Here is a 55,691-nt window from a genome sequence, read left to right as displayed (position 1 = left end):
ACGTAGCCGTGTCGAGCACGAAACCGGTGTCGTGGAGCCGCGCGATCTCGAGATAGCGCGTGTAATAGCGCAACAGCTGCCGGCGGCCCTCCGGGGTCGACAGCAGGACGAAAGAGGCGAAGTGCGGCAGCTCGGCTCCTTCATGAAAGATCAGCGCCGTCTCCATGCCGCCGTCGCTGAGGAATGTGCCACCCCTTAAAAGCGGCAGGTCATGTCGATACTTGGCGATTTCGTATTGCATCGTTCCCTCCCTTTTGCGGACGCTCCGGCGCGAGGTCTGAGGAATTTCTGCCGTTTTATCATCTGCTAAACTAGCCGGCTTGCGGTACACTATGACCCAATAAGCCGCATAGCGATGTTACATCAGGAACTTGCCGTAAGACTCGAAGCGACAGGCGAATGGCTCGCCGTCCTTTCCAGAGAGAAAACTTTACCGGCGGTACAGGAGTGCACCATGCGAAAGGGCGAGGAAACGCGTGCCAAGATCCTGGATGCTGCCGAAGCCGCAGTGCTGGCAAAGGGTTTCGGTGGCACCTCGATCGACGAACTGATCGTCGAGACAGGCATCACCAAGAGCGGGTTCTTCTATCATTTTCGCGACAAGAACGAGCTCGCCAAGGCGCTGCTCGAGCGCTACATCGACAATGACGAGCGCATCTACGACGAGATTTTCGGCCGGGCGCGCGAACTTGCCGACGACCCGCTGCAGGCGTTCCTGATCGGATTGAAGCTGCTTGCAGAATTGCTCTCCGACTTGCCGAACGGCCATCCGGGCTGCCTGGTCGCCACGATGTGCACCCAGGAGCGCGCCTTCGACCGCGAGATCCAGGAGATGAACCGCCAGGCGGCGCTGATGTGGCGCCGGCGCTTCGCCGCCATGTTCCGGGACATCATGCAGGTCTATCGGCCGCGGGAAGCGCTGGATGCGGATCAGCTCGCCGACATGGTCTCGACCGTCCTCGAAGGCGGTATCGTACTCTCAAAAGCCTTGAAGGAGCCGAAAAGCCTGCCCGACCAGCTCCTTGTCTTCCGCAGTTTCGTGCGCTTGCTGTTCCAGCCCGCCGCTTAAGGCCGCGGGGCGGGTCACGCGCCTTCATCCTCGAGAACCGCGGCGAGTTCCGCCAGCTTGCATACGGTGTTGAGGTTGCGTGCCGTACCCGATTTTAGCGCCGGCAGTTTGAGCTTCGACCGACCCGATCCATTCGGATAGTGGATATAGATCTCCCGCCCGTCGATCTTCACTTCTTCTCCGTCCGGTGCGACGAGCTTGTCGAACGCGTCCGCGGCGGGTGCTTCCGGCAGGAATGTGACGAGCAGGAAATTCGGCTTCGCGTCTGGAAACGGCGCCTTTGCGACAATCGCCTCCAGGTCACGGCGGCTGCGCAGAATGACGCCCGGCGTCTTGCCCATCTTTACCGTCAGCGCTTCCTCGAGTCTCGTTTGAACCTCGCCTTCGGCAAGCTCGGAGCGGAAGAGCACGTTGCCGCTCTGGATGTAGGTCTTGACATCGGCAAAGCCGAGGCCCTCGCAGAGGGCCTTCAGCTCCGCCATGGGAAGCGTAGCGGTGCCGCCGACATTGACCGCCCTCAGCAGTGCGACATAGACCGGCACAGGCGGTCCTCCTACATCCTGCCGGCGACCTTGATGGCGAAAGCGTATTCGAACGCGATTTCCTCCAGCCGCTGAAAACGGCCCGAGGCGCCGCCATGCCCGGCATCCATGTTGGTCTTCAACAGGATCGGCTCGCTGCCGGTCGTCTTCTCGCGGAGCCTGGCGACCCATTTCGCCGGCTCCCAATAGGTGACGCGCGGATCGGTCAGGCCGCCGAGCGCCAGGATTGCCGGGTAAGGCTTAGCTTCCACATTGTCGTAGGGCGAGTAGCCGGCAATGATGTTGTAGAACTCGGCGCTCTCGATCGGATTGCCCCACTCCGGCCATTCCGGCGGCGTCAGCGGCAGCGTGTCGTCCAGCATGGTATTCAGGACGTCGACGAAGGGGACTGCCGCGATGATGCCCCGGAATTTCTCTGGTGCCATATTGGCGATTGCGCCCATCAGCATGCCGCCCGCCGAGCCGCCCTCGGCGACGATGTTTGCGTAGGATGTGAACTTCTGCTGATTCAGATGGTTAGCCGCGGCGATGAAGTCCTTGAAAGTGTTGGACTTCTTCGCCATTTTTCCGTCTTCGTACCATTGAAAGCCCTTGTCCTTGCCGCCGCGGATATGGGCAATGGCATAGACGAAGCCGCGGTCGACGAGCGACAGGCAATTGGTGTTGAAGCCGGCCGGGATGGTGATGCCGTAAGCACCATAACCGTAGAGCAGGCACGGCGCCGAACCGTCGAGCGGTGTGTCCTTGCGATAGAGGAGCGTCAGCGGAACCGACGCACCATCCTCAGCCGGGGCGAAGACGCGGCGGGTGACGTAATCGTCCGGATCGTGGCCGGAGGGCACTTCCTGGGTCTTCAGGAGCGTGCGCTCGCGCGTCGCCATGTTGTAGTCGAAGAGCTGCGAGGGCGTCGTCATCGACGAATAGGAGAAGCGGATGACGTCGGTGTCGTATTCGGCCGCCCCCGAGAGCCCCAATGAATAGGCTTCCTCGGCAAAGGCGATCGCATGTTCTTCACCTGTCTTCCGGTCGCGGATGACGATCTCCGGCAGCCCCTCGCGGCGCTGCAGCCAAACGAGGTGACGGGCATAGGCCATGTGGCTGAGGATCAGCGTACCCGGGCGGTGCGCCACCACCTCACGCCAGTTTTCCTTCTGCGGCGCTTCCGCCGGCGCTTCCATGATCTTGAAATCCTTGGCGCCGTCGGCATTGGTGAGAATGTAGAAGACCTCGCCGCCCTCGGTCATGGAATATTCGAGACCGATGACGCGTTTCGCCACGATCTGCGGCTCGGCCGTCAGGTTCTTGGTCGAAAGCAGCCGGTACTCGCTCGTCTCATGATCATGGATGTCGATATAGATGAAGTCGTCGAGCAGCGATCCTCCGACAGACATGAAGAAGCCGGGGTCCGTTTCCTCGTAGACGAGCCGATCCTCGGACTGCGGCGTGCCGACGACGTGGTGGTAGATTCGCGACGGCCGGTGGTTCTCGTCAAGCACGGTGTAGAAGAAGCTCTGGCCGTCCGGTGCCCAGGCACCGCCGCCGCCGGTATTCTCGACTACGTCGGCCAGGTCCTCGCCGCTCGAAAGATCGCGCACCTTCAGCGTGAAATATTCCGATCCCTTGTCGTCGTAACCCCAGATGCCGCGGGCATGATCGCTCGAATGGTCGAGGCCGGCGATGCGGAAGTAAGCCTTGCCCTCAGCTTCCTTGTCGCCGTCGAGCAGCACCTGGCGGATCGTCTCGTCGCCCGCCGCTCCGTCGCGCGGGATGCGAAAATAGCGCGGATGCTCGCCGCCCTTCACATAGAACGTGCCATAGGCAAAGGCGCCGTCCTTCATCGGTACGGAGGAATCGTCCTCCTTGATGCGGCCGCGCATTTCGGCAAACAGCGCCTTCTGCAGATCCTTGGTGTCCGCCATCGCGGCGTTCATGTAGTCATTTTCCGCCTCGAGGTGCCGGCGAATTTCCGGATCGAGGGTCGACGGGTTCTTGAACATAGCCTGCCAGTTGTCGGCCCTCAGCCAGGCGTAGTCATCGGTCCGGCTGATGCCGTGGCGCGTATCCGTGAGCGGCTTCTTACGAGCGACGGGCGCGGCGGGCAGGTTTCTGAAAACGGACAAGGGTCTCTCCGGGATCTCTTCGGTGGGAGATCATGAGATAGAGAGCGCCCGGGCGGCGATCAAGCGGAAAGCGCCACCGGGCGCCGGCGGACAGAGCGACGGATTGCCAGCTAAGCTCAGGCTGCCGAAGCCGCGAGATTGAGGCCGATGCCCCACGGATCGGTGAGACGATGGATGCCGCCTTCCTCGCGCACGGGGATCTGGAGCTCGTCGAGCTTGCGAATTGCCGTCGCGAGCCTGTCGGTGTCCCGAAAGCGGAGCGTGTAGTCTGAGAGACCGGTCATCTTGGCCTGGCGTTTCGCCGCTCCTCGCGAATTCCAGATATTCGCGGCCACGTGATGATGATATTTGCCAGTAGCGAAAAAGCTTGCTCCCGGATAGCGCGCCATCAGATCGAGGCCGAGGACGTCGCGGAAGAAGGCATCCGCCTGCGGAATGTCGGAGACCTGCAGATGAATGTGGCCGATCACGGTGCCGTCGGCAAGGCCGCTCCAAGCTTCCTCCGGCGTCTCGTCATAGAGCGACTGCAGGTCGAGCGGCAAGGTGTTCATCGCCACTGTACCGTCCACCTCGTAGCGCCATTCGCTGCGCGCCCGATCGCGATAAACCTCGATGCCGTTGCCCTCCGGGTCGGCGAGATAGATCGCTTCGCTGACGAGGTGGTCGGAGGCGCCCTGGAGGCGAACGCCGTTGTTCGCCGCGTGGGCAAGCCAGCGTCCCAGCTCCCGGCGATCGGGCACCAGGAACGCCGTGTGGAACAGACCGGGCGCGCTGCGCGGTGCCCTTGTCGCTTGCGCATCGGTTGTCAGCGTCAACAGAGGCCTTCCGGCGACCCCGAGCCTCTCGCCGCTGGCGCTCGCTTCGATCGAAGCGAGACCGAGCACTTTTTGATACCAGCTCGACACCATTGGCAGGTCCTGAACGACGAGATGCGCCCGGTCGACATAGGCGGGCATCGCCACCGCGTGATCGGCGGGAAGGTTGGTCACGAGCTGCGATTTCATGGTCTTTTCCTTGAGCTACGCCTTTCGGGAGGCGCTCCGCGCTGCCGGGGCGCCGGAACCGTAGCCCAATATGAGCACGTGAAGGCGTTCGGGAAAGCCATTATATTACTTGATGTTGTGTTCGACGAACGTTGACGGTCGCGGCTGTCGCGCTACCTCATCATAGATGGTGCGAGCGCGGAAGCGGTGCCGATTGATCTCGATCATGGTCGGAGTCGCCGCCTCCGCTCAATTTCGATCTGCAGGGCGGGAAAAGGCGGAAGAAAGTTACGCCGGAGTGCCGCCCTCGGATCCGAAGAATCGCCCGATTTCCAGCCGGCGACCGGAACGCAACAGAAGGAGCGTATCTGTATGTACAGGAAGATTATCGTCCCGATCGCGATGGATCAGCTCGAACACGGTGAATCCGTTCTCGGCATCGCCGAAAAGCTGATCGATGAGGGTGGAGAGATCATCCTCCTCAACGTCGTCGAGGACCTCAACGCCTACGCTCAAGGCTACATGATCGTCGATTTCCCGCTCGAGATGATCGAGGAATCGCGCAAGCATGCGGTCAAGACGCTCGAGGCGCTGAAGACCAAGCATGGCATCAAGGGACGGATCGAGATCCGCACCGGCGGGGCGGCCGGCACCATCAATGCGCTCGCCAAGGAAGAGAACGCGGACCTGGTGATCATTGCGTCGCACCGTCCGGGGCTGATCGACTATTTCATCGGATCGACCGCCAGCCGCGTCGTCAGCCACTGCCCCTGCGCCGTTCTCGTCGACCGCTAATCAACAAGAAGAATGCGGTGCGGCCATGCCGCGCCGCGACCCAAGGGAGCCCCATGATGGACAAATACGCGCTTGATGATTTCCGCGACAAGCTTCTGCGCCGCAAGGACGAGCTCTACGGCCGTCTGGTGAAGATCGAGGAAGATCTGGACCAGCCGATGAATGCCGACGTGCCGGATCGCGTCACAGAACGGGAAAACGATGAAGTGCTCGAAGGGCTGGGGCTCGCCGGCCAGGGCGAGATCCGCGCCATCGATGCGGCGCTCGACCGGATCGCGGCCGGAACCTACGGAATCTGCACCCGCTGCGGAGACCCGATTTCTCAGGAGAGATTGCATGCGGTGCCCCACGCTCCGCTCTGCCAGACTTGCGCCGCCGAAGTCGCCTCGCGCACGCGATGAGGGCGGCGCATTGCCGCCGCCCGAGCGGGCTTTGATACTCCCGCGCCCCCGGACCTACCCAACGAACAGGGCGCGCCGTGGCCTCGGCGCGGATCCAATCCAACATGCAGTGTCGCGATCAGCCTTGCCACGCGACGCGGTCGCGGGGCGCCTTTCGACTGTTGTAATGCGTTGCGGAATTTGATCCTTTCGCCCCAAACAGGCGCTTTGCCGTCAAAGAACTCTGTGGCACGATAAATCGATCCGTCGGAAGGGGCCACGGTGTTGGGGCGAGTCTGTTCGACCAGATCACTGCGGTTCGGGGACACGGTGCCGATGTCGGAATCGATGCGGGATCTGGAGGGGCCGCGTGGATATCAGCGAGTTTAAATGGACCTATGACCGGTCGGAGCTGATTGCCGACGGAATTGTTCACGGCATCGGCCTTTGTGCCGCGCTCGTCGGCGTCACAGCCCTCATATTCTATGCGACGGTCTGGAGCACCTCAGGACAGCTTGCCGCTGCGTGGATCTACGGTGCGGGCCTGATCCTCACCCTGTCGGTGTCGTTTCTTTACAATCTCTATCCCATTTGCCGGACGAAGTGGTTGCTGCGCCGCCTGGACCATTCGGCCATTTTCGTGCTGATCGCCGCAACCTATACGCCCTTTCTCCAGCGCGGTTGGGATGATCCGTTCCTGTTTTGGATGCTCATCGGCATATGGGCCGTCGCACTTCTCGGCATCTCGATCAAATGCCTGCTGCCGGGACGGTTCGATCGGCTGGCGATCTTTCTCTATCTCGCCATGGGCTGGGGCGGCGTTCTTGCCGCCAAGTCGCTTTTCGCAGCCCTCACTGCGACGACGCTGGTTCTGGTCCTAATTGGCGGCATCATCTATTCGATCGGTATCATCTTCCATGTCTGGGAGCGGCTTCGGTTCCAGAACGCCATCTGGCACGGCTTCGTGGTCGCCGGATCGGCCGTTCACTATTCCGCCGTCCTCAACTGCATCAGCGCTTCAGCCGTCGCCTGACGCGGCAGGACTCACTCCGGAGGCCGGCAATCGTCCGAGGGACGCAATGCCGACGCCATCCGCGAGATGACGCCATCGAAGCTTGTCAGCTTCGATTTGCGATATTGCAGCCGGAAATAGGCGGCGCTGCCGTCGCAGAGCGCGATCGCCCGTGTGTAAAAGACCTCTCGGCCTCGAGCGCCGGAGAAGCTCGCCCAGGCGGGCGTGACGCGCGAGTAGAGGATTCTCCAATCGTCGTCTTTCTCGTAGCCGATCCGGTCGGTGACGTCGGTCTCGAAATCGCCGGCCGGCGGGTGCGTGCCGAACACGATCAGCGTCGCGCCATTGTCGTCGGCATGAAAACTCGCGCCGTCGTTGTTGTCGGCCTGCTGGTGCATCTCGAAACCCGGCGGAATCTCCACCGTGTAGCCAAAACGGGGGTTGGAATAGGGATGCCAATCGTCCTGCGCGGCAGCGGGCAGGGCGGGCCCAAAGAGGAGAGCGAATGCATATATGACGCGGCGCATGCGCAGAGCATTCCTTCGGTTATTTACCTGCCGCTTTGCCTTCTGCACGTGTCATTAAATCGTAGCCGATTTAGGACAAAACATGCAGCATTTCAAAATCCTATAGCGACATTTGCGCGCTTTTCGCTGGGCGCGTAAAGGGCTCTTGCGGGTCGGAGGCAGCCGCATTGGCCTTCCCCGGCCGCTCCGGATTGCCACGTATTCGATAGTCCCGCCGCCACTCCTTATCTGTTCCCCGCGGAACATGACCACGCAGCCCCTGTGGGAACAGTGAACCGCAGCCGCGTGCTGTCGGCCGGCGTAGATGCGCGGTGCTTGGCAGAGGCTTTGCTGCCTTTGCACAGTATAACCGTCCACTTGACTGAGCTTCCAACCGATTTCTCTTGAGACGAGCCAGCCCTTCTTCTATGTCCGGTATCAATTGACCAGATGATCAACGGCGAAGGAGCACGCCAAGCGATGGAAGTCACGGCACTGACATTTCTGGCGCTCGGCCTTCCCTTCGCTGCGGCCCTTGTCGCACCCGGCCTGACCAGGCTCCTCGGGCACAATGCCGCCTGGGTCCTGGCCCTTGCTCCCGCGGCAATCTTTTTGCATTTCCTGCGCTTCCTTCCGGATGTCGCGAGCGGCGAAATCGTGACAGGCGGCTATGCGTGGATACCGTCTTTCAATGTCAGCTTTTCCTGGCTGATCGACGGTTTGTCGCTGACCTTCATGCTGCTGATTTCCGGTATCGGAGCGCTCATCGTTCTCTATTCGGGCGGCTATTTGAAAGGGCACCCGCAACAGGGCCGTTTCTTCGCCTTCATCCTCCTGTTCATGGGATCGATGCAGGGGCTCGTCGTCTCCGACAGTTTCCTGATGCTGTTCGTCTTCTGGGAATTGACGTCGATTACCTCCTTCCTGCTGATCGGCTTCGACCACGCCCGCGAGGCCACGCGCCGCGCCGCGCTGCAGGCGCTGGTCGTCACCGGCGGAGGCGGTCTTCTGCTGCTCGCCGGGCTGCTGATCCTTTGGAACGTCAGCGGCGTTACGCAGCTTTCGCTGCTGCTTTCCTTCGGCTCCGAGGTGAAGGAGAGCCCCTTTTATCTCGCTGCACTGCTGTTGGTCCTCGGCGGTGCCTTCACCAAATCGGCCCAGTTTCCATTTCACTTCTGGCTGCCGAATGCGATGGAGGCGCCGACACCGGTTTCCGCCTATTTGCATTCGGCGACGATGGTGAAGGCAGGCGTCTATCTGTTGATGCGTCTCAATCCAGTCCTCGGCGGAACACCGGAATGGCAGCTCCTTCTGCCGCTCTTCGGTGTGACGACGCTGGTGATCGGCGCGGCGCTCGCGGTGCGCCAGGCCGATATGAAGCTGATGCTGGCCTATACCACGGTGGCCTCGCTCGGTCTGCTGGTGATGTCGATCGGGCTCGGCTCGCCCCGCGCGATCGAGGCGGCAGCGCTCTATCTCGTGGCACACGCGCTCTTCAAGGGCGCCCTGTTCATGGTGGCCGGCATCCTCGATCACGAAACCGGATTGCGCGACTTCACGAAGCTCGGCGGCCTGCGTTCGGTCATGCCGCTCACCTTTGCCATTGCCCTTGCCGCTGCGCTCTCCATGGGTGGCCTGCCGCCCTTTTTCGGATTCCTCGCCAAGGAGGAGCTCTATTCCGCCTTCTCCGCGCCGAATTTGCGCTCCGCGCTCTTTGCGATACTGGCTGTCCTCGGCAACGCCCTGATGTTTGCCGTCGCCTTCGCTGTCGTCCTGAAGCCTTTCCTGGGACCGCGCGTGAACACGCCGAAGCATGCCCATGAGGCGCCGCCGCTACTATGGATAGGCCCGGCCGTTCTCGCACTCAAGGGGCTCTCCATCGCGCTCCTGTCGGGTCTCGCCCATCGGTTCGTCTCATCGCCCACCGCCTCGGCGATCGCCGGCGAGCCAAGGACGGTCGACATATCGCTCGTGCCGCATCTTGGTCTGCCGCTCGTGCTTTCGGCGTTGACGGTGGCGCTCGGCGTCGCCTTCTACCTCAATCTCGCCCGCTTGCGCGCCGCGATGGCGGCGATCCTCGTCGACATCGGCTGGGGGCCCGATCGGGGCTTCGACCAATTCATGCGTGGTCTCGTGCGCCTTGCCGTCGCCGTCACTCGGCGCCTGCAGGGCGGCCGCCTCGACGTCTATATGACCGCCACCTTCTCGCTGGTTGCGGTCATTCTCTTGGCAATGCCACTGCGATACGGTGAGTTCCCGCGCGCCCCGTTCTTCTCCGCGGACGTTCCGCTGCACGAGCTTGCGATCATCGCGATCGCCGTCGGCGGTCTCTTCGCCGTCGTGGTTGCTTCCGACCGCCTCACCGCGATCGTCTCGCTCGGCATTCAAGGCTTCGCAGTCGCCGTCATCTACCTGCTCTATGGGGCGCCGGACCTGTCTTTCACCCAATTCATGGTCGAAACGCTGTCGGTCGTCGTGTTGGCGCTGGTGATGACCCGGCTGCGGCTCTCGCCCGCCGACCATCGGCCACTCCCCGAGAAAGCGCGCGACGCGACGATCGCGCTTGCCTGCGGCCTCGGCTTCGCCCTGTTTCTGCTGCGGGCCACGGCCGTACCCTTCGACCGGTCGCTCACGGACTTCTTCAACCTCTATTCGAAGTCGGTTGCGCACGGGGCGAATGTCGTCAACGTCATTATCGTCGATTTCCGCGGCACCGACACGCTCGGGGAAATTGCCGTGGTGATGATTACCGGCCTTGCGATCCTGGCGCTCGTGCGGCTGAGGGCCGGTTCGCTGAAGCGCGCCGTCGTCGCGGAGGCCGATGAGACGGCGGTGGAGGAACGGGCATGAAGTCGGTGATCTTCCGCACGCTCGCCCCGGTCCTGACGAGCTTGATGATGCTCTTTTCCATCTTCGTGCTGCTGCGCGGCCACAACGAGCCGGGCGGCGGTTTCATCGGCGGTTTAATCGCCGTTTCGGCCTTGGCGATCTATGGCATGGCGCACGGTGTCGAGACGGTCAGGCGGGCCATCTTCTTCCACCCGATGGCAATCGCCGGGGCCGGGCTCCTCGCTGCCACCTCTGCCGGCCTGATCGCGATCTTCGCAGGCGTCCCGTTCATGACCGGACTTTGGATCTATCCGGCCGTTTTCGGCCTCGAGGTCCCGCTTTCGACCGTGCTGCTCTTCGACAGCGGCGTTTACCTGGTTGTCGTGGGCGCCATCAGTTCGATCGCGCTGTCGCTCGAAGAGCGGGGAGGGGAGTGATGGAGGCTTGGTTTGCCTTACTGGTCGGCGTCTTCTTCACTGTTGCCGTCTACCTGATGCTCTCGAAATTCATCATCCGCGTGCTCTTGGGTGTCGCAGTGCTCGGCAATGCGGTGAATTTGCTGATCTTCACCGGAGGTCGGCTGACGCGGGAGGTGCCGCCGATCATACCCGAAGGGGCCGAGTCGCTGGCTGCGCCGGCGGCCAACGCGCTTCCCCAGGCGTTGATCCTGACGGCGATCGTCATTTCCTTTTCCTTCTTCGCCTTCCTGCTCGTCCTCTCCTGGCGCGCCTATAGCGACCTTGCGACCGACAACACGGACGAAATGCGCGTTGCCGAACCGGCGGACGAGCCGCTCCCTCCGCTTGGATACTGACCCGCATGGCCGCTACGATCTCCCCTTCCGTCGATCTTTCCGCTGCGCTCGTTGCCGCGCCGCCCACGCTTGCCGAATGGTTGGTGATCCTGCCGGTCGCCTGGTGCCTCGCGATCGGTGCGCTGCTGGTCATGCTGCGCCGCCCGATCGGCCTCCATCCGACCATTGCCATGAGCGGTCTCGCCGGGCTCGTGCTGATCGATGGGCTGCTGCTCAGGGAGATCGCCGAGAACGGTCCGCTGACCATGGTTATGGGGCGCTGGCTGCCTCCCTTCGGCATCGCCTTCACTGCCGACCTGACCGGGGCCTTGTTCGCCTTTGCCGCGGCGCTTGTAGCGCTGGTCGCCGGCGTCTTCTCGCTTGCCGATATCAACGACAGCGGCCGCCGCTACGGCTTTTATCCGTTGCTGATGTTGCTGATGGCCGGCGTCTCGGGCGCCTTTCTGACCGGCGACATCTTCAATCTTTACGTCTGGTTCGAGGTGCTGCTGATCTCGTCCTTCGGCCTTCTCGTCCTGGGCTCCGAGCCTGAGCAGATAGACGGCACGGTGAAATACGGCTTCCTCAATCTCGTCGCCACGACGCTGTTCCTGATAGCGACCGGCTATCTCTACGCCGTTTTCGGCACGCTCAACATGGCTGACGTCGCTACGAAGGCCGAGGCATTGCGCGACCGCGCGCCGCTGATGACGCTCACCGGCCTGTTCATGCTCGCCTTTGCCATGAAAGCGGCCGCCTTCCCGGTGAATTTCTGGCTGCCGGCTTCCTACCATACCCCCCGCGTCGCCGTCTCCGCGCTCTTTGCAGGCCTGCTGACGAAGGTCGGGATCTATGCGCTGGTGCGGGTGATGGTCATGCTTTTCCCGGTCGAAAGGGAGGAGCTGAGCTTCATCCTCGCGGTCGCCGGGGCGCTGACGATGATCGTCGGCGTGCTCGGCGCTTTGGCGCAGACGGATTTCCGCCGCATTCTCGGCTACCTCATTGTCTCCGGCATCGGCTCGATGCTCGCCGGTATCGCCGTCGGCGGACCGGGCGGCATTGGGGGTGCCATCTTTTATGCGCTGCATTCCATGCTCGTGATGACCGGCCTTTACTTCGCCTCGGGGATCGCCATGCGCCTCGGCGCGAGTTCCTCGATTGCGGCGCTCGCCGGCCTCTACCGCCGGCATGTCGGATTTGCCGCTCTTACCCTGATGCTGTGTTTCGCCGTCTCTGGCCTGCCTCCCTTTTCCGGTTTTTGGCCGAAGGTCATGCTCGTAAAGGCAGCTCTCGATATCGGCGCCTGGTGGCTCGCCGCCGCGCTTCTCCTTGCCGGGTTCCTGACAATGATCGTCACCGGCCGCCTTTTCCTTCTGGCGTTTTGGCGCGAGGCTCCACCTGCGGACGGCGAGGCGGTATCGCTGTCGCCCGCGGCATTCGGCCCGCTAGCCGTGCTCACCGGGCTCACTTTGTTGATCGGCCTTTATCCCGAGCCGCTGCTGGCGATAATCCAGGACGCGGCGGCGGGGCTCGCAGAGCCGTCGGCCTATGTGAACTCGGTCTTCCCGGAAGGTGGGCCGCAATGAAATTCCTGCAGATCAACCTGATTTTCACCGTTATTTGGGGTGCCATCAGCGCCAGTTTCACGCCAGCGAACCTCTCGCTCGGCTTTGCTGTCGGCGCTGTGTCCCTGTGGCTGATCCGCCGCGAGCTGCAGCCCGTCACCTATCCGCTGAGACCATTGCGGCTGACGCTGTTGGCGGCTCTGTTCTTCAAGGAGCTGGCCGTATCGGCGGTCAAGGTCGCCATTCTCGTCCTGCGCTCCCGGATGGGGCTGAAGCCCGGGATCTTCGCCTATCCGCTGACCGCCAAGAGCGATTTCGAGATTACTCTGCTTGCCAATCTTATCACGCTGACGCCCGGCACGCTTTCCGTCGACATATCCGAGGACCGCAAGACCCTTTATGTGCACGCGCTCGATTGTGCCGATCCGGGTGCGTTGCGCCAGGATATTGCACGCGGCTTCGAGCGGCGCATTCGGGAGGCTTTCGAACGATGATTTCCGCGATCCTGGCGGGGGCGACCAGCCTTGCGCTTCTGCTCCTCTCGCTCGCGCTGCTGATGACCATGCTGCGCATCATCCGCGGTCCGACATTGCCGGATCGGGTGCTCGGCCTCGACATGCTGGTCGCGATCGCGATCGGGTTCATTGCGGTCCTAGCAATCAAGACCCGCTTCAATCTCTATATCGACATAGGGATCGCCCTCGGCCTGGTCGGCTTCCTGGCAACCGTCGCCTTCGCGCGCTTCATCCTGACACGTGGCCTCGCGCCGGAGGCGGAACAAGGCGCCGCCTTCGCGAAACCAGTCTTGAAGAGGGGCCGGGCTCCCGAGACGGCCCGTCGCAAACGCCGGGGAGGGCGCTGATGGACACGTTTTTCGTCGCTGGGATCACAATTCTGGTCGCCATTCTCATCGTCGCAGGCGCAGGCTTTTCGCTGCTCGCGGCGCTTGGCCTCCTGCGCTTCCCGGATCTCTACACGCGCATGCACGCAGCTTCCAAAGCGGGTACCGTCGGTTCCGGCCTGCTGCTCGTCGCCGCCGGGTTGCACTCGCTCGATCCCGCCATTTTCGTTCGCGCGCTTGCCGGTTTCGTATTCCTGGTGCTGACGGCGCCGATCTCGGCCCATTTGCTGGCGAAAGCCGCTCATCAGGCGGGTTACAGGATGACGAAACAATCGGTTATAGATCAGCTCCCACAAAAGGAAGAGCCACGGCGGCATTGATGGCGTCATTTCTGACTCTCTATTTCGGGACAATTCCGCCACTCCGGACAGTTTTAGTGACCTGAAATAGATATGCTGCTCTTTGCCAAAAATTATGTTTTGACATTTTGCGGATCAGTGTTAAGCCAGTATCCGCAAAGTGTCGTTGTGATCAATACTTTGAACTGGAATTCCAGCTTGAGTTGTGATTCTTATCCGTTGCTTTGAGGTGCCAAACGGTGCGGCACCTTGGTGACGGATTTCGCTGTCGCGAATCGAGCCTTGATGTTGCGGCGGGGCGATGCCCCCGTTGCGCGGTTATCGCTCAGTTCCAAGGCGGAAAGCGCTGTTCGGCGGCATTTTGGCATTTCCTCCCTCCTGAAACACCGTTTCAGGACTTGTTGCTGGATTCCCATAGGAGAAAAAAATGAGTGAAAATACGCTCGGTGCGAGCAACGAACTCCTGGTTGAACTGACGGCGGAAATCGTTGCCGCCTATGTGAGCAACCACGTCGTTCCGGTTGCCGAGCTGCCGACGCTGATAGCCGACGTTCATTCGGCGCTCAACAATACGACCGCTCCCGCGCCGGTCATCGTACCGGTCGAGAAGCCGAAGCCGGCGGTCTCCGTGCGCAAGTCCGTGCAGGATGACCAGATCACCTGCCTCGAATGCGGCGGCACGTTCAAGTCGCTGAAGCGCCATTTGATGACCCACCACAATCTCTCTCCGGAAGAGTATCGCGAGAAGTGGGATTTGCCTGCGGATTATCCGATGGTGGCGCCGGCTTATGCGGAAGCCCGATCGCGACTTGCCAAGGAGATGGGGCTGGGTCAGCGTCGCAAGCGCCGCGGCAAATAAGCGGGTTCGCCCCGGCAACCGTCCGGGCAAGTCTCAGGTACGGAAGTCCGATGCCTGAACGGCAGCAGAATATCTGGTGTTTGGTGGAAGCCGGGCTGTCTCAGTCCGGCTTTTTGGTGCCGCCGCCTCTCCGACCGACGGGTCGCCGCTGCAGAGCGGTCTTACGCGGGCAGGCGCGTCTCGGCCTCGCCCTTGATTCTCCGGATCATCGACCGCAGACCGTTGGCACGCTGCGACGAGAGGTGCTCGATAAGGCCGATCTTGCCGAAGATATCGAGAGCATCGGTTCTGGCGATCTCCGAGGCGCGCTTGCCCGAAAAGATCGCAAGCGCGATTGCCACCAGGCCGCGGACGATGTGCGCGTCCGACTCGCCCTCGAAGGTCAGGACCGGATCATCGGGATCGCCGGACGTATGCGTTACCAGCCACACCTGACTGGCACAGCCCTGAACCTTGTTCTCGCTGGTCCTCCAGGCTTCCGGCATCTCCGGCAGGCTCTTGCCCAATTCGATGACATAGCGGTAGCGATCTTCCCACTCGTCGAGAAAGGCGAAGTCGTCGATGATCTGGTCAAGTGAAACCATGGCTGATCCGAATGTGGCGCCTTGCGATCGACTGCCGCTCGCCTGCGCTCTGCTTCCGTCCCGTGCCCAAGGGCGGGGTCCCGTACACCCATTCATATAGGGGATACGGGCTGCAAAGAGAACAGCCCTATGGCTTCCGGGACGATTTCGTTCCTTGGGACCGACTTTACTTGGCGGACGTCGCCTTGGGGTCGAGGCGCTTTTCCGGGACGGGCGTGCGCTTGAAAACCGGCATGGCTTCGTTCGCCGGCTCCACGGCCAAGAGGCTTTCGGCAGGCGCAACAGTGCCGGTCATGACCTTGGCGTCGGGCGCCTCGGCCTCCGCGAACTGGCTGTCGAGGAATTCATAGGCGATGCGCGCACCCTCACGAGCGCGATGGCCGAGAGCGACAAAGGTTTCGGCACCTTTCGTGCAGACGTCCGGCTTCTGGATGCAGATCGCACTGATGTACTGGAAGGCCTCATTGGCGGCGGAGAAGGTGTCGCCGATCTCCACCTTCGGTCCGTTTTCCAGCTTGGCGCCGCTCGACGGATCAAGGAAGGGCAGCAGCACGAGCACGAGCGAGAACCAGAACGCCGCCTTTACGAGAAACCACATGGTCTGCCATCCTCTGTCAGGCCGCCGCCCCGGTTTTCGCCGGATGGATCTTCAGCCCTCTACTGCCTACGCCTTTAGTTACGCTTTGCCCAGTGGCCGAATTGTTGCGCCTCGGGCCATTTGACGTGAGCAACGCTAGAGCGGGAATCACAAGACTGCTTTTCCAGAAATGCGGGGATTTGCTTCAAATCTTAGCGAACTGGCCGATTGTGGCATTGCCGGCGGGCGACTATCCGGCATTTTAACGATCGGCGTTAAGGATCGTGGCAGCCCTGCCGCCGCCACGCCCGAGCGGCTCGACACCGCCGCCGGCGGGCGCTGCCCAAATCGTTAATGGAAAGCAGAAAATCCACCAAAATCCGCTGCTTACGCCCCGTTAACCACAAGAGACGAAGCCCGCCGGATTTGCTTCGAAATGGGAATTTTCGCCCGTTTCGCCAGCCCGCGGAGGGACCGCGCTTATTCTTTCATTAAGTCGGGAATGCGAGATTCGAACCACTACGAGGTGGCTCGGTTTACGCCGGCAGGAGGGCTGCGCCCGCCTCGCAAAAACAATAATGGTGGCAGGGCAAGGCGTGAGTGTATTGCGTAACATGGCTGGCAAATGGGCATCCCGTGTGGATGAAGCCGCCGCAGCATGGTTGCCGCGCCGTCCGGATGGGCCCGTTTCAGGACGCCATGATTTCAAACGACTGCGCGCCATGGCTGCCGTTTCGCTGGCGGTGCTGCCGATCGTGCCGCTCGCCCTGTCGACGGTCCTGCCCATTTCCGTGGCCCTGCCGGCGGGGACGGCGCTCTGGGCGTCGGCCTCTTTGCTGGCCGCCGCCGCAAGTCTCGCAGCGCGCCGCCTAGTGCCGGCGGCGCAGCCGCCCGGCGTGACCGATCTGCCCGATCTCGCTGCCGCCTACGATCTCTTTGCCGGTCTCGTCACCGTTCACGATCCGCGTGGGCAGGTGCTGTCCGTTCACGGCCGCGATGCCGCCGACTATTTGAAGTCGATGCGCGATCCGCACGGACGCGGCTTCATCGAGCAGATCCACGTATCCGACCGCATCAGCTTCCTGAAGGCGGTCGATGCTCTGCGCCAGGACGGCGAATGCTCGGCGGTCGATATCCGCCTCGAGCGTCCGTCGGCCCCTGCCGATGGAGCGCAATTCGTGCATATGCGCTGCGAGTTGACGCCCCTTCGCGATGCCGAAGGGCATCTGATGGCGATCATCGCGCAATCCCGAGACGTTTCGAACGAGGCCCGCCTGCGGGCGGAAGTTGCCGCCAAGGCGGCGCATGCCGAATCGGCCAACGATGCCAAGACGCGTTTCCTTGCGGCCGTCAGTCATGAATTGCGCACCCCGCTCAATGCCATTCTCGGCTTTTCGGACGTTCTTTCCGGGGAGTATTTCGGCAGGCTGGAGAACGACCGTCAGCGCGAGTATGTTTCCCTGATTCACCGGTCCGGCACGCATCTGCTTTCCGTCGTCAATACCATGCTCGACGTGAGCAAGATCGAGGCCGGCCGCTACGAACTGGTGCCGGAGCCTTTCCGGGTCGCCGACGCGATTGACGCCTGTGAAGCGATGCTGTCGCATCAGGCGCGCGAAAAGGGTGTGAGGCTGACAAGCCGCGTGATGCGGTCGGTGGGCGAAATCAACGCGGATCAGCGCGCCGTCCAGCAGATCCTCATCAATCTCGTCGGCAACGCCGTGAAGTTCACGGAGAAGGGCGGGCTCGTCACCGTCGATGCGGAGGTCGAAGGCGTGATGCTGAAGCTGACTGTCAGCGATACCGGCATCGGTATTGCTGAAGATAAGCTGGACATGCTCGGCCAACCTTTCGTCCAGATTCAGAATGACTATACCCGCCGCTACGAGGGCACCGGTCTCGGCCTGTCGCTGGTCAGGGGGCTCGTCGAATTGCATGGCGGCAGGATTTCGATCCGCAGTTCGGAAGGCGAGGGGACAGTGGTCGTGGTCACCATACCGCGGGACGGTACCGGAATTTGCGAGCGTCAGCAGGTGAGCATAGGCGGGACTGTGGAGTTTCCGCCGCGACTGAAACTGCGCGACGAAAAGGCGAGCGAGTTGCGATTGCAGGCAGAGGCTTCCGAAGGAACAGTCAAGGAAAGGCGACATGGCGCCGCGCAAGCGAAAACAGCCTGAGCGGAAACGTGGCGGACGGCCGCGGCAGGGCATCGCGTTGCGCGGACTGGCGCTGGCGGGCCTGGGCGTCGGACGCTGTGCCGTCCTTGCCGGGCGAGTGATCGCGCACCATCCGTTGGGAGCCGGCGGGTTGGCGACCTTCGCCGTTGTATTCAGCTTCGTGGCGGCGAACGCCATGTGGTATCAGCACGGCAGCCATCCTTCGCCGCTGTTGCGCACCCGAGTTCCGCTGGTCGGGTCCGAGGTTGCCGAGCGTTTGGCGGCCGCCAACGGCGAGCCCGTCGAGCCGCGCAAGGTAACGACCTTCGTCATCGAGCGCGAAGGTGAAGCGGCTCCGGTAAAGGCCGACGACGACGCGGTCGCCGCGCAAGACGATTCCTCCACGCAACGCTTGCCGCGGCCGGCGGAATCCGTGCTGGATCCGGACAACGCCTTGCCGTCGGCCCTTGTCGCCGATGTCCAGAAGGAACTTGCCCGGCTCGGCCTTTACGACGGCACGCCGGACGGCCGCAGCGGTCCAAAGACCGTATCGGCCATCCTTCGCTTCGAAAAAGGAGCCGGGCGCGCGGAATCGGGTGTGGCGAGCCCCGATCTCCTTCAGGCGCTCCTGGCAACCCAGCGTTCCGAAGTGGCCGTTGCAGCGCCTGGCAACCGCCCCTACGCCGATTCCAAATCGACTGCCGCCGAAGTCGATCCCGTCGCCGCTGCGATCCGCACCGCGGAAGGGGACGCGACGCTTATGCCGCCCGCCGAAATACCGGTATCGAACGAACTGGTCATGAATATCCAGAAGGGGCTGAGCAATCTCGCTTACGCCGATATCGTCGTCGACGGCGTCGCCGGCGATCAGACGCGGGCGGCGATCCGCCATTTCGAGAAGCACTACCGGCTCCCGCAGACCGGCGAACCGAACGGCAAGGTTCTTGAGAAGCTCAAGGAAATCGGCGCGCTCTGAACTGCGGACCGAAAAGCGGCGCCGCGGAAGGTCATTGCATATACACCATCACGCGTGTATCTGCCGCAAATGCGCGTGAAAACCCATATCTTCGTCACTTCGCTCCTGCGCCGCGTGTTCGCGAGCGGCGGCTATGCGGCGGTGCTACGCAAGGGAGCGGAAGAGGCCGGCGCGATTTTCATCCGCCACCGCACCCGCCTCGGCACCGAAACGCTCTATGCGCCGGCGCCGCAGAGCTTTTTCGAAGACGAAGGCGATGATCTCCGCAAGTTCGAAGTCCGCCTGCGGAACATGGATGGGGAAAATATCGACGGCGCGCTGTCGTCTGAAGTCCGCTTCGACCCAGATTGCTGGATCGTCGAGATCGAACTCGACGACGTCGGCGATCTTTTACAGGTTGTCGAGGCCGGCCGCTGAGCCCGCGAAGATTAGGCGGTGCCCTATTTTCGCCCGACGGTGCGCTTCGGCTGTGCCGCGGCCGGCGGGGCGGACGCCGTCCGGCTCTCCTGCCGACGCGGATCGGCGGCGCGATTCTCGGCGAGGTGGCTTTCGTGGCGCGCCGGCTTGGCAGCTCCATCGCGGTCGGCGCGCAGCCAAGATTCGACCCGTTCGAGGCCGGCCTTCCGGTCGATGCTCCTGATCAGAGCCTCCGCACGGTTGCATGAGCCGAGCCTTTCGGAGAGATGTGGATAGAGCGCCAGAAGCAGGGGGGGCAGTTCCCCGTCCGGGAAGTCGAGCGCCATGAGCGTGACGGCAAGCTGCTGACCGGAAACATCCAGCAGGATTCTCTCGGCGAGCGCGCGGCTCGCGGAAAGGGTGGCGGCAAGCGCCGTCGCGAAAAGGACTGCCTCGCCGCTGCGGGCAAACCGCATGAGCAGCGCCTGATGCAGCTCGTCGATGGGCTGAAGACGGCCGACTTCTTGGAGAGACCTGGATCCGGCGCGCGCCAGCGCCCGGATTGCGTCGCGCAGCTCTTCTTCGCGGGTTACGCGGTCGGAGGAAAGGCGATCCTCTCCTGCAGCTGCAGGCGGCGCAGCCGTTGCGGCTGGAGGCATATCGGCGGCGCGGGGTGCGGCGGCGCTGAACTGATGGTGTTCGACCAGCGCGTCGACGATCGACGGCGAGATATCCTCCCGGTGCGCGATCGCGTTCGCATGGGCTGAGCCCTGCTGGCGGATGATCGAGATCAGCGTCCGGTCGGGGATCGCTTTCGAGCGGGTGAGAAAGATCGCGGCGATCGAGATCGGCATGCTGCCGATGAGCAGTGCGACCGATTCGGGCACGTGCGGGCACTGCGACAACGCCGCTGCCGCCTGCCGGCGCGCTTCGTTGCTGGAACCGAGGAAGAGCGGTTCGAAGAGTTCGGCAAACTGCTTCAGGTCGGACTTGCGCGGGATGCGAAGGCTTTCGAAGCCGGTGACGGTCGCCATCAGCACGACGTCCTTCAGCCGGCCCGTCTGCGGCCTTTCCAACTCACGAAACCGGTTCGTCACGACAAATCCCAGATGCAAAAGCATGACACCATTGCCGATGGCTCGGAACGGCACACGTCTCAAAAAATAGATCGAAATCGTTAGCGTAGAATTAACTATGGACCTTGAGGCTTTATTCAGGCTTGCGGCATCCGCGTGTCGGCGGCCGCCGGGGCGGCCACCGCCGAAGCGTCGAGCCCAGCCATAAAAACTCCACATGCAGGCCTATTTCCTTGCCTGGACGGAAGGGCGGTTTTCGCCCGCCGAAGCAGAAGGCCATATGGCCTCCTTATGGGAGTAGTATCTGTGAAGAGTACGTTCTTGGGGGCGGCGGCACTCTGTGCGCTTTCGCTCATGCCGGTCGTAGCCGAGGCCGCAGAAGGCTTTGCCACCGCCAATGTCAACATGCGATCGGGTCCGAGTACTCGCTATCCCGCCGTCACCGTTATTCCCTCGGGCGAATCCGTGGAAATCCATGGCTGTCTGGCCGATCGCCCCTGGTGCGACGTTTCCTTCTATGGCGGCCGCGGATGGGTGGCCGGCCAATACGTCCAGGCGCTCTATCGCAGCAATCGGGTCTATGTGGAGCCGGAATACTATCGGCCACTCGGGATCCCGACGGTCGTCTTCGAATTCGATCGCTACTGGGATCGCAACTATCGAGGACGCGATTTCTATCGCGACCGGGATCGCTGGCGCCGCGGGCCCGACTGGATCGAAGAAGGCGACTGGCAGTGGCGGCGCGAAGAGGAGCGCCGGGATCGGCAGCGCCGGCAGCAGGCGGAACGGCGCGAATGGGAGCGTGAGCAGGATCGGCGCGACTGGGAGCGCCAACGGACCAGGGAGCGTGAGCAGGCGAGAGATCGGCAGGAGGCGAGAGAGCGCCAACAGTGGCAGCGCGAGCGGGAACGCGAGCGTCGCGAGTGGCGGGACCGTGGCCGCGACGAAGAGCGACGGGAAAACGGTTCCGCCGAAAACTACCAAGGAGCTCGCAAGGAAGAGCGGGCGCGTCAGCTCCGCGAACTGCGCCGGGATGGCGAAGTCAGAACGGTTCCGAAGTGCGTGTTCAACGATTTCGCCTGTGAGAACGACTGACTGAGCCGCACGTTCCGCTCCGATCATGGTGGCGAAGGCGGGCGGCGACCATCCGCCCGCTTTTTTCTTGTCCGCATTTGGCGGCGCTTTGCGGGAACCAATCCCTATTCGACGCGTTGATTTCGCGCGAAAGGTAAGGAGCGGAGACAATGGCGGAAAAGAAGCTGGCAGCGGTGGGCGCCGATATGGAAACGGAAAAGACCGCGGCCGACACACAGATGGAATTGCAGGCCCAGGTCGCTGAGTTGAGAGCGGAGATCGTGCGCCTGACGGAAACGGTTTCGGCCATCGGCAGCGGTGCCAAGGCGGTCGTGCAGGGGGAAGCGGAACTGATGACGGAACGGCTCAGGGAGCGTGTCCGCGACGATCCGATCTCGACGCTGCTGACCGTTGCGGGAGTCGCCTTCCTGGTCGGCCTCTTCGCGAGACGCTGAAGGCATTTCGGCGCGAACTAAAATACCACCAGAAATGGCAATTGCACTTGGTTAAGGCGACGTGGTCTGGATTAAGATATGGTTAACCGGGCTATGGCTCAATCCGAGGAGGCGGGCTATTATTGGTTCGCATCTGATTTGCATTGAAACGGACGAGATCCGGGTGACCGGAAGAAGGAGTGAGTTGAGAACGGCGCGTCTGCCCGGGGATGCCGGGAATGCGCCAGCCCGCCATCGGGCAGGGTGAAATCTGTGTTCATCCGTCTCATGCAAGTATGGAGACGAGCATGGCAGACGTAATCAGATTGCAGGACCGCAAGGTAAAGATGCCGCGGAGGCGTCCCGTCACCGCGGGCAGTGCCAAAGTGCTGTTCTTCACGGGCATCCGTTACGAGCGGCTCGACGGGCGCGGCCCGCAGCCAAGCGCTCCGACAGGACGGCAGGTCAAGAAGCAGTAGCCGGTCCGGCGTGATCGGCTCTGATGCCGCGGGTCCGCTGACATCGCTGCGTGGCTCGTTCGCCTCTCTAATTCCCCCTATACACTCGTCACTGGCGTCGGAACGGCGCGCAACTCGAATCGGTGAGGAATTCGCGGACCTGCTCCTCGAAACTGTCGAGCGGCGCCAGGGCGCGCAGGACCGCGTAGCCCTCCTCATCCTTCATCTCGATCATGATCGACTGGGCGAGCGCCTCCGGGGGCGTCTTGCGAAGCTCCACGAGCTGGATCGGTGTGGCGACGACGAGATCGAGATCCCCATTGACGGCGGTCTGGTCGTTCATGCTGAAGACTTCGTTCGAGCCGCTGTCGAAGATCGACAGCGACCAGAACGGCACGGCACCGCGCGCAATGAAACGCGCCGGCGCGTCCGCGATCGAGAAGCTGCAGACGGCGGTGCGCAGAAACGGGTCGCTATTGTCCAGTCCGGTCGGGCCCGGCTCGGCGGTGAGCGGAAAGAAACTGTCCATCTCGAGAAGACCGAGGACGCGCGTATAGGCGTCGCGGCCGGTGAACCGCGGCAGGGCGAGGACGAGGACGATATGCAGGAGCGCGGCACCGACCAGCCCGACGAGAAACGCGAACAGGGCCCTACGCATTTCCGCACCCCGTCTTGACGATCTTCGGCATTGCGAGGTCGATCAGTCCGGAGGAGCCGGCCGTCGGTGTATCGAGCAACGTCAGCACGAGCTGAAAATTTCCCGTGTGGCGGATGGCGAGCCAATTGTCCGGCTGGGCGACCGGCGAGACGTGAATGACGAAACTGCTGTCCTTGGCGCGCAGCACCGTCCACGAATTGATCGCCGAAGGTAGATCGGAGCCCGGTCGCAGCGTCGCACCGTCGGTGTTCGCCGTGTGGAGCGTCCAGAACCGGGCGGGCGGTGTGATCCCGGAAATGTCATAGGAGCATGCGGCCGATAGGCGCGCACCGCTATCGTCGGTGGCAGCCGTGAACTTCAAGCCTTCCGCACCGCCATAGAGCAGTTCCCCGACCCGGGCGCGGTGCGCCTTTGCATAAGGGTCGGCCGCGACGGTCTGCGCCTCGGGGAAGGCCACCCAAGGGCCGATTGCGATCGATCCGAAGCCGACGGTCGCCTTCAGCGCCCATATGGCTGAGGTAATGCCGCCGCCGAAGGCGACGAGAAGTGCAAGGGCGACGAGGAGGGGAACGCGGAACAAGGGGGGCTCTATCGAATGATGTCTTGTTTATCCTGCCGGCAGTGAGTCGATTGTGCGGCGCTGCAGGCCGCCAGAAAACGGACTTGTCGTGGCGAAGTCAATTCTTCGCGGCATTTGTCACCCGAGGCGTGGCTGGCGTTCCCTCAGGCCCCTCGAGCGCTGCAACCCGGCCGCCGTCTTTTTCCTTGGGCTTAAGCGGTGGCGCCTGCTCGAACGTATTGCCGATCGACTTCAAGAGCCGGGTCACGTCGGCAGACAGGGAGCGCGGCCGGACAAGCGGCGGCAAGGCGTTCTCATCCGGCTCAGCGGCGGCCTCCGGCTCCTTCGGCGTTTCGGCCGGCGGAGCATCGATGCCCGGGATTGCGCGATGTTCGATGCCCTGTTCGGCGTAATCCATCAGCCGCTTGAAGGTCATCGCCGGCAGGGAGCCGCCGGTCATTTCCTCGGTGGAGGTGTAGTCGTCATTGCCGAACCAGACCGCCGTCGTGTAATCGCCGGTGAAGCCTACGAACCAGGCATCGCGATAGGCTTGCGTCGTTCCCGTCTTGCCGCCTGTCACGAGCCCGTTGCTCAACGCGGCCCTGCGGCCGGTGCCGATGACCGGGATCTGGGTGAGTATTCTGTTCATCGACAAGGTGGCCTGCTCGCTCAGGACCCGTCGAGCCGGCGGCGCGTCGCGGCCGAAGTCGTAGAGGATATCGCCGTCGTAATTCAGAATCTGGCTGATGCCGTGGCGGCGGGATTCCAATCCGCCGGCGGGAAACACGGCATAGGCGGTTGCCTGGTCGAGCACGGTCACCTCCGACGTCCCAAGCGGCATGGTCTTGTCTGTGCGGATCGGCGTTTCGACGCCCATTCTCTTGGCTGTTTGGGCGATGATCTCCGTGCCGAGCTTGTCCTTGGCGAGGCGCACCGGAACGGTATTGATCGATCTCGCCAGCGCATTCATCAGCGTGACCCGGCCCGCATATTTTCGGGCGTAGTTCTGCGGCGACCAGCCGCGCCAGGTGATCGGCGCGTCGACGACCACCGTCTCGGGCGTCATGCCCTTCTCCATCGCTGCCGCATAGGTATAGACCTTGAAGGACGAGCCGGGCTGGCGAAGCGCCCGGGTGGCGCGATTGAACTGGCTCTCGCCGTAGTCGCGGCCGCCGACCATGGCGCGCAACGCACCGCCGTTTTCGATCATGACCAGGGCGCCCTGCTTCACCTTGTAGCTCTCGCCATATTGCCGGAGGCTCGATTCGACCGAATCTTCGGCCGCCTGCTGCAGCCCCATGTCGATCGTCGTCCTGACGATCAGCGAATGCTGTGCGAAGGGGGCGGCGATGCGCTGGACCTCCTCGAAGGCCCAGTCGAGGAAGAAGTCCGGTGCCTTGACCTGGGCGCGATCGATGACGGTCGCCGGATTGAGGCGGGCGGCGAGCACCTGGCCCTCCGTCATCAGCCCGCCCTGGACGAGGTTGGACAGCACCTCGTTGGCGCGGGCGCGTGCCGCCGGCAGGTTGACATGCGGCGCGTATCGCGCCGGCGCCTTGAACAGCCCGGCCAGCATGGCGGACTCGGCGAGATCGATGTCGGTGATCGACTTGCCGAAATAGAACTGAGCCGCCGCCGCAGCGCCGAAGGTGCCGCCGCCCATATAGGCGCGGTCGAGGTAGAGGCGGAGGATTTCCTTCTTCGACAGATTGGACTCGAGCCAGACGGCGAGGAATGCTTCCTTGATCTTGCGCTCGATCGTCCGCTCGTTGGTGAGGAACAGGTTCTTGGCAAGCTGCTGCGTCAGCGTCGAGCCGCCCTGGACCACGCCGCCGGCGCGGGCGTTCTCCGTCATGGCCCGCGAGAGGCCGAGGAAGTCGATCCCCCAGTGGTCGAAGAAACGACGGTCCTCCGTCGCCAGGACCGCCTTGATCAGGTGATCCGGCAGCTCGTCGATCGGAACCGAATCCTCATGGATGATGCCGCGATGGCCGATTTCGTTGCCATAGCGGTCGAGAAAGGTCACGGCGAAATCGCTTTGCGCCCGCCAGTTGCCCTTGGTCTCCTCGAAGGCCGGGAGCGCCAGCGCAAGCATCAGCACGGAGCCGGCCGTGCCCCAGGTCATCCCTTCGCCGAGGACTTCGAAAACCGCTCTTTTCCAGCCGCGCATACGAAAGCGGCGAAAGAAGATGGTGGTGTCCTCCCACCACTCCGCCAGGCGAAACCCGGCATTCCACACGGTGGAATCGATCCAGGAATCGATCCGCAGAAAGATGTGTCGCTTCTTCGGCCGGTTTTCGTCTTTTAGCGGGTCCTGCACGGTTTTCCTGTCCCGAAGCTTTCTGCCACCTTATGATATTTGCACGGCGCGACGTTCCAATCTACTTGCATATCGCGCCGTCGGCCTTAAAAAACCGGCAATTTTCTGCAAACTTCCGATGTTGGCGTGGAAGTGACGAAAGTGTGACGCAATGGGCGAAATGCCTTTCTGGACAACGAAAACCCTGGACGAGATGACCAACGCCGAATGGGAAAGCCTCTGCGACGGCTGCGGACTCTGTTGTCTCAACAAGCTGGAGGATTGGGACACGGGCGAGATCGCCTGGACCTCGATCCGCTGCACGCTGCTCGATGGCGAGAACTGCCGCTGCAAGGACTACGACAATCGGCAGGCGACGGTTCCCGACTGTGTCCAACTGACGCCGAAGGCGGTGCGGGAGATCAGCTGGCTGCCGCCGACCTGCGGCTATCGGCTGGTTGCCGAGGGAAGGGATTTGTACTGGTGGCACCCGCTCGTCTCGGGCGATCCGGAAACGGTTCACGCGGCCGGCATCTCGGTGCGCGGGCGCACCATCGCCGAGGACGGCATCGACATCGAAGATTACGAAGACTATCTGGTTACTTGGCCCCTGGAAGTCGGACTGGAACCGGCCGAGTAGTTGTCGTCAGTGGCCGCCGTTTCTCCGGACAAGGCTCTTCGGGGCGGCATTTCTCCAGGCGGTCTCCAGCGATTGGCGAATGAGCTCCTCGTCGGCCTCGACGAAATAGAGCGACGTCCAGCCGCGGGCGCCCCATCCGCCGGGCACGGCGGCACAGACGCCGGGTTCCATTTCGAGCAGCATGCGCTGTTGATCGGGGGTCAGCTTGAAGACGGCACGCCCCGCTTCCGGCAGGGTCATGAATATGCGCTTGCCCACGCGGAAGTCGCGCGTGCCGAAATGGGCGTTTTCCTGCGTCCCGGGGAGGCTGAGCGCCAGCTTTTCGATCTCTTCGGTTAGCATCCGAAAAGAGTAGCACGAAATCGCCAATTGACAAAAACTCGCGCCCGCCGTTGGGGCGGGCGCGAGACGATGCTGTGATGGGGTGGGGACTGCTATATCGAGGCGAATGATCGCCGAGCGCGAGCGCTATTCTGCAGGCGGAACGGGCTTCTGAGCAGTTTCGCTGGCCACACGCATTTCGCGCCATTCGCTTTCGAAACGATCGAGCAGCGATTGCGGAATCCTGGATTGCGGCGCTACGAGCGGCTTCTTCGCGAGTGTCTGCATCCGGTCCTCCTGTGCAAGACGGTTGGGTCAGGCGGACCATTTCATATGGCAAATACTTTGTAAATCAGGGCCTTAAACTATTTAAACGATTGAAAAATCTTTAAATCGATTAACTTCGCGCTCGTCCACAGCCGCTCGTGTCCTCCCGGCGCGGATGGCTTCACAATCGCGTTGGCTTTTGAAACTATCGGCCTAAGAACCATTTGAGAGCCAAAAAGGCAGGCTGCTCCAAAGATTTGCGAGCTTGTCCGCATTCGCCTTCCGAGCTCTCTCACGAGGCGTCCGAAGAACCGGAATCGAATTCTGAAGAAAACGCCGCAAGGGATTCGGGCCGACTCGCGAAACGGCGCTGCCGAGCCGGAGTTCGGCGCACGTCTTCAGTACGGCCTGCCGTCCTCCCAAGAGTGTGACGCAAAGGTCTTAACGGATCGGCTGCGCGGGCATTGCAATTTCCGGTGGATTTTAGGGTCTGTCGTGCCGATGCCTGCTGCGCGATGCCGCGGGACCCGGCGGCCGACATTCATTTGCCATTCAGCCTCCATCGGCTAATGATTTTGCCATGATCTTCCCAAGTCGCCATGATCTTCCCAAGTCGAAAGTGCGTTCATGTCTTCATCAGTGACCATAGTCGCGCTCGCCGCAGGCCTCGCAGGTTTTTCGCTGCCTGCCGTTGACGTGCCTAGGGTTGTTGTTCGCGTGGCGGGTGACTGCAGCGCCGCGGCGGCGCAAGTCGTGGCGGAGACAGGCGGCGAATTGCTCTCCGCCCAGCCGACAGCCGATGGCAAGTGCGTCGTGACCGTGCTAATCCCGGGCAATGGCGGGCGGCCGAAGAAGGTGACGGTCAAGGTGCCGATGTAGGCATCGGCAGCGCCCGTCAGCGAAGGGAAGTAAGAGCAAGATGCGCATCCTGATAGTCGAGGACGACGTCAATCTGAACAGGCAGCTCGCCGAAGCGCTGAAGGAAGCCGGTTACGTCGTCGACCAGGCCTATGACGGCGAGGAGGGCCACTATCTCGGCGATGCGGAGCCCTATGACGCGATCATTCTGGACATCGGCCTTCCGGAAATGGACGGCATCACGGTGCTGGAAAAGTGGCGGGCGGACGGCAAGACGATGCCGGTGCTGATCTTGACCGCTCGCGATCGCTGGAGCGACAAGGTGGCGGGGATCGATGCCGGCGCCGACGATTATGTTGCGAAGCCCTTCCACGTCCAGGAGGTGCTCGCCCGCATCCGGGCGCTGATCCGCCGCGCCGCCGGGCATGCGAGTTCCGAAATCGTCTGCGGCCCGGTCCGCCTCGACACGAAAGGCTCGAAGGCGACAGTCGGCGGTGTTGCGCTGAAGCTGACCTCGCACGAATTCCGGCTGCTCTCCTACCTCATGCATCACATGGGGCAGGTAGTTTCTCGCACGGAACTTGTCGAGCACATGTATGATCAGGACTTCGACCGCGATTCCAATACGATCGAGGTCTTCATCGGCCGGCTCCGCAAGAAGATCGGCAACGACCTGATCGAGACGGTGCGTGGTCTCGGATATCGGATGCAAGCACCCGGCAATGGCCATTAGATCCCTTACGGCGCGCGTTCTGGCGGTTTCGACCGTCTGGGCCGTCGTCGCCCTCGTCGTGATCGGAGTGGTGATCTCGGCGCTCTACCGGCAGGGCTCCGAACGCGGCTTCCAGGACCTCTTGCGCGCCCAGCTTTATAACGTCATCAACTCCATCTCGGTCGACGAGAAGGCAGCCCTGACCGGCAGCCCGCAACTCGGCGACCTCCGCTTTTCCCAGCCGCAGACCGGTTGGTACTGGATCGTCGAGCCGATCGGCGAATTCGACACGCCGCCCTTGCTGTCGACGTCTCTCGGATCCGCCAAATTGCCGATCGTCAGCGTCGACGAGGTTCCCTTCGACATCCGCTACGAGCGCTTCTACACCACCGAGGATCCGTTCGGAAACGAGGTCGAGGTGGCCGAGACGGAAGTCGTGCTCGACATCCAGGGGCATACGGCGCGTTTCCGGGTTGCCGGCAACCGCGACGTCCTGGAGGCGGACATCGACCGCTTCACCCGCAACCTGACGATCGCGCTCTCCATATTCGGTCTCGGCGGGCTCGGGGTGAACGCCTTGACCATTCTCTTCGGCCTCAGGCCGCTGGACCAGGTGCGCCGCTCGCTCGAAAAAATCCGTACGGGCCAGAGCGAGCGCCTGGACGGTGCCTTTCCGCGCGAGATTCAGCCGCTTGCCAACGAGGTGAATGCGTTGATCGACAGCAACCGCCGCATCATCGAACGCGCGCGCATGCAGGTCGGCAATCTCGCCCACTCTCTGAAGACCCCCATCGCCGTGCTGCTCAACGAAGCGCGGGTTCTCGAGGTCCCCCACGGCGAACTGATTAGGACCCAGGCCGACGCGATGCAGACGCAGGTCCAGTCCTATCTCAGCCGTGCTCGCATTGCGGCGCAGCGCGGTTCCATTCTGGCGAGGACCGAGGCTCAGCCGGCTCTGGAAAGGATCGTCCGGGTGATGCGGCGGCTCAATCCGGAAAAACAGTTCAGCCTGTCGATCATTCCGCCGGGGCTGGTGCTGGCGATGGAACAGCAGGATGTCGAGGAAACCGTCGGCAACCTGCTCGAAAATGCCGCGCGCTACGCACGGGATCACGTCGTCCTCAGCGTCGAGCCCGCCACCGACCAGGAGCGCAGCAAGGAGTCCGGCCGCGAATGGATCGTGCTCAAGATCGACGATGACGGCCCCGGGCTTGATCCGGATCAGATCGCTTTGGCGATGAAGCGCGGCAAGCGGCTCGACGAAAGCAAGCCCGGCACCGGCCTGGGACTGTCGATCGTCAGCGAAATCGTCGGCGAATATCAGGGCAGCGTCGAACTCAGCCGACGCGAGGAGGGAGGCTTGAGGGCCAAACTCGTTCTGCCGGCGGCCGTCTAGCGGGAGTGGGGTGCCTCCGTTCAAGCCGTGATCCGACGGTCACACCGGCAGTCGAAAATACCCCGTCGTCCACGGCGCGCGGTTGCCTAGCGAGGCTGGGGGTGCAAAAAGAAAATCGAAAGCGCCGCCGCTTTGACGCGATCGATCGGATCGCGGGGCGGCAACCGGTCAACGAGGGTTAAGTTGTCGCGTATCAAGAGGATTAACGCAGATATGGGGCGAGCCGTCGCCTTGAGCGGCAGAATCGTGGTCGTCGCGTCGACCGTCGCTCTTGCCGGCTGCGGGACTTCGGGCGGTCAGCGCGGGGGCGTGGCCGTTGCGAGTCTGGGTGCGGGTGGAGCGTCATCGGCCGCCTATATCGAGGCCCTGCAAGGCGGCGTCATCGCGCGCCTCGGCACGATCGACCTCGGCAAATCCGACCAGCAGCGCGCACTCGAGGCGGAGTATCGTGCGCTCGAGGCGGCTCCCGGCGGCCAGCCGGTGGCATGGGAAGGCCGCGGCGTCAGCGGCTCGGTTGTTGCTGCCGCCCCCTATCAGGTCGGCTCACAGAATTGCCGTCAGTACAGCCACACGGTGGTCGTGAAGGGTCAGTCCTCGACGGCCCGTGGTGCTGCATGCCGCAACAGCAATGGCACCTGGTCGCCGCTGACCTGAGCCGGACGCGGCGCGTTGCCCGTAGGCGGACTGCCTTGCAGGACCGGCACGGCTTGCGGCGAAACGCCTCAAATCTCCGTCATTCTCGGTTTTCGAGTTGGAAAGCCGGGAGCCTCATAGTATTTCGCATCCATGTTGTTCTGGATCCTCGTCGCCATCTTGACGGCGGCTGTCGCTGTCGCACTTGTCCTCCCGCTGATGCGGGCGGCGCCGCCCCTCCCGTCTCCTCACAGCCATGACATCGAGGTCTACCGCGACCAACTCGAGGAACTGACGCGGGACCGTGAGGCCGGGCTGATCAGCGACGAAGACGCGGAACTCGCCAGGGCCGAAATCGGCCGCCGCCTGATCGCCGCCCACGCCGCCGACACCTCCACTGCGGCGTCCAGGCGGCTTGGCTCGAAACGCCTGGCGCAGGTGTTCATCCTCCTCTGTCTGCCGACCGTCGGGCTCTGTCTTTACTTAACGACGGGCAATCCCGGCGTGCCGGCGCAGCCGCTTGCGGCGCGGCTCGCCAATCCCGGTGAAGACGTCAACATCCTGATCGCCAAGGCGGAAAATCACCTGGCCCTCAACCCGGACGACGGGGCAGGGTGGGACCTGCTTGCGCCGATCTACATGCGCAACGGCCGCGTCGACGACGCGGTTGCCGCCTATGACCGCGCCCTCCGCCTGCTCGGGCCGACGGCAGCCAGGTTTGGCGGCTATGCAGAGGGCCTCATCGTGCAGTCCGGCGGCCTTGTGACGGCAGCGGCGCAGGATGCCCTGAAGAAGGCGCTGGCTCTCGATGCCAATGATCCGCGCTCGGAGTTCTATCTCGCCCTCGGCCTCAAGCAGGAGGGAAGGCGCGGCGACGCGCTCGCGGCCTTCCGCAAGCTTGCCGACACGTCGCCCGCGGGGGCGCCGTGGTTGCCGCTCGTCAACCAGCATATCGCCGAGCTCTCCGCCGACACGCCCGTTGCCGGCGGTGCAGCGCCGGGAAACCCGACCTCCGAGGATATCGCCGCCGCCGAGGGAATGAGCGCCGGCGATCGTCAGGAGATGATCCGCGGCATGGTCGACGGTCTCGCCGGCCGGCTGAAGGAAGACCCGGACAACTTCGAGGGCTGGATGCGGCTGATCCGGGCCTATGTTGTCCTCGATCAAAGAGATAAGGCCGAGAATGCTCTACGCGACGGCTTGCAGGCCTTTCCGGCCAGCGGCGATGAGGGCCAGCAATTGCTGGCTCTCGGGCGCGAACTCGGCATCGATGGCGGCGGAGCGAAAGAATGACGCGTAAGCAGAAACGCCTGGCGATCATCGGCGGCGGGGTCGGCTTCCTGACGGCCGCCGTCCTTCTGGTCATGTTCGCCTTCAGCCAGGCCGTGGCTTATTTCTATGTCCCCGGCGACCTTGCCAAGGCGGATCTCGCGCCGGGCACGCGCATCCGCCTCGGCGGGCTGGTGGAAGCGGGCTCGGTCAAGCGCGGCGACGGCAAGACCGTCACCTTCAGCGTCACCGACACGCTCGCGACGGTGCCGGTGACCTACACAGGCATACTTCCGGACCTCTTTCGCGAGGGCCAGGGTGTCGTGGCGGAGGGGAGCTTCGCCGCTGGAAGTTCAGTTTTCGTTGCCGATACGGTGCTTGCCAAGCATGACGAGACCTACATGCCTAAGGACGTGGCCGACCGCCTGAAGGCTCAGGGCGTCACGCTCGGCGGGAAGGAAAACATTCAATGATCATCGAGCTCGGACATTATGCGCTGGTGCTGGCGCTCGCGACCGCGCTCATCCAGTCGGTGCTGCCGCTCCTCGGCGTGCGGCGCGGCGATCGGGCCCTGGTCGACCTCGCGGGCAGTGCCGCCATCGTCTCCTTCCTGCTCGTCGCCTTCTCCTTTGCGGTGCTGACCTTAGCCTATGTGACCTCCGACTTCTCCGTCAGGAACGTCTGGGAAAACTCGCATTCGATGAAGCCCCTGATCTACAAGATCTCCGGCGTCTGGGGCAATCACGAGGGCTCCATGCTCCTCTGGCTGCTGATCCTCGTCTTCTTTTCCGCCCTGGTGGCAAGCTTCGGCCGCAACCTGCCCGAAAGTCTGAAGGCGAATGTGTTGGCGGTCCAGGCCTGGATCGCCGCCGCCTTCACGCTCTTCATCCTGCTGACGTCCAATCCCTTCGCCCGCCTCGTCCCGGCTCCGGGGGAAGGCCGGGACTTGAATCCGGTGCTGCAGGACATCGGCCTCGCCATTCATCCGCCCTTGCTCTATCTCGGCTATGTCGGCTTTTCCGTCTGCTTTTCCTTCGCGATCGCAGCGCTGATCGAGGGGCGGATCGATGCCGCCTGGGCGCGCTGGGTCAGGCCTTGGGCGCTGACCGCCTGGACGTTCCTGACCGCGGGCATCGCCATGGGCTCCTACTGGGCCTATTACGAACTCGGCTGGGGCGGCTGGTGGTTCTGGGATCCGGTCGAGAACGCTTCCTTCATGCCTTGGCTGGCCGGAACGGCGCTCCTGCACTCGGCGCTGGTCATGGAAAAGCGTGAGGCGCTGAAGATCTGGACCGTGCTCCTAGCGATCCTCACCTTCTCGCTGTCGCTGCTCGGCACGTTCCTGGTGCGCTCGGGCGTGCTGACCTCGGTTCACGCCTTCGCTACCGATCCGACGCGCGGCGTCTTCATCCTGGTGATCCTCATCGTCTTCATCGGTGGCGCCCTGTCGCTCTTCGCCTTCCGGGCCTCCCACCTCAAGTCCGGCGGACTGTTTGCGCCGATCTCGCGCGAAGGCGCGCTCGTCCTCAACAATCTGATCTTGACGACGGCGACGGCAACGGTTCTTACCGGCACGCTCTATCCGCTGGTGCTCGAGGCGCTCACCGGCGACAAGATTTCGGTCGGCGCGCCGTTCTTCAACATGACCTTCGGCCTGTTGATGCTCCCCTTGCTGTTTGCGGTTCCCTTCGGGCCGCTGCTTGCCTGGAAACGCGGCGACCTCTTGGCCGCCGCCCAGCGGCTCTTCGCCGCCGTCGGCGCCGGCCTGCTCTTCGCCGCCGCGGTCTACTATGCCAGGAATGGCGGTCCCGTTCTCGCCGTCCTCGGCATCGGGCTTGGGGTCTACCTGATTGTCGGTTCGATCACCGATGTCGCGCTTCGCTCGGGCCTGGGCATGGTGGCGGGCCGCGTGGCCTTGCGGCGGTTCCTTGGCCTGCCGCGCTCGGCCTATGGCACGGCGCTTGCCCATATCGGCCTCGGCGTCACGCTGATCGGCATCGTCGCCGTGACGGCCTATGAGACGGAGACCGTCGTCGAGATGAAGCCCGGAATGCTCGTCGATGCCGGCGGCTATAGCATACGCTTCGATGGCATGCGCGAGGGTCGCGGGCCGAACTATACCGAGGACACCGGCCACTTCACCGTCAGCCGCGGCGGCGTGAAGGTAACCGAGATCTGGTCGTCCAAGCGCCTCTATTCGGCGCGCCGCATGCCGACGACGGAGGCCGGCATCAGGACCTTCGGCCTCAGCCAGCTCTATGTTTCGCTGGGCGACGAGATGACCGGCGGCGGCATCGTCGTGCGCATCTGGTGGAAGCCGCTGATCCTCTGCATCTGGGGCGGCGCTCTCGTCATGATGGCGGGCGGAATCGTTTCCTTGAGCGACCGTCGCCTGAGGGTGGGTGCTCCGTCGCGCGCCAGGACGGCGAGGCTTGCCGCAGGAGCCGTCGAATGATCCGCGTCCTCGCCGCGCTCTTCCTCTGTATTGTTTCGGTTGCGCCGGCCTTCGCCGTCAATCCGGACGAGGTGCTTGCCGATCCGGCGCTCGAAGCGCGCGCCCGGGAAATCTCCGCCAAGCTTCGCTGCATGGTCTGCCAGAACCAGTCGATCGACGATTCCAATGCCGAACTCGCCAAGGATCTGCGAGTGCTCGTGCGCGAGCGGCTCGAGAACGGGGACAGTGACGAGGCGGTGATCGCCTATGTGGTCTCGCGCTACGGGGAGTTCGTGTTGCTGAAACCCCGCTTCGAGGCGAAGACACTGGTCCTCTGGGGCATGCCGGTCGTGCTGCTCGTCCTTGGTGCGGTCACGCTGGTCGTCGCCGCGCACCGGCGCGGCACGCGCCCAGCTGGTGCGCCGCTTTCCAAGGATGAAAAGGAAGAGCTCGACAAGCTGCTTGGCCCGTAGGGAGCCGCCGACTGCCGGTGGCAGTTCCAACGGCAATATCATACGCGTTAAGGGCATGCTTCGCCGTTCCTTGAGAGGACCCGCGGATCGGGTACCGGCCTCTCATTTCTGCTCTGTCGCAACATTACCAAAAATTCATCTTCCGGACAGAACCCAGTAAGGTCCCATCCGTTACACCTTGCGTCATCGGCTGTTCCTCCAGTCACAGCCATACGAGCGGCTTCCGGGCGATTGGTCCGGATACCTTGCTCGTGATCAAAGTTTCGAAGCCGTCCGTCTGTCGGCGGCGGCTTCACGCAAGAGAGAAGGCAAAACGAATGTCCACGTTCAAAACTCCGCGTCCCTCGCTGAAGACCGCACTGAAGACCTCCACGGTTGCAGGTCTTGCCGCAGTCATGCTGACGACCGGTCTGCCGGCGCAGATCACCCAGTCCTTCGCCGAGGCGGTCAGGGTGCAGGCTCCGTCGGTTCCGAGCTTCGCCAATGTTGTCGACGCCGTTTCCCCGGCCGTCGTTTCCGTCCGCGTCCAGGCCCGTGAACAGGCATCCAACGACGAGAGCAACTTCACCTTCGACTTCGGCGGCCGCGGTTTCGAAGACCTGCCCGACGACCACCCGCTGAAGCGCTTCTTCCGCGAATTCGGCAGTCCCGATTCCCGCGATGGCGATCGGGCCGATCGCTGGCGTGATCGCCACGGTCCGCGTGGCGAAGGTCGCCTGCGCCCGCGAGCCCAGGGCTCCGGCTTCTTCATCACCGAGGATGGTTATCTCGTCACCAACAACCACGTCGTCTCCGATGGCTCCGCCTTCACTGTCATTTTGAACGACGGGACGGAACTCGACGCCAAGCTCGTCGGCAAGGACAGCCGCACCGATCTCGCCGTGCTCAAGGTCGACGCAGCCAACCGCAAGTTCACCTATGTAAGCTTCGCCGATGACAACCGGGTGCGGGTCGGCGACTGGGTGGTCGCGGTCGGCAACCCCTTCGGCCTCGGCGGCACCGTGACGGCCGGTATCATCTCGGCACGCGGCCGCGACATCGGCTCCGGCCCCTATGACGACTATCTGCAGGTCGATGCGGCGGTGAACCGCGGCAATTCCGGCGGCCCGACGTTCAATCTCTCCGGCGAAGTCGTCGGTATCAACACGGCGATCTTCTCGCCGTCGGGCGGCAATGTCGGCATCGCCTTCGCGATTCCCGCTTCCGTCGCCAAGGACGTCGTCGATGCCTTGATCAAGGACGGCTCCGTTTCGCGCGGCTGGCTCGGCGTTCAAATCCAGCCGGTGACGAAGGATATCGCCGAATCGCTCGGCCTCTCTGAGGCGAGCGGTGCGTTGGTGGTCGAGCCACAGGCGGGTTCGCCGGGCGAGAAGGCGGGCATCAAGAAGGGTGATATCGTGACCGCCCTCAACGGTGAGCCGGTCAAGGATCCACGCGACCTGGCCCGCCGGGTGGCAACGCTGCGCCCCGGTTCGACCGCCGAGGTCACACTCTGGCGTAACGGCAAGTCTGAGAGCGTCAAATTCGAGATCGGCACGCTGCCGGAGGAGGCCAAGGCTACGCCGCCGGATACCCGCGACGAACAGACGGACCAGGGTCAGGCTGGCGAAGAGGCACTGGCCGACCTCGGTCTGGCGGTCACCCCTTCGGAAGACGGCACGGGCGTCACCATCGCCTCCGTCGATCCGGACTCGGATGCTGCCGATCGTGGCCTGAAGGAAGGCGAGAAGATCGTCTCCGTCAACAATCAGCAAGTGAAGACGGCGGACGACATCCTGAAGGTGATCAACAACGCCAAGAAGGATGGCCGCAGCAAGGCGCTCTTCCAGATCGAGGCCGACGAGGGAAGCCGCTTCGTGGCGTTGCCGATCGCGCAGAGCTGAGGCGCGGCAAGAGCAAGCCACCATCCTGGCTGATGATGAGGCGCCGCGACATTTGCCGATATCGCGGCGTCTTCTGTTTCGGCCGAACGCTGTATTCGGCCAAGGCAAACCCCGAAACCGGTTGAGACGAACAGAGGTCCGGGACTATGGTCACCCGTATGAAGATTCTGATAGTTGAAGATGACCTCGAGGCGGCCGCCTATCTGGCGAAGGCGTTCCGCGAAGCGGGCATCGTTTCCGACCACGCCAGCGACGGCGAAAGCGGCCTGTTCATGGCGAGCGAGAACGCCTACGACGTGCTCGTCGTCGACCGCATGCTGCCGCGTCGGGACGGCCTGTCGTTGATCACCGAGTTGAGGCGCCGGGGCATCCATACGCCGGTGCTCATTCTCTCCGCCCTCGGCCAGGTGGACGACCGGGTGACGGGACTACGCGCCGGTGGCGACGATTACCTCCCCAAACCCTATGCCTTCAGCGAGCTCCTGGCGCGTGTCGAGGTGCTCGGCCGGCGCAAGGGAGCGCCGGACCAGGACATGGTCTACCGCGTCGGCGACCTGGAACTGGACCGGCTCTCCCATTCGGTCCGCCGCCAGGGCAAGGAAATCCCGCTGCAGCCGCGCGAGTTCCGGCTGCTTGAATATCTGATGAAGAATGCCGGGCAGGTGGTGACGCGAACCATGCTGCTCGAGAATGTCTGGGACTATCACTTCGATCCGCAGACCAATGTGATCGATGTGCACGTCTCCCGCTTGCGCTCCAAGATCGAGAAGGATTTCGATCCACCGTTGCTGAGAACCGTTCGCGGCGCCGGCTACATGATCAAGGACGATCGGACCGCTGACGCATGAGCAAAGTCGGCGTTCTGTTCAGGACGACCGCGGTCCGGCTCTCCGCGCTCTATCTCGTCCTCTTCTCCCTTTGCGCCGTCTTCCTCGTCTTCTACGTCACCGGCATGTCCGAGCGTCTCCTGCAGCAGCAGACGCGTGAAGGGATTGCCGTCGAGGCGGCCCAGATCGAAGACATCTACGAGCGTGCCGGCGTCAACGGCCTGCTCCGCTCGCTGGAGCGTCGGGCCCGTCAACCGGGCGCCAACCTCTATGTCATTGCGGGGCCGAGCGGGGAGATCCTTGCCGGCAATGTCGCCGGCCTCGAGCCGGGCCTGCTCGACAACGAGGGCTGGACATCGGAGCCCTTTCACTACCGGCGTTTCACCGACGAAAGCCGCACCGGCAACCACGTCGCGCTCGCCCAGGTCCTCATGCTCGACAACGGCCTGCGCATCCTCGTCGGCCGCGATTTGCAGGAACCGGAAAAGTTTCGCGTTCTCGTCCGCCAGGCCCTGGTGGTGGCGCTCGGCATCATGGGGCTCGGCGCACTGGTCATCTGGTTCGGCATTGGTCGCAACGCCTTGAGGCGCATCGACCGGATGTCGGAGGCAAGCACCAAGATCATGGCCGGAGACCTTTCACAACGGCTGCCGACGAGCGGATCGGGCGATGAATTCGACCGTCTGTCGGAATCGCTGAACGCGATGCTGGGGCGGATCGAGAAGCTCAACGAGGGCCTGAAACAGGTTTCCGACAATATCGCCCACGACCTCAAGACGCCTCTGACGCGGCTGCGCAACAAGGCCGAAGCGGCGCTTGCCAGCAAGGAAGGTGGCAACCAGAACGGCGCGCTCGAGGAAATCATCGGCGAATCCGACCAACTGATCCGAACCTTCAATGCATTGCTGATGATTTCGCGCGTGGAGGCGGGCTCCGCCATCGCTGAGATGAGCGATGTCGCCTTGTCCGGCATCGTCGAGGATTGCGTAGAGCTTTACGAGCCGGTCGCCGAGGAAGCTGCCCTGCGCCTGGAAGCGGACATCGAGCCGGGCGTCGTTGTTACAGGCAACCGCGAACTGATCGGCCAGGCGCTCGGGAACCTGATCGACAACGCGATCAAATATGCGGAAGGGGCGGAAAATCCGCTCATCCGGGTCGAGATGAAGAAGAGCGGCGCCAATGTCGCCCTGACGGTCGCCGATCAGGGTCCCGGCGTTCCGGAAAATATGCGCGGCGAAGTGGTCAAGCGCTTCGTGCGGCTGGACGAGAGCCGCACCAAACCCGGCACCGGTCTCGGCCTTTCGCTTGTCGAGGCGGTGATGGAGATGCACCATGGCGCATTGGATCTCTCGGCGACGGAGCCAGATGGAAGGGGCCTGACGGTTCGCATGGTTTTCCCCGCCGGCACGACCTGATACACCGGTCACGGCAATTGCCGGTTGGAGCGATCGACTTCCGACGATCCGAAGGGGAGGAGAAGACCGATGGTGGACGCGACCGAAAAGCGGTTGTCCGATATCGAGGTGGTGCCGATCCGCCCGGCGAGCCAAGCCGACGCGAAGGTCGCTCTTTCGGTGCTGAAGGACATAGCGAAGGGAAGCGAGGCCATCGCCAAGCTGGTGGCGTCCGATACGCCGCTCAAGCACTTGATCCTCGCCGCTTTCGCACTCTCGCCTTTCCTTCGCGATACCGGCGCAAGCAGCCCTGCCATTGTCGAGGCGCTGCTGAGCGAGAGCTTGCCTGGATTTCTGCGAAGCCGCATCGATGCGGCGCGGCTGGCATGGCAAAGCGGGGCGGCAGGCAAGGCCCTGCCGGACGCGGAAATCATGGCGCGGCTGCGGCGGGCAAGGCGGGAGGTTGCCTTCGCCGTCGCACTTGCCGATCTCTCGCGGCTGTTTGATGGCCGCGAAACGACGCGCTGGCTGAGCGAGTTCGCCGGCGCCGCGGTATCGGCGACGATCGATCACCTGCTGCTCGGCGCGCATGAGAGCGGCAAGTTCGTCCTCCCGGATGCCTCGGCGCCGAGCCTCGGCTCGGGCGTCGTCGTGCTCGGCATGGGCAAGCTCGGGGCGTGCGAGCTCAACTATTCCTCCGACATCGACCTCGTGGTCTTCTATGATCCGCAGTCCGGCATCCTCGTCAGCCGCGATGAGGCGACGGAGGTCTTCGCGCGGCTCTTGCGAAGGCTGATCCGCATCCTGCAGGAGCGGACCGGCGACGGCTACGTGTTCCGCACGGACCTCCGGCTTCGGCCCGATCCCGGCTCGACGCCGCTCGCAATCCCCGTCGAGGCGGCGATGCTTTATTATGAGAGCAGGGGGCAGAACTGGGAGCGGGCTGCTTTTATCAAGGCGCGCCCGATCGCCGGCGACCTTCCGGCCGGCGAGCGTTTCCTCAAGGAACTGACGCCATTCGTCTTCCGGAAGTACCTGGATTATGCGGCGATCGCCGACATTCACTCGATCAAGCGTCAGATCCACGCGCACAAGGGCCACGGCGAGATCGCCGTGAAGGGCCACAACGTCAAGCTTGGCCGCGGCGGCATCCGCGAGATCGAGTTTTTCGTGCAGACCCAGCAACTGATTGCCGGCGGCCGGACGCCTGCGCTGCGGCTGCGCGAAACCGAGGCGATGCTGCATGTGCTGGCCGAGGCCGGCTGGATCGATCGCGCCACGGCGCATGAACTGATCGATGCCTATTGGTTCCTTCGTGACGTCGAGCACCGGATCCAGATGGTGCATGACGAGCAGACCCATCTGGTGCCCGAGAGCGAGGCGGAACTGAGGCGCATCGCGTCGATGCTCGGCTTCGAAGATACGGCGTCCTTCTCCAGGGAGTTTTCCCGGGTGCTGCGGACGGTCGAGCGACGCTACGCCCAGCTTTTCGAACAGGAAGCGAGACTCTCTGCAGAGACCGGCAATCTGGTCTTCACCGGTCAGCAGGATGACCCGGACACGCTCAAAACGCTGAAACGGCTGGGTTTCCAGCGTCCTTCCGACATCGCCCGTATTATTCGCACCTGGCACTACGGGCGCTATCGGGCGACCCAATCGGTCGAGGCACGCGAACGCCTGACGGAATTGACGCCGGAGCTTCTGCGTGTCTTCGGCGAGAGCCGGCGCGCCGATGAGGCATTGCTGCGCTTCGACCAGTTCCTCTCCGGCCTCCCTGCCGGCATCCAGCTTTTCTCGCTGCTCGGCAGTAATCCGGGCCTGTTGTCGCTGATCGTCAATATCATGTCCTCGGCGCCGCGCCTGGCGGATATCATCGCCGCCAGGCCCCATGTCTTCGACGGCATGCTGGACCCGGGCCTGCTCGCCGAACTGCCGACGCGAGATTATCTGGCACCGCGGATCGCCAGCTTCGTCGCCGGCGCCCACCACTACGAAGAGGTGCTGGACCGCCTGCGCATCATCGCCGCCGAGCAGCGCTTTCTGATCGGCATCCGGTTGCTGACCGGCACGATCTCCGGCCTGCAGGCGGGCAGGGCCTTCACCGATCTTGCCGACCTGATCATCGCCGCTGCGCTGGAGGCGGTTCTGGCAGAGGTTCGCTCCGCCCACGGCGATTTCCCGGGTGGCCGGGTCGCCGTCGTCGGCATGGGAAAGCTCGGCAGCCACGAGTTGACTGCCGGTTCCGACGTCGACCTCATCCTGCTCTATGACTATGACGCCAACGCCTACCAATCCGAGGGCGCCAAGCCGCTCGACCCGGCACGCTATTTCACGCGCCTGACGCAGCGGCTGATCGCAGCTCTTTCAGCCCCGACCGCCGAGGGCGTCCTCTACAATGTCGACATGCGGCTGAGGCCCTCGGGCAACAAGGGCCCGGTTGCGACCCGCATTACCGCCTTTGCCAAATATCAGCGTGAGGAGGCCTGGACCTGGGAACATCTGGCGCTGACCCGCGCCCGATGCATCTGCGGCGACAAAAGCCTGATCGGCGAAGCGGAGGCGATCTTCGCCGAGGTCCTGTCGCAGAAGCGAGATATCGCCAAGATCCGCAAGGACGTCGAGGAGATGCGCGATCTCATCGACAAGGAAAAGCCGCCGAACGACATCTGGGACTTCAAGCTCATCCCCGGCGGCCTCGTCGATATCGAATTCATTGCGCAATATTTGGCGCTTGTGGCGCCGGCAAAGGGCGAGCTACCGCCGCCTGCCGGAACGCAGACGATGGAGGCGCTGAAGGGGCTCGGCGCCGCCCTGATGGATGCAAACGATCTCGACATGGCCGTCGAGGCGCTGGCGCTCTTTACCGAGGTCTCGCAGATCGTGCGGCTCTGTATCGACGGCGATTTCGACCCCAAGGACGCCCCCGCCGGCCTTGTCGATCTCGTTTGCCGGGCAGGCGATTACCCGGACCTCAAGCATCTCGAGGCTGACATACGCCGCTTTTCCAAGGCGGTGCGCGGCATCTTCCAGTCGGCCCTTGCGGGCTGAGCCGGCGGCCCCGGCTGGGTTCAGGCGAGGTCCGGGATCCGCACGGATATGATCGTGCCGACGTTTTCGGCGGAATGGATCTTCATCCGTCCCCCGTGCAGGCGCGTGAGCGACCGGGAGATGGCCAGCCCCAAGCCGGAGCCGCCCTTGCTCTTGGCATACTGGCTCTGCACCTGTTCGAAGGGATGGCCGATCTTTTCCAGCGCGTGCCTCGGAATGCCGATGCCGGAATCGGCGATCGTCAGCGTCACCGCGCCGCGAACCTTGCGGGCCCTGAGTGAAATGCGGCCACCCTCATTGGTGAACTTGACCGCATTTGATAAAAGGTTGAGGAGCACCTGTTTCATCGCGCGACGATCGGCGAACATCGTCAGGCCCGAGGACACCTCCTGGACGACGCGGATGTTCTTCTGCTGCGCCGGTATGGTGGTGAAGCGAAGCGTTTCCTCGATCAGCGGCGCAAGATCGATCCTTTCGCGCGTGATACGCATGTGACCGGCCTCGATCTTCGACATGTCGAGTATGTCGTTGATGACGTTGAGCAGATGTCTGCCGCTTTCATAGATATCGCGGGAATATTCGTGGTACTTCTCCGAGCCGAGCGGCCCGAACATCTGGTTCTGCAGGATCTCGGAAAAGCCGAGAATGGCGTTGAGCGGCGTGCGCAGTTCATGCGACATGTTGGCGAGGAACTCGGATTTTGCCCGGTTTGCCGCCTCGGCTCGTTCCTTTTCCGCCTGGTAATTGGCGTTGGCGACGGAAAGCTCCTCCTTCTGCCGTTCGAGCGTGATGCGCGAGGCCGAAAGATCGCCGATCGTCGCCATCAGCCGCCGCTCGGATTCGCGCAGCCGCACCTGATGCCGCTTGAGCAGCGTGATATCGGTGCCGACCGAGACGAGGCCGCCGTCGCGCGTGCGTCGATCGTTGATCTGCAGCCAGCGCTCGTCGGCGAGCTGCACTTCGCTCGTCTGCGAATGATTGCTGCGGTCCGGATCGGCGACGCGCCGCTCGATCACCGGTCTCGCCGCGGCCGCGTGCACCACTGCCCGTTCGGTGCCGGGCACGAGGACATGATCCGGCAGCTGATAGGCCTGCTGATAGTGGGTGTTGCACATGACCAGCCGGTCGTGCTTGTCCCACAGCACGAAGGCTTCCGACGTGCACTCGATGGCATCCGTCAGGCGCTGGTCGGCTTCCGCATAGCGCTGGGCGAGCCGGTGCTGCTCGGTCACGTCCATGGCGATGCCGATGAGGTGGGTGCGCCCGGAAACCGTGCGGATGATTTGGGCGCGCGCCCGAAGCCAAACGTAATGGCCATCCGCGTGGCGCATGCGGAACACCTGGTCGATCTGGCGCTCGCTGCCCTTGGCGATCGCCCGCGCCACCCGGTAGACGCCGCGATCCTCCGGGTGCATCAGCCGGGCCGCGTCGCCGAACGACAAGACGCTGCTGTCGCCGGGCATGCCGAGCATCTCGTACATGGAGCGAGACCAGAACAGGCGACGGTTGGCGAGGTCGAAATCCCAAAGTCCGCAGCGGCCGCGCGACAGTGCGGTTTCGACGCGCAGGTTCGATTCGGCGAATACGGAATCGGCGTCGCGGGCGCGCTTGGCCTGAATATAGTAGGCGTAAAGCACGACGAGCAGGATTGCCGAAATGCCGGCAAACAGCGTGACGTTCAGCGAGACATCGTCGCGCCAGGCCGCTTCGAACTGGGCGACCGGCGTTGCCGCCAGCACGACACCCGCGGAAGCCGGCACCTGCATCAGGGCGACCAGATGTTCGACGCCGTCGATGGTCGCCTTCACAGCGCCTTCGCCTTCGCCGAAATATTGCAGCGACGCCACGTCCGGGGCGATCGAGGTAAGCGTGCGGCCGATGAAATGTGCCCCCGCCTGCGTGCTCGCGAAGATGCGGCCGTCCCGGCGAACCGTCAGTAGGAACATGCCGCTGTCGAGGAGTTCGGCGGGCAGATATTCGGCGAGCCGCCGTTCGGCCTCCCATCGCTGCCCCTCGCCGAAGAGCTCCGATCCATCCGCCTGGAACGCCGCCGTCGCCGCGGTCGCCGCCAGGCTGACGCTCCGGCGCGAACTGGCCTCCATCCGGGCATGCTCATCCATGATGCCCGACATGCGCGAAATGGCCACGATCAGCAGGAAAGCGATAATGAGGACGGGAATTGACCGCTTCAGAATGGGCTCGGCCCGGGCGAGCCGACGTGACGCCGGTTCGACAAAGAGCCTCGCCTTGTCGATGAGCTCCCGTTCCAGGCCGAAAAAGCCCGGAAACTTGAGTCGCAACCGCCCGTCGGCTGCGCCTCCCCGTCGCGCGTCCGCAATCTTTCCCAATTTCTGCCGTCCTCGAGAGCGTCCCGCATGTGGATGCGAAGGGACGCTGTGATCCTCTTAAACCGAAGCGTCATCGGAAATCGCGACGCTTTGGTGATTCGGTACGCCGCCCGCCCGAATCTGACTCAATGAATCACAGGGCGATTCGCCTTGTCTAGAGGCGCAGGTAAAGATTTGTTAACCAATTTTCATCGTTGGAAAGTCATAGCGCCTGCGACGCCGAATGTCTTATCCGACGCTCAGAAGTCGCCGTAGCCCTTTGAATTGAGGCTCTTTCCTCGAATCGGCCCCGCTTAGGAGAGGTGCAGTAGGCCCGGCCGAGGCCGCGGCGATATCACGCCGCGCTGCCGTCGCTCAGCATCCGGTCGACGATGTCGCTGACATCGACGGAAAGATTGGAGGCGCCGGCGATTTCCTTGAGCGCCTCCTCGGCATGCTTGGCGCGCACCTGCTCCAGCGACCGCCAGGAGCGCATCGATGTCAGGATCCGTGCCGCAAGTTGCGGATTGCGGGGATCGATGTCGAGGATCTGGCGTGCGAGGAAGCGGTAGCCTTCGCCATCCGTACGGTTGAAGCCCGTCGGGTTGGAGAAGGCGAAGGTGCCTATGAGCGAGCGTACGCGGTTCGGGTTGCTCGGGGTGAAGTGCGGATCGGACATCAGCGCCTTGACCCGCTCGAGCGTCGAGGCGCCGGGGATCGTCGCCTGGATGGCGAACCATTTGTCGATCACCAGCGCATTGTCCGCGAAGCGGTTCTTGAACGTGGTGAGCGCATCGAGCGTTTCTTGCGCATCCGGAAAACGGTGGGCGAGCAGCGTCAGCGCCTGGCTGAGATCGGTCATGTTGTTGGCGGAACGGAACGCGCTCACGGCCTTCTCCGGCTGATCGTCCCCATAGACGAGATAGGAGAGGGCGGCGTTGCGTAGCGCCCGCCGGCCGGCGCTCGCTGCGTCGGGCCGGAACGGGCCGGAAAGTGCCATCTCGCCGAGCAATCGCGTGAAAATCTCCTTGCCGGATGCGGCGACGGCGGAAAGGATCGCCTGGCGACCGTCCTGGATAGCGTCCGGATCGTTGTCGCGGCCGATCTCCCGGGCGATGTCGGCTTCGCTCGGGAGCGACAGGACCTGTGCGCGGAATGCCGGCTCCAGCCCTTCGTCACCCGCCGCGGCCAGCAGCCCGCCGATGAGGGCGGTATCGGAGGCGATCGGCTGGCCGTTTCGCGCTTGCGCCGCTGCTTTGGCCAGATTGTCGAGCGCCATGGCATTCAGCGCCTGCCACCGGGCGAAGAGGTCGACCTCGTGGCGTGCGATGAGGGCGCGGTCCTTCGCGCTCTGCTCGATGTGCAGGTTTACCGGCGCAGAGAAGCCGCGATTGAAGGACGGCACGGGCCGGGTCGGAATGCCGGCGAAGACGACGGTCTGCTTGCGCTCCGTCAGATGCAAGACGTCGCCAGTGACATCGGCGCCGGAGACTGCTGCAGGCTTAGCCTCGCTGCCGTCTTCAAGCAGGAGCCCAACGCGAAGTGGGATATGCATCGGCTTCTTGGCGCTTTGACCCGGTGTCGCAGGCACCGCCTGTTCGAGCGACAGGGTGTAGATCTGCTTCGCCGCGTCATAGGAACCGGAGGCGGTGATCAGCGGCGTTCCCGCCTGATGATACCAGAGCGAAAACTGGGTGAGATCGCGCCCGCCCGCGGCCTCGAAGCAGGCGATGAAGTCCTCGATCGTCACTGCCTGGCCGTCATGGCGGTCGAAATAGAGGTCCATGCCCTTCTTGAAGAGGTCGCGTCCGAGAAGGGTCGCAATCATGCGCGTGACCTCGGAGCCCTTCTCATAGACGGTCGTCGTGTAGAAATTGTTGATCTCGCGATATTGCGTCGGGCGCACCGGATGGGCGAGCGGGCCGGCATCCTCGGGAAACTGTTCGGACTTCAGGTGCCGCACCTCGGCGATGCGCTTGACGGCGCGCGAGCGCATGTCGGCCGAAAACTCGTGATCGCGATAGACCGTCAGCCCTTCCTTCAGGCAGAGCTGAAACCAGTCGCGGCAGGTAATGCGGTTGCCCGTCCAGTTGTGAAAATATTCGTGGGCGATGATCGCCTCGATATTGGCGTAGTCCGTGTCGGTCGCCGTTTCCGGATCGGCGAGGACGTATTTGTCGTTGAAGACGTTGAGCCCCTTGTTCTCCATGGCGCCCATGTTGAAGTCGGAGACGGCGACGATCATGAAGATGTCGAGGTCGTATTCGCGGCCGAAGACCTCCTCGTCCCATTTCATCGAGCGCTTGAGGGCGTCCATCGCGTAAGCCGCGCGCGGCTCCTTGCCGTGCTCGACATAGATCCTCAAGGCCACTTCGCGGCCGGATGCGGTCGTGAACGTGTCCTCGACCACGCCGAGATCGCCGGCAACCAGCGCGAAGAGATAGCTCGGCTTCGGATGCGGGTCGAACCAGGCGGCGAAGTGACGTCCGTCGCCCAGGTCGGCGCCGCCGAGATAGTTGCCGTTCGAAAGGAGAAGGGGGGCGGTCGCCTTATCGCCAATGATGTTGACCGTATAGACGGCGAGCACGTCGGGCCGGTCGGGGAGATAGGTGATGCGGCGGAAGCCTTCCGCCTCGCACTGCGTGCAGTAGACGTTGTTGGTGCGGTAGAGGCCCATCAGCTTCGTGTTCGTCTCCGGCGACAGGAGCGTCGTCACGGTGATTTCGAAGGGGGCGGTCTCGGGCAGGCCGCGGATCGTCAGCGTGTCGCCGGCCACATCGTAGAGCGTAGCCGGGACTTCTTCCTGGTCGAGCAACAGGGCGGTCATGGCCAGCTCGTCGCCGTCGAGGACCAGCGGGGCGGAAGCGTCGACGCCTTCGCGTCGGTGGAAGATGAGCCGCGCCTCTACCTTCGTCTCCTTGGGGTCGAGTTCGAAGGTCAGATCCACTCTTTCGAGAACGAAATCGGTCGGCCGGTAGTCTTCCAGATGAATGATCTGGCCAGTATTTGTCCGCATGGTCAGTCCCGCTTGCGCCTTCCGTTCCTAAGTTAGAGGGCGCCTGTGATGGTGAAAAGGCCAAGAGGCGAGATTTTGTGCTTGCAATGCCGTCGACCGCACTTCGGAAGCAAACACGTTTGATTTCCCGCCCCGATCGCAGGTTTAACGAAACGGCACTAACAAGAACTAAATCCCACAGGATTTTTTCGCGTTCGCTAAAGCATAGGACGAAGCAGTGCGGGAGCGCGAAAGCCATCACGAAAATGCCGCGCCCATCAAGAAAATTGATCCAACATGCCGCGCCGTGCAGCTAGAGTGGTGCCATCCTCCCGCGGTCTGCGCCGTGTCCGTCCTTCCCGCCCGGTCCGCCGGATGACATCTCGAAACGCCCTCATGGATGCCGATATTCACAACCCCATGAAGGGGATTCTGCTCAAGGTCCTGTCTGTCATCGTCTTCGTTTGCATGGCGACCTGCATCAAGGCGGCCGGCAGCGGGATCGCCACCGGCCAGATCACCTTCTATAGATCCGCCTTCGCCATGGTGCCGATTCTCGGCTTTCTGGCCTGCCGCGGCCAGTTGCGCGACGCCTTCCGGACCAACAATGTCGCGGGGCATGTGGTGCGCGGCTTCGTCGGCATTCTGTCGATGAGTTGCGGTTTCTACGGCCTCGTGCACCTGCCGCTCCCCGAGGCGATCGCGATCGGCTACGCGATGCCGCTCTTGGCGGTTGCCTTCGCCGCTCTCTTTCTCGGCGAAATCGTCCGGCTCTATCGCTGGTCCGCGGTGGTTATCGGCCTCGTCGGCGTGCTGATCATCACTTGGCCGAGCGTGACTTTGTTCGACGAAGGAGGATTCGGCTCGTCCAAGGCGCTGGGCGCCGTCGCCGTGCTGCTTTCGGCGACACTCGGCGCGGTCGCGATGGTGCTTGTGCGCCGGCTCGTGCAGACGGAGCGCACCCATACGATCGTGCTCTACTTCTCGCTTTCCGCCGCGGTGTTTTCCCTGGCAACGCTTCCCTTCGGCTGGTCGGCGATATCCTGGACATCCTTCCTGCTCCTGATGCTCGCCGGTTTCTGCGGCGGCGTCGCCCAGATTCTGTTGACGGAGAGCTATCGCCACGCCGACATGTCGACGATCGCCCCCTTCGAATATACCTCGATCGTGCTCGGCATCGTCATCGGCTATTTCCTCTTCGGCGACGTACCGACGGCAACCATGCTGCTCGGCACCGCGATCGTCGTCGGCGCCGGCATCTTCATCATCTTCCGCGAGCACCGGCTGGGGCTCGAGCGAAAGGGGGCGCGCAAACACGTTACGCCGCAGGGCTGAACGGGGCCATTGCTCCTGCCGCTACGATAGGAGGCGCCGACGGTCGTCGCTGGAAGGCGATCTTGGAAAGGTTTGGAGGTCACCGCTCTGTCGATTGTTACCGAGACGGCGCGGTCTCAGTTGGGCAGCAACGGGCTCACCGCCACACGGTGCGCGCGGCGGCTGTCCCTGATCGTGCTCATCCTGCTGAACTCGCGCGAGGTGCGCACGGCGGTGCCGATGTCGGAAATCGTATCGAGCAGGCTGCTGATAGACATGGTAGTGATCTTCGTTCGGGCGAGCGCCGGACGCGATGGTCGGCGCTGCAGCGATTGGTCAGCGCTGAATGAAATCGGCGTAGATCTGGGCCGGGTGGCGCGTCGTGCGCGCGAGGCCGATTGCCGTCATCTGTTCGTTGGCAACCTTGCCGAAGCTGTTATACGGCGACCGCACAGCGACGCGGGCCTGACGGAGCGTCTCAAAGCTGCTGTGGATCGGGCGAAAACGGGCACTCATGGTTCAGTTCCTTAATCCATACCTCCCGTGCTTTCATATTGCGATGCAACATCGATTTTGCAACGCATTAAAACGCGGCGCTGACATGCGCAAATTGCATGGCTTTGTTCATATTTCCTTCACCTGTCGGGCGCGGCCGGTCAGCCCATGATCCGCGCCTTGAAGGAGAGCAGGTCAAGCCAAGCGAAACGCTTGTTGACGGGCGCGGTGATAAGATCCTGCGGATGCAGTGTAGCCAGCGCCGGAACGAGGTGGCCGCCGGCGGAAAGCTCGCGCCATTGCCCCCTCGTCTGATGGATCGTCTCGTTGGTGCCGAAGAAGAAGCGGGCCGTGAAATTGCCGAGGAGAAGCAAGTGCCTCGGCTCGGCGAGCGCAATCTGCCGTTCGATGAAGGGGCGGCAGATGTCGGCCTCCCGACCGCTTGGCACGCGGTTTCCGGGCGGCCGCCAGGGAACCACGTTGCTGAGCAGAACGCCGGTCCGTGAAAGGCCGATGCCGGAAAGCATCCGCTCGAGCATATCACCGTGCTTGCCGGAAAACGGCTGGGCGTCCCGGTCGTCTTCCGCATAGGGCATCGGCCCGATCACCATGATGCCCGAGGCGGGGTCACCGTCCGCGAAAACGAGGTTTCGGGCGCTGTTCTTGAGGTTGCAGCCGGTGAAGGACTCCATCGCCGTGCGAAGTTCGGCAAGCGATCGCGCGCTCTCGGCGGCGAATCGCGCCTCGCTGACCGCCTGCTCGTCAGGGATCGCGACCGTCGGCGGAACGCTTGCCGGGCCGCTCGGAAGAGTACCCAGGGCGCTGCCGGGCGTCGCCGGCTGTCCCCGGCCCCTCTGCGCTTCTGATGCTTCCGGCTGCCGGCTTTGCGGCGCAGCTCGCGCGCCGGCGCGCTTGGCTTTCAGCGCCTCGAACTCCGCCAGCCGGTCGACGGGCGCGTCTTCAAGCAGCCACTCGACACCCGCCTCCGCATGGAAAGCAAGAAGCGCGGCGAGTTCCGAAGGGGAAAGGTCGTTGGCCGAAATCATCGGCGGAACTTATCAGATCGGCGACTGTGGTCCAGCATCCGGAGGATATTTACGCGGCGATCGTCCAAGCTGTGATGTCCTCCCGCTCGCCGATCAGCGCAAGCCCGTGGGCGATCGACAGGAGCTCGCCGCCGCTTTCGATTCGCTCGGGGCCGAAGCGATCGTCGAAAAGCCGCCGGACGGCCGGCACGAAGGAGGTGCCACCGGTCAGAAAAATCCTGTCGATGTCGGCCGGCGCAGTCGCCGTCGTTGCCAGTACCTCGTCGAGGGCCGCATCGATGCGGGCGAGGTCGGGGGCAATCCAGGCCTCGAAATCCTTGCGCCGAACGATTCTTCGCGAGCGCTCGCCCAGCGGCGCGAAGAAGAACTCGGTTTCCTCTTCTTGCGACAGTCGCATTTTGGTTGCCGAGACCGCCTGATAGAGCGGGTAGCCTTCGTCATGCTCGATCAGATCGACGAATGCCGCCAGTTTCTCCGGCTCGAGGCTCGTGCGGACGAGCTTCTTCAGCTCCGCAAAGTCCCTGAGCGTCTTGAAGATCGACAACTGGTTCCAGCGGCCGAAATTGGCGTAATAGCTCGACGGGACTTCAAGCAGCTTGTCGAAGCTCTTGAACAGACTCCCCTTTCCGATCAGCGGCGCGACGATGTTGTCAATGATGCGGAAATCGAAGTGATCGCCGGCAACGCCGACGCCGGAATGTCCGACCGGCGTGGCGCTCAGCCGTCCGCCGCGGCTTGCGAAACGGATGATCGAATAGTCCGTCGTGCCGCCGCCGAAGTCGGCGACGAGCACCGTCGCATCGCGCTCCAGCTTGCGGGCGAAGTAGAAGGCGGCCGCCACCGGTTCATAGACGTAGTGGATTTCCGGAAAATCGAAGCGCGCGAGGGCGCGACCATACCGTTCGATCGCCAGCTTTTCGTCCGGACTTGCGCCGGCAAACTGCACCGGACGCCCGACGACGAGGCGCTGCAACGCCCCGTTCCAGTCGTCGCCGGCATAGTCCTTGAGCCGGGCCAGGAAGCTGTACATCAGGTCCTCGAACTCCTGGCGCTTGGCGAAGACGAGTGTGCCTTGAAAGAGTGCGCTGGCGGCAAAGGTCTTGATCGACTGCAGAAAACGGCATTCGCCGGGATTGTCGATGAATTCGCGGATCGCCGCCTGGCCCGCTTCGACCTTCAAGGATGCATGGCCCTGCTTCAGAAAGGAGAGAGCCGTTCGCGTGGTGTCGAACCGTCCGGCGGGGCTGTCGACGAAAAGAGAGCGCGTCGAGGCACCCTGCGCCAGGGCCAGGACGGAGTTGGTCGTTCCGAAATCGAGGCCGAGGGCCGTGGCCATGGCTGTCTCCTTGCGACGTAAAAGGGCGCGCCTCGTTGCACGCGGGAGCTACAAAATCAAGCTGACGGCGGTTATTCATCGGTGGTTGATTTACGTTTACGTCAAAGTAATATAAGGGATTGTGCTAAACTCATGAACTCATGCGCAAATGCAGAGACAGTCTGTCGCATCCCGGCTCGACAAGGTTTGCGGCATTTGTCATGACGGGATGATTTGACTGGGACGGAGCCGGCGGAGAACGGCAAGACTGGAGAACGCGACAATGAACGAGCCACAAGACCTCCCCGAGCGCGAGAGCATGGAATTCGACGTGGTGGTCGTCGGCGCCGGTCCGGCCGGGCTTGCCGCGGCGATCCGGCTGAAGCAGGTCGATCCGGAGCTGTCGGTCGTGGTGCTCGAAAAGGGCGCGGAAGTCGGCGCCCATATCCTTTCCGGCGCCGTCGTCGACCCGATCGGCATCGACCGGCTGTTGCCCGGCTGGCGCGACGAGCCGGACCATCCGTTCAAGACGGAGGTCACGGACGACCAGTTCCTCTTCCTGGGCCCGGCCGGGTCGATCCGCCTGCCCAATTTCCTGATGCCACCGCTGATGAACAATCACGGCAACTATGCCGTCTCGCTGGGCAATGTCTGTCGCTGGCTGGCGGCGCATGCCGAGGCGCTCGGCGTCGAGATCTATCCGGGCTTTGCCGCAACCGAAGTGCTCTACAACGAAGAGGGCGCGGTGATCGGAGTTGCCACTGGCGACATGGGCATCGGACGCTCCGGCGAGCCGGGGCCGAACTTTGCTCGCGGCATGGCGCTTCTCGGCAAATACACGCTGATCGGCGAGGGGGTGCGGGGCTCGCTCGCCAAGCAGCTGATCGCCAAGTACCGGCTCGACGAGGGCCGCGACGTGCCGAAATTCGGCATTGGCCTGAAGGAGCTCTGGGAGGTGAAGCCGGAGAACCATAAGCCGGGCCTCGTGCAGCACTCCTTCGGCTGGCCGCTCGGCATGAAGACCGGCGGCGGCTCCTTCCTCTATCACCTCGAGGACAACCTCGTCGCCGTCGGCTTCGTCGTGCACCTCAACTACAAGAACCCGTATCTCTACCCCTTCGAGGAGTTCCAGCGCTTCAAGACGCATCCGGCGATCCGCGGCACTTTCGAGGGCGGCAAACGTCTGTCCTACGGCGCCCGTGCGATCACCGAGGGCGGCTACCAGTCGGTGCCGAAGCTCTCCTTCCCCGGCGGCGCGCTGATCGGCTGTTCGGCCGGCTTCGTCAACTTGCCGCGCATCAAGGGCAGCCACAATGCCGTCTTGTCGGGTATCCTCGCGGCCGAGAAGCTGGCGGCGGCGATCGCCGCCGGCCGCGCCAATGACGAGCCGATCGAGATCGAGCGCGGCTGGCGCGACAGCGCAATCGGCCAGGACCTGAAGAAGGTGCGGAACGTCAAGCCGCTGTGGTCGAAATTCGGCACGGCGATCGGCGTCGCGCTCGGCGGTCTCGATATGTGGACGAACACGCTGTTCGGCGTCTCCTTCTTCGGCACCCTGAAGCACGGCAAGACGGACGCACAGAGCCTCGAGCCGGCCGCCAAGCATCAGAAGATCGACTATCCGAAGCCGGATGGGGTCTTGACCTTCGACCGGCTCTCCTCGGTGTTCCTGTCGAACACCAATCACGAGGAGGACCAGCCGATCCACCTGCAGGTCAAGGACCTGGAGCTGCAGAAGCGTTCCGAATACGACGTCTATGCCGGCCCGTCGAGCCGCTACTGTCCGGCCGGCGTCTACGAATGGGTGGAAAAGGACGGCAACCCGACCTTCGTCATCAACGCCCAGAACTGCGTGCACTGCAAGACCTGCGACATCAAGGACCCGAACCAGAACATCAACTGGGTGCCGCCGCAAGGGGGCGAAGGCCCCGTCTACCCCAACATGTAAATGTTGGGAGCCGGGGCCGCGCGGAGCCCCGCCCAGTAGAGAGCGGCGAAGGCCCCGTCTACCCCAACATGTAAATGTTGGGAGCCGGGGCCGCACGGGCCTCCGCCTGAAAAATAGCGGCCAAGCCGCATCCGAGAAGCGTTTCTTGGCGTGCCTGGCCGCGCCTTGTGCCTCGGCTCACAGTTGAAATGTCGCCGCTAAGGCCTTCAATTGTATAACTTCATGAAAAAATACCATGAGCGTGATTGCTGACGCAAATGGGCAAGCGTTTCCCCTAGAGACTCGATAGCAATGACATGTACCGTCGATCGGGAGTATTGGATTGATGGCAACGAGACTGGACTGGACGAAGGTCCGATCCACATGCTGTCCGCTGCCGCGGTGAGGCTGGCAGTTCGTCACGGGTGCACCGTCAGAACAGAGGGAAACGAGATGAAGAAACTACTTGCAACGACGTGTCTGGCCGTTGGCCTCCTCGGACTTGGCAGCGCCGCATCGGCGCAGGAATGCGGCGATGTGACGATCGCCAACATGAACTGGCAGAGCGCCGAAGTACTGGCGAACGTGGACAAGTTCATTCTGACGGAAGGTTATGGCTGCAACGCCGAACTGGTTGTTGGCGATACCGTGCCGACGATCACGTCGATGATCGAGAAGGGCGAGCCGGACATCGCTCCGGAAGGCTGGGTCGACCTGCTGCCGGACGTGGTCAACCGCGGTCTGCAGGAAGGCAAGCTCGTCGGTGCGGCGCTCGCGCTTTCTGACGGCGGCGTACAGGGCTGGTGGGTTCCGAAATATATCGTCGACGCCAATCCGGACATCAAGACGATCGATGACGTGCTGAAGCACAAGGAGCTTTTCCCGGATCCGGAAGATCCGAGCAAGGGCGCCGTCTTCAACGGCCCGCAGGGCTGGGGCGGCACTGTCGTGACGACGCAACTCTACAAGGCCTATGGTGCGGAGGCCGCCGGCTTCACGCTCGTCGATCCCGGCTCTGCCGCCGGCCTCGACGGCTCGATCGCCAAGGCCTACGAGCGCAAGCAGGGCTGGGTCGGCTACTACTGGGCCCCGACGGCGCTGCTCGGCAAATACGAGATGGTCAAGCTCGACCATGGCGTGCCGGCTGATCCGGCCGAATGGAAGCGCTGCAACACGGTTGCCGACTGCCCGGACCCGAAGAAGAACGACTGGCCGAAGGACAAGGTCCAGACGCTCGTCACCAAATCCTTCGCTGACCGTGCCGGTCCGGTGATGGATTATCTCAAGACCCGCGCCTGGCAGAACGACACCGTCAACAAGCTGATGGCCTGGATGACGGACAATCAGGCGAGCGGCGAGGAGGGCGCCAAGCATTTCCTTGAAGAAAATCCGGATGTCTGGACCAAGTGGGTCTCGCCGGAAGTCGCCGAGAAGGTCAAGGCGGCCCTCTGATCGACACTCTGGCCAACGAACGGCGCGCATAAAAGGCGCGCCGTTTTTCTTTCCCGCATGCAGGAATTCGTTCACGGCATGTCGGTTTGAGAATAAGATTGCGCAGCGTCAGTGGTTACAGCGCAGTGTGGTTTGAAGGTCGGCGGCTGCCAAGAAAAATAACGACATGCCGCCTGAACGATTGCAAAGGGGAATCGCCATGGAATGGCTGACCAAATTTCCGCATATGAATGACGATAGCCTTCGAGAACTCAAGAAGGTGATCGACGAAGGCTTCCGCACGTTTACGCGTACCTATGGCGAGGCCATCGAGACGTTCTTCGAGCCGTTGCAGTTCTTCCTGATCCAGTCCGAGCGCTTCATGACGCGCACACCCTGGCCGATCATCCTGCTGCTGATTGCGGTGATCGCCTGGTTCGCCAGCCGCAACTGGAAGGTCGTTGCCGGCTGCGTCGGCACCCTGCTGCTGATCGGCTACTTCGACATGTGGGACGACACAATGAAGACGATCTCGATGATCTTCGTCTGTACGGTGCTGTCCATCGCAATCGGCATTCCGCTCGGCATTCTCATGTCGCGCTCCGATCGGGTGCAGAACGTCGTCAATCCGGTGCTCGACGTGATGCAGACGATGCCGAGTTTCGTTTACCTGATCCCCGTGGTGATGCTGCTGGGGATCGGCAAGGTCCCCGGCCTGATCGCCGTCGTCATCTACGCCATTCCGCCGATGATCCGGTTGACCAATCTCGGCATCCGGCTGGTCGA

General features: G+C 63.1%; 54 protein-coding genes (1 of these 54 running past the window's edge). 35 read left to right on the top strand and 19 right to left on the bottom strand.

Annotation, left to right across the window (positions count from 1 at the left end; genetic code table 11):
• Positions 1-229: the start of a homocysteine S-methyltransferase family protein gene (locus CO656_RS14635; RefSeq protein ID WP_037413773.1), read on the bottom strand. 728 nt of this gene lie to the left of the window's left edge; only the first 229 of its 957 coding nucleotides appear in the window; it begins with the start codon at positions 227-229; its stop codon lies beyond the left edge, outside the window.
• A 225-nt stretch (positions 230-454) separates the two neighbouring features.
• Here CO656_RS14635 and CO656_RS14630 point away from each other — a divergent pair, with 225 nt between their 5' ends.
• Positions 455-1,069 (top strand): TetR/AcrR family transcriptional regulator, encoded by a 615-nt coding sequence (locus CO656_RS14630; RefSeq protein WP_037413529.1) that lies wholly within the window; start codon positions 455-457, stop codon positions 1,067-1,069.
• Between the two features lie 14 nt (positions 1,070-1,083).
• Here the strand turns inward: CO656_RS14630 and CO656_RS14625 are convergent, their stop codons facing one another.
• The 3 genes from CO656_RS14625 to CO656_RS14615 form a co-directional block, all read right to left on the bottom strand.
• Complete coding sequence (locus CO656_RS14625) at positions 1,084-1,611, bottom strand: DUF1697 domain-containing protein (RefSeq protein WP_097526251.1); 528 nt, start codon at positions 1,609-1,611, stop codon at positions 1,084-1,086.
• Positions 1,612-1,622: 11 nt separating this feature from the next.
• On the bottom strand, positions 1,623-3,731 hold the full coding sequence (locus tag CO656_RS14620; protein ID WP_097526250.1) for a S9 family peptidase: 2,109 nt from the start codon (positions 3,729-3,731) through the stop codon (positions 1,623-1,625).
• Between the two features lie 116 nt (positions 3,732-3,847).
• On the bottom strand, positions 3,848-4,735 hold the full coding sequence (locus CO656_RS14615; protein ID WP_097526249.1) for a VOC family protein: 888 nt from the start codon (positions 4,733-4,735) through the stop codon (positions 3,848-3,850).
• Positions 4,736-5,086: 351 nt separating this feature from the next.
• Between CO656_RS14615 and CO656_RS14610 the strand changes: the two genes are divergently transcribed.
• The 3 genes from CO656_RS14610 to CO656_RS14600 all read left to right on the top strand — a co-directional run bounded on the left by CO656_RS14610 (position 5,087) and on the right by CO656_RS14600 (position 6,922).
• Entirely contained in the window at positions 5,087-5,509 is a 423-nt protein-coding gene (locus tag CO656_RS14610) for a universal stress protein (RefSeq protein ID WP_037413534.1), read from the top strand.
• A gap of 56 nt (positions 5,510-5,565) precedes the next feature.
• Positions 5,566-5,910: a TraR/DksA family transcriptional regulator gene (locus CO656_RS14605; protein WP_097526248.1), complete on the top strand. Its 345-nt coding sequence runs from the start codon at positions 5,566-5,568 to the stop codon at positions 5,908-5,910.
• A gap of 349 nt (positions 5,911-6,259) precedes the next feature.
• Positions 6,260-6,922, top strand: coding sequence for a hemolysin III family protein (locus CO656_RS14600; protein ID WP_097526247.1), 663 nt, complete (start codon positions 6,260-6,262; stop codon positions 6,920-6,922).
• Positions 6,923-6,933: 11 nt separating this feature from the next.
• Here the strand turns inward: CO656_RS14600 and CO656_RS14595 are convergent, their stop codons facing one another.
• Positions 6,934-7,428 carry a hypothetical protein gene (locus CO656_RS14595; protein ID WP_097526246.1) on the bottom strand — a complete coding sequence of 165 codons (495 nt, stop codon included), beginning with the start codon at positions 7,426-7,428 and terminating at the stop codon, positions 6,934-6,936.
• A 459-nt stretch (positions 7,429-7,887) separates the two neighbouring features.
• On the opposite strand from CO656_RS14595, the gene CO656_RS14585 reads away from it, so the two are divergent.
• The 8 genes from CO656_RS14585 (at position 7,888) to mucR (ending at position 14,653) form a co-directional block, all read left to right on the top strand.
• Positions 7,888-10,257, top strand: coding sequence for a putative monovalent cation/H+ antiporter subunit A (locus CO656_RS14585; RefSeq protein ID WP_097526245.1), 2,370 nt, complete (start codon positions 7,888-7,890; stop codon positions 10,255-10,257).
• On the top strand, positions 10,254-10,673 hold the full coding sequence (locus CO656_RS14580; protein WP_037413541.1) for a Na(+)/H(+) antiporter subunit B: 420 nt from the start codon (positions 10,254-10,256) through the stop codon (positions 10,671-10,673). The genes CO656_RS14585 and CO656_RS14580 overlap by 4 nt, the downstream gene beginning before the upstream one ends.
• A complete protein-coding gene (locus CO656_RS14575) occupies positions 10,673-11,050 on the top strand; it encodes a Na+/H+ antiporter subunit C (RefSeq protein ID WP_037413542.1) in 378 nt (125 codons plus the stop codon). The genes CO656_RS14580 and CO656_RS14575 overlap by 1 nt, the downstream gene beginning before the upstream one ends.
• Before the next feature lie 5 nt (positions 11,051-11,055).
• The gene (locus CO656_RS14570) at positions 11,056-12,615 is read left to right on the top strand and encodes a Na+/H+ antiporter subunit D (RefSeq protein ID WP_097526244.1); all 1,560 of its coding nucleotides are present in this window, start codon (positions 11,056-11,058) and stop codon (positions 12,613-12,615) included.
• On the top strand, positions 12,612-13,088 hold the full coding sequence (locus CO656_RS14565) for a Na+/H+ antiporter subunit E (protein ID WP_097526243.1): 477 nt from the start codon (positions 12,612-12,614) through the stop codon (positions 13,086-13,088). The genes CO656_RS14570 and CO656_RS14565 overlap by 4 nt, the downstream gene beginning before the upstream one ends.
• Positions 13,085-13,456 carry a cation:proton antiporter gene (locus tag CO656_RS14560; protein WP_037413545.1) on the top strand — a complete coding sequence of 124 codons (372 nt, stop codon included), beginning with the start codon at positions 13,085-13,087 and terminating at the stop codon, positions 13,454-13,456. The genes CO656_RS14565 and CO656_RS14560 overlap by 4 nt, the downstream gene beginning before the upstream one ends.
• A complete protein-coding gene (gene mnhG / locus CO656_RS14555; RefSeq protein WP_037413546.1) occupies positions 13,456-13,815 on the top strand; it encodes a monovalent cation/H(+) antiporter subunit G in 360 nt (119 codons plus the stop codon). The genes CO656_RS14560 and mnhG overlap by 1 nt, the downstream gene beginning before the upstream one ends.
• Before the next feature lie 406 nt (positions 13,816-14,221).
• Positions 14,222-14,653 carry an exopolysaccharide biosynthesis transcriptional regulator MucR gene (gene mucR / locus CO656_RS14545; RefSeq protein WP_037379521.1) on the top strand — a complete coding sequence of 144 codons (432 nt, stop codon included), beginning with the start codon at positions 14,222-14,224 and terminating at the stop codon, positions 14,651-14,653.
• Positions 14,654-14,814: 161 nt separating this feature from the next.
• Here mucR and CO656_RS14540 read toward each other — a convergent pair whose 3' ends face one another.
• On the bottom strand, positions 14,815-15,237 hold the full coding sequence (locus CO656_RS14540; RefSeq protein ID WP_037413549.1) for a SufE family protein: 423 nt from the start codon (positions 15,235-15,237) through the stop codon (positions 14,815-14,817).
• A 166-nt stretch (positions 15,238-15,403) separates the two neighbouring features.
• Positions 15,404-15,835, bottom strand: a complete 432-nt coding sequence (locus CO656_RS14535) for a DUF5330 domain-containing protein (protein WP_097526242.1) — start codon at positions 15,833-15,835, stop codon at positions 15,404-15,406.
• A 593-nt stretch (positions 15,836-16,428) separates the two neighbouring features.
• On the opposite strand from CO656_RS14535, the gene CO656_RS14530 reads away from it, so the two are divergent.
• The 3 genes from CO656_RS14530 to CO656_RS14520 all read left to right on the top strand — a co-directional run bounded on the left by CO656_RS14530 (position 16,429) and on the right by CO656_RS14520 (position 19,363).
• Positions 16,429-17,991 (top strand): HAMP domain-containing sensor histidine kinase, encoded by a 1,563-nt coding sequence (locus CO656_RS14530; RefSeq protein ID WP_179864779.1) that lies wholly within the window; start codon positions 16,429-16,431, stop codon positions 17,989-17,991.
• The gene (locus CO656_RS14525) at positions 17,963-18,946 is read left to right on the top strand and encodes a peptidoglycan-binding domain-containing protein (protein WP_097526241.1); all 984 of its coding nucleotides are present in this window, start codon (positions 17,963-17,965) and stop codon (positions 18,944-18,946) included. The genes CO656_RS14530 and CO656_RS14525 overlap by 29 nt, the downstream gene beginning before the upstream one ends.
• A gap of 69 nt (positions 18,947-19,015) precedes the next feature.
• Positions 19,016-19,363: a DUF1491 family protein gene (locus tag CO656_RS14520; RefSeq protein WP_037413778.1), complete on the top strand. Its 348-nt coding sequence runs from the start codon at positions 19,016-19,018 to the stop codon at positions 19,361-19,363.
• 23 nt (positions 19,364-19,386) lie between these two features.
• On the opposite strand, the gene CO656_RS14515 is transcribed toward CO656_RS14520, so the two are convergent.
• The gene (locus tag CO656_RS14515) at positions 19,387-20,463 is read right to left on the bottom strand and encodes a DUF2336 domain-containing protein (protein WP_179864770.1); all 1,077 of its coding nucleotides are present in this window, start codon (positions 20,461-20,463) and stop codon (positions 19,387-19,389) included.
• A gap of 261 nt (positions 20,464-20,724) precedes the next feature.
• Here CO656_RS14515 and CO656_RS14510 point away from each other — a divergent pair, with 261 nt between their 5' ends.
• From CO656_RS14510 to CO656_RS14500, 3 genes are all read left to right on the top strand, one after another.
• A complete protein-coding gene (locus CO656_RS14510) occupies positions 20,725-21,513 on the top strand; it encodes an SH3 domain-containing protein (RefSeq protein WP_037413558.1) in 789 nt (262 codons plus the stop codon).
• A 149-nt stretch (positions 21,514-21,662) separates the two neighbouring features.
• Entirely contained in the window at positions 21,663-21,947 is a 285-nt protein-coding gene (locus tag CO656_RS14505; RefSeq protein WP_037379535.1) for a hypothetical protein, read from the top strand.
• A gap of 287 nt (positions 21,948-22,234) precedes the next feature.
• Entirely contained in the window at positions 22,235-22,405 is a 171-nt protein-coding gene (locus tag CO656_RS14500; protein WP_172900164.1) for a hypothetical protein, read from the top strand.
• Between the two features lie 88 nt (positions 22,406-22,493).
• Here CO656_RS14500 and CO656_RS14495 read toward each other — a convergent pair whose 3' ends face one another.
• The 3 genes from CO656_RS14495 to CO656_RS14485 all read right to left on the bottom strand — a co-directional run bounded on the left by CO656_RS14495 (position 22,494) and on the right by CO656_RS14485 (position 25,921).
• On the bottom strand, positions 22,494-23,042 hold the full coding sequence (locus tag CO656_RS14495) for a DUF1254 domain-containing protein (protein ID WP_097526240.1): 549 nt from the start codon (positions 23,040-23,042) through the stop codon (positions 22,494-22,496).
• Positions 23,035-23,622 (bottom strand): DUF1214 domain-containing protein, encoded by a 588-nt coding sequence (locus CO656_RS14490; RefSeq protein WP_037413569.1) that lies wholly within the window; start codon positions 23,620-23,622, stop codon positions 23,035-23,037. The genes CO656_RS14495 and CO656_RS14490 overlap by 8 nt, the downstream gene beginning before the upstream one ends.
• A gap of 97 nt (positions 23,623-23,719) precedes the next feature.
• Complete coding sequence (locus tag CO656_RS14485; protein ID WP_097526239.1) at positions 23,720-25,921, bottom strand: transglycosylase domain-containing protein; 2,202 nt, start codon at positions 25,919-25,921, stop codon at positions 23,720-23,722.
• 151 nt (positions 25,922-26,072) lie between these two features.
• Here CO656_RS14485 and CO656_RS14480 point away from each other — a divergent pair, with 151 nt between their 5' ends.
• A complete protein-coding gene (locus CO656_RS14480) occupies positions 26,073-26,540 on the top strand; it encodes a YcgN family cysteine cluster protein (protein WP_037413573.1) in 468 nt (155 codons plus the stop codon).
• Between the two features lie 6 nt (positions 26,541-26,546).
• On the opposite strand, the gene CO656_RS14475 is transcribed toward CO656_RS14480, so the two are convergent.
• A complete protein-coding gene (locus tag CO656_RS14475) occupies positions 26,547-26,882 on the bottom strand; it encodes an MmcQ/YjbR family DNA-binding protein (RefSeq protein ID WP_037413576.1) in 336 nt (111 codons plus the stop codon).
• 126 nt (positions 26,883-27,008) lie between these two features.
• Positions 27,009-27,149 carry a hypothetical protein gene (locus CO656_RS30225; RefSeq protein WP_162843174.1) on the bottom strand — a complete coding sequence of 47 codons (141 nt, stop codon included), beginning with the start codon at positions 27,147-27,149 and terminating at the stop codon, positions 27,009-27,011.
• 606 nt (positions 27,150-27,755) lie between these two features.
• Here CO656_RS30225 and feuN point away from each other — a divergent pair.
• From feuN to CO656_RS14410, 12 genes are all read left to right on the top strand, one after another.
• Complete coding sequence (feuN, locus tag CO656_RS14465; protein ID WP_037379546.1) at positions 27,756-28,007, top strand: two-component system FeuPQ modulator FeuN; 252 nt, start codon at positions 27,756-27,758, stop codon at positions 28,005-28,007.
• Between the two features lie 40 nt (positions 28,008-28,047).
• A complete protein-coding gene (gene feuP, locus CO656_RS14460; protein ID WP_064241031.1) occupies positions 28,048-28,719 on the top strand; it encodes a two-component system response regulator FeuP in 672 nt (223 codons plus the stop codon).
• Positions 28,709-30,094: a HAMP domain-containing sensor histidine kinase gene (locus CO656_RS14455; RefSeq protein WP_037413579.1), complete on the top strand. Its 1,386-nt coding sequence runs from the start codon at positions 28,709-28,711 to the stop codon at positions 30,092-30,094. The genes feuP and CO656_RS14455 overlap by 11 nt, the downstream gene beginning before the upstream one ends.
• Before the next feature lie 213 nt (positions 30,095-30,307).
• Positions 30,308-30,748, top strand: a complete 441-nt coding sequence (locus CO656_RS14450) for a hypothetical protein (protein ID WP_097526238.1) — start codon at positions 30,308-30,310, stop codon at positions 30,746-30,748.
• Positions 30,749-30,880: 132 nt separating this feature from the next.
• Positions 30,881-32,020 carry a c-type cytochrome biogenesis protein CcmI gene (gene ccmI, locus CO656_RS14445; RefSeq protein ID WP_097526237.1) on the top strand — a complete coding sequence of 380 codons (1,140 nt, stop codon included), beginning with the start codon at positions 30,881-30,883 and terminating at the stop codon, positions 32,018-32,020.
• Positions 32,017-32,469, top strand: a complete 453-nt coding sequence (gene ccmE / locus CO656_RS14440; protein ID WP_037413594.1) for a cytochrome c maturation protein CcmE — start codon at positions 32,017-32,019, stop codon at positions 32,467-32,469. Before ccmI ends, ccmE begins: the two co-directional genes overlap by 4 nt.
• Positions 32,466-34,451 carry a heme lyase CcmF/NrfE family subunit gene (locus tag CO656_RS14435; RefSeq protein WP_097526236.1) on the top strand — a complete coding sequence of 662 codons (1,986 nt, stop codon included), beginning with the start codon at positions 32,466-32,468 and terminating at the stop codon, positions 34,449-34,451. The genes ccmE and CO656_RS14435 overlap by 4 nt, the downstream gene beginning before the upstream one ends.
• Positions 34,448-34,903, top strand: coding sequence for a cytochrome c-type biogenesis protein (locus CO656_RS14430; RefSeq protein ID WP_037413599.1), 456 nt, complete (start codon positions 34,448-34,450; stop codon positions 34,901-34,903). Before CO656_RS14435 ends, CO656_RS14430 begins: the two co-directional genes overlap by 4 nt.
• 317 nt (positions 34,904-35,220) lie before the next feature.
• On the top strand, positions 35,221-36,786 hold the full coding sequence (locus CO656_RS14425; protein ID WP_097526235.1) for a Do family serine endopeptidase: 1,566 nt from the start codon (positions 35,221-35,223) through the stop codon (positions 36,784-36,786).
• Between the two features lie 146 nt (positions 36,787-36,932).
• The gene (locus CO656_RS14420; protein WP_037413603.1) at positions 36,933-37,634 is read left to right on the top strand and encodes a response regulator transcription factor; all 702 of its coding nucleotides are present in this window, start codon (positions 36,933-36,935) and stop codon (positions 37,632-37,634) included.
• Positions 37,631-39,028, top strand: a complete 1,398-nt coding sequence (locus tag CO656_RS14415) for a HAMP domain-containing sensor histidine kinase (RefSeq protein ID WP_037413605.1) — start codon at positions 37,631-37,633, stop codon at positions 39,026-39,028. Before CO656_RS14420 ends, CO656_RS14415 begins: the two co-directional genes overlap by 4 nt.
• Positions 39,029-39,097: 69 nt before the next feature.
• Positions 39,098-42,055 (top strand): bifunctional [glutamine synthetase] adenylyltransferase/[glutamine synthetase]-adenylyl-L-tyrosine phosphorylase, encoded by a 2,958-nt coding sequence (locus CO656_RS14410; RefSeq protein ID WP_097526234.1) that lies wholly within the window; start codon positions 39,098-39,100, stop codon positions 42,053-42,055.
• A gap of 20 nt (positions 42,056-42,075) precedes the next feature.
• Here CO656_RS14410 and CO656_RS14405 read toward each other — a convergent pair whose 3' ends face one another.
• Positions 42,076-44,403, bottom strand: a complete 2,328-nt coding sequence (locus tag CO656_RS14405; protein ID WP_037413609.1) for an ATP-binding protein — start codon at positions 44,401-44,403, stop codon at positions 42,076-42,078.
• A 334-nt stretch (positions 44,404-44,737) separates the two neighbouring features.
• Positions 44,738-47,398 (bottom strand): aminopeptidase N, encoded by a 2,661-nt coding sequence (gene pepN, locus CO656_RS14400; protein ID WP_097526233.1) that lies wholly within the window; start codon positions 47,396-47,398, stop codon positions 44,738-44,740.
• Positions 47,399-47,773: 375 nt separating this feature from the next.
• Between pepN and CO656_RS14395 the strand changes: the two genes are divergently transcribed.
• Positions 47,774-48,712, top strand: coding sequence for a DMT family transporter (locus CO656_RS14395; protein ID WP_037413612.1), 939 nt, complete (start codon positions 47,774-47,776; stop codon positions 48,710-48,712).
• Between the two features lie 116 nt (positions 48,713-48,828).
• On the opposite strand, the gene CO656_RS14390 is transcribed toward CO656_RS14395, so the two are convergent.
• From CO656_RS14390 to CO656_RS14375, 4 genes are all read right to left on the bottom strand, one after another.
• Positions 48,829-48,969 (bottom strand): hypothetical protein, encoded by a 141-nt coding sequence (locus tag CO656_RS14390; RefSeq protein WP_083853839.1) that lies wholly within the window; start codon positions 48,967-48,969, stop codon positions 48,829-48,831.
• 58 nt (positions 48,970-49,027) lie between these two features.
• On the bottom strand, positions 49,028-49,207 hold the full coding sequence (locus CO656_RS14385) for a hypothetical protein (protein ID WP_037413613.1): 180 nt from the start codon (positions 49,205-49,207) through the stop codon (positions 49,028-49,030).
• Positions 49,208-49,347: 140 nt separating this feature from the next.
• The gene (locus CO656_RS14380) at positions 49,348-50,232 is read right to left on the bottom strand and encodes a uracil-DNA glycosylase (RefSeq protein ID WP_097526232.1); all 885 of its coding nucleotides are present in this window, start codon (positions 50,230-50,232) and stop codon (positions 49,348-49,350) included.
• A gap of 49 nt (positions 50,233-50,281) precedes the next feature.
• Entirely contained in the window at positions 50,282-51,568 is a 1,287-nt protein-coding gene (locus CO656_RS14375) for an Hsp70 family protein (RefSeq protein ID WP_097526231.1), read from the bottom strand.
• Positions 51,569-51,830: 262 nt separating this feature from the next.
• Here CO656_RS14375 and CO656_RS14370 point away from each other — a divergent pair, with 262 nt between their 5' ends.
• The 3 genes from CO656_RS14370 to CO656_RS14360 form a co-directional block, all read left to right on the top strand.
• Positions 51,831-53,495 carry an electron transfer flavoprotein-ubiquinone oxidoreductase gene (locus tag CO656_RS14370; RefSeq protein WP_097526230.1) on the top strand — a complete coding sequence of 555 codons (1,665 nt, stop codon included), beginning with the start codon at positions 51,831-51,833 and terminating at the stop codon, positions 53,493-53,495.
• Between the two features lie 432 nt (positions 53,496-53,927).
• Positions 53,928-54,926 carry an ABC transporter substrate-binding protein gene (locus CO656_RS14365; protein ID WP_037413624.1) on the top strand — a complete coding sequence of 333 codons (999 nt, stop codon included), beginning with the start codon at positions 53,928-53,930 and terminating at the stop codon, positions 54,924-54,926.
• Positions 54,927-55,125: 199 nt separating this feature from the next.
• Positions 55,126-55,691 (top strand): ABC transporter permease subunit (locus CO656_RS14360; protein ID WP_144353219.1); only part of this gene is annotated, 566 nt, incomplete at its 3' end.

This window comes from Sinorhizobium sp. FG01 (assembly GCF_002531875.1).
Lineage (GTDB): Bacteria > Pseudomonadota > Alphaproteobacteria > Rhizobiales > Rhizobiaceae > Sinorhizobium > Sinorhizobium fredii_C.
The sequence above is the reverse complement of the archived record's forward strand: the minus strand, read 5'-3'. Positions and strand labels throughout refer to the sequence as shown.

Excerpts from the sequence above, each read along its gene's own strand:
- CO656_RS14630 (WP_037413529.1), top strand. The coding sequence starts at position 455 with ATGCGAAAGGGCGAGGAAACGCGTGCCAAGATCCTGGATGCTGCCGAA.
- CO656_RS14615 (WP_097526249.1), bottom strand. The coding sequence starts at position 4,735 with ATGAAATCGCAGCTCGTGACCAACCTTCCCGCCGATCACGCGGTGGCG.
- CO656_RS14610 (WP_037413534.1), top strand. The coding sequence starts at position 5,087 with ATGTACAGGAAGATTATCGTCCCGATCGCGATGGATCAGCTCGAACAC.
- CO656_RS14605 (WP_097526248.1), top strand. The coding sequence starts at position 5,566 with ATGGACAAATACGCGCTTGATGATTTCCGCGACAAGCTTCTGCGCCGC.
- CO656_RS14595 (WP_097526246.1), bottom strand. The coding sequence starts at position 7,428 with ATGCGCCGCGTCATATATGCATTCGCTCTCCTCTTTGGGCCCGCCCTG.
- CO656_RS14585 (WP_097526245.1), top strand. The coding sequence starts at position 7,888 with ATGGAAGTCACGGCACTGACATTTCTGGCGCTCGGCCTTCCCTTCGCT.
- CO656_RS14580 (WP_037413541.1), top strand. The coding sequence starts at position 10,254 with ATGAAGTCGGTGATCTTCCGCACGCTCGCCCCGGTCCTGACGAGCTTG.
- CO656_RS14575 (WP_037413542.1), top strand. The coding sequence starts at position 10,673 with ATGGAGGCTTGGTTTGCCTTACTGGTCGGCGTCTTCTTCACTGTTGCC.
- CO656_RS14570 (WP_097526244.1), top strand. The coding sequence starts at position 11,056 with ATGGCCGCTACGATCTCCCCTTCCGTCGATCTTTCCGCTGCGCTCGTT.
- CO656_RS14565 (WP_097526243.1), top strand. The coding sequence starts at position 12,612 with ATGAAATTCCTGCAGATCAACCTGATTTTCACCGTTATTTGGGGTGCC.
- CO656_RS14560 (WP_037413545.1), top strand. The coding sequence starts at position 13,085 with ATGATTTCCGCGATCCTGGCGGGGGCGACCAGCCTTGCGCTTCTGCTC.
- mnhG (WP_037413546.1), top strand. The coding sequence starts at position 13,456 with ATGGACACGTTTTTCGTCGCTGGGATCACAATTCTGGTCGCCATTCTC.
- mucR (WP_037379521.1), top strand. The coding sequence starts at position 14,222 with ATGAGTGAAAATACGCTCGGTGCGAGCAACGAACTCCTGGTTGAACTG.
- CO656_RS14540 (WP_037413549.1), bottom strand. The coding sequence starts at position 15,237 with ATGGTTTCACTTGACCAGATCATCGACGACTTCGCCTTTCTCGACGAG.
- CO656_RS14535 (WP_097526242.1), bottom strand. The coding sequence starts at position 15,835 with ATGTGGTTTCTCGTAAAGGCGGCGTTCTGGTTCTCGCTCGTGCTCGTG.
- CO656_RS14530 (WP_179864779.1), top strand. The coding sequence starts at position 16,429 with ATGGCTGGCAAATGGGCATCCCGTGTGGATGAAGCCGCCGCAGCATGG.
- CO656_RS14525 (WP_097526241.1), top strand. The coding sequence starts at position 17,963 with ATGGCGCCGCGCAAGCGAAAACAGCCTGAGCGGAAACGTGGCGGACGG.
- CO656_RS14520 (WP_037413778.1), top strand. The coding sequence starts at position 19,016 with ATGCGCGTGAAAACCCATATCTTCGTCACTTCGCTCCTGCGCCGCGTG.
- CO656_RS14515 (WP_179864770.1), bottom strand. The coding sequence starts at position 20,463 with ATGCTTTTGCATCTGGGATTTGTCGTGACGAACCGGTTTCGTGAGTTG.
- CO656_RS14505 (WP_037379535.1), top strand. The coding sequence starts at position 21,663 with ATGGCGGAAAAGAAGCTGGCAGCGGTGGGCGCCGATATGGAAACGGAA.
- CO656_RS14500 (WP_172900164.1), top strand. The coding sequence starts at position 22,235 with ATGGCAGACGTAATCAGATTGCAGGACCGCAAGGTAAAGATGCCGCGG.
- CO656_RS14495 (WP_097526240.1), bottom strand. The coding sequence starts at position 23,042 with ATGCGTAGGGCCCTGTTCGCGTTTCTCGTCGGGCTGGTCGGTGCCGCG.
- CO656_RS14480 (WP_037413573.1), top strand. The coding sequence starts at position 26,073 with ATGGGCGAAATGCCTTTCTGGACAACGAAAACCCTGGACGAGATGACC.
- CO656_RS14475 (WP_037413576.1), bottom strand. The coding sequence starts at position 26,882 with ATGCTAACCGAAGAGATCGAAAAGCTGGCGCTCAGCCTCCCCGGGACG.
- CO656_RS30225 (WP_162843174.1), bottom strand. The coding sequence starts at position 27,149 with ATGCAGACACTCGCGAAGAAGCCGCTCGTAGCGCCGCAATCCAGGATT.
- feuN (WP_037379546.1), top strand. The coding sequence starts at position 27,756 with ATGTCTTCATCAGTGACCATAGTCGCGCTCGCCGCAGGCCTCGCAGGT.
- feuP (WP_064241031.1), top strand. The coding sequence starts at position 28,048 with ATGCGCATCCTGATAGTCGAGGACGACGTCAATCTGAACAGGCAGCTC.
- CO656_RS14455 (WP_037413579.1), top strand. The coding sequence starts at position 28,709 with ATGGCCATTAGATCCCTTACGGCGCGCGTTCTGGCGGTTTCGACCGTC.
- CO656_RS14450 (WP_097526238.1), top strand. The coding sequence starts at position 30,308 with ATGGGGCGAGCCGTCGCCTTGAGCGGCAGAATCGTGGTCGTCGCGTCG.
- ccmI (WP_097526237.1), top strand. The coding sequence starts at position 30,881 with ATGTTGTTCTGGATCCTCGTCGCCATCTTGACGGCGGCTGTCGCTGTC.
- ccmE (WP_037413594.1), top strand. The coding sequence starts at position 32,017 with ATGACGCGTAAGCAGAAACGCCTGGCGATCATCGGCGGCGGGGTCGGC.
- CO656_RS14435 (WP_097526236.1), top strand. The coding sequence starts at position 32,466 with ATGATCATCGAGCTCGGACATTATGCGCTGGTGCTGGCGCTCGCGACC.
- CO656_RS14430 (WP_037413599.1), top strand. The coding sequence starts at position 34,448 with ATGATCCGCGTCCTCGCCGCGCTCTTCCTCTGTATTGTTTCGGTTGCG.
- CO656_RS14425 (WP_097526235.1), top strand. The coding sequence starts at position 35,221 with ATGTCCACGTTCAAAACTCCGCGTCCCTCGCTGAAGACCGCACTGAAG.
- CO656_RS14420 (WP_037413603.1), top strand. The coding sequence starts at position 36,933 with ATGGTCACCCGTATGAAGATTCTGATAGTTGAAGATGACCTCGAGGCG.
- CO656_RS14415 (WP_037413605.1), top strand. The coding sequence starts at position 37,631 with ATGAGCAAAGTCGGCGTTCTGTTCAGGACGACCGCGGTCCGGCTCTCC.
- CO656_RS14410 (WP_097526234.1), top strand. The coding sequence starts at position 39,098 with ATGGTGGACGCGACCGAAAAGCGGTTGTCCGATATCGAGGTGGTGCCG.
- pepN (WP_097526233.1), bottom strand. The coding sequence starts at position 47,398 with ATGCGGACAAATACTGGCCAGATCATTCATCTGGAAGACTACCGGCCG.
- CO656_RS14395 (WP_037413612.1), top strand. The coding sequence starts at position 47,774 with ATGGATGCCGATATTCACAACCCCATGAAGGGGATTCTGCTCAAGGTC.
- CO656_RS14390 (WP_083853839.1), bottom strand. The coding sequence starts at position 48,969 with ATGTCTATCAGCAGCCTGCTCGATACGATTTCCGACATCGGCACCGCC.
- CO656_RS14385 (WP_037413613.1), bottom strand. The coding sequence starts at position 49,207 with ATGAGTGCCCGTTTTCGCCCGATCCACAGCAGCTTTGAGACGCTCCGT.
- CO656_RS14380 (WP_097526232.1), bottom strand. The coding sequence starts at position 50,232 with ATGATTTCGGCCAACGACCTTTCCCCTTCGGAACTCGCCGCGCTTCTT.
- CO656_RS14375 (WP_097526231.1), bottom strand. The coding sequence starts at position 51,568 with ATGGCCACGGCCCTCGGCCTCGATTTCGGAACGACCAACTCCGTCCTG.
- CO656_RS14370 (WP_097526230.1), top strand. The coding sequence starts at position 51,831 with ATGAACGAGCCACAAGACCTCCCCGAGCGCGAGAGCATGGAATTCGAC.
- CO656_RS14365 (WP_037413624.1), top strand. The coding sequence starts at position 53,928 with ATGAAGAAACTACTTGCAACGACGTGTCTGGCCGTTGGCCTCCTCGGA.